Source organism: Citrobacter sp. MGH110 (genome assembly GCF_001037515.1).
In the GTDB taxonomy this organism is placed as follows: Bacteria; Pseudomonadota; Gammaproteobacteria; order Enterobacterales; family Enterobacteriaceae; genus Citrobacter; species Citrobacter portucalensis.
The window spans coordinates 115,343-173,013 of the sequence record NZ_KQ089831.1 but is presented as its reverse complement, the minus strand read 5'-3'; the positions used below and the strand labels follow the sequence as shown (position 1 = coordinate 173,013).

At 49.7% G+C, this 57,671-nt stretch carries 53 protein-coding genes (2 of these 53 running past the window's edge); 27 read left to right on the top strand and 26 right to left on the bottom strand.

Translation table 11 applies throughout. The features are described 5' to 3' along the window. From nrdE to SK38_RS16985, 4 genes are all read right to left on the bottom strand, one after another. Positions 1-176, bottom strand: the 5' end (the start) of a protein-coding gene (gene nrdE, locus SK38_RS17000; protein WP_048236626.1) for a class 1b ribonucleoside-diphosphate reductase subunit alpha. 1,969 nt of this gene lie to the left of the window's left edge; only the first 176 of its 2,145 coding nucleotides appear in the window; its start codon is at positions 174-176; its stop codon lies beyond the left edge, outside the window. Next, entirely contained in the window at positions 149-559 is a 411-nt protein-coding gene (gene nrdI / locus SK38_RS16995) for a class Ib ribonucleoside-diphosphate reductase assembly flavoprotein NrdI (RefSeq protein WP_003825987.1), read from the bottom strand. Before nrdI ends, nrdE begins: the two co-directional genes overlap by 28 nt. After that, complete coding sequence (nrdH, locus tag SK38_RS16990) at positions 556-801, bottom strand: glutaredoxin-like protein NrdH (RefSeq protein WP_048236625.1); 246 nt, start codon at positions 799-801, stop codon at positions 556-558. Before nrdH ends, nrdI begins: the two co-directional genes overlap by 4 nt. A gap of 281 nt (positions 802-1,082) precedes the next feature. Next, positions 1,083-1,514 carry a carboxymuconolactone decarboxylase family protein gene (locus SK38_RS16985; RefSeq protein ID WP_003825991.1) on the bottom strand — a complete coding sequence of 144 codons (432 nt, stop codon included), beginning with the start codon at positions 1,512-1,514 and terminating at the stop codon, positions 1,083-1,085. Positions 1,515-1,604: 90 nt separating this feature from the next. Between SK38_RS16985 and pdxR the strand changes: the two genes are divergently transcribed. Next, positions 1,605-2,939, top strand: coding sequence for a MocR-like pyridoxine biosynthesis transcription factor PdxR (gene pdxR / locus SK38_RS16980; protein ID WP_048236624.1), 1,335 nt, complete (start codon positions 1,605-1,607; stop codon positions 2,937-2,939). Positions 2,940-3,062: 123 nt separating this feature from the next. Continuing rightward, positions 3,063-3,413, top strand: a complete 351-nt coding sequence (locus tag SK38_RS16975) for a DUF2002 family protein (RefSeq protein WP_003037262.1) — start codon at positions 3,063-3,065, stop codon at positions 3,411-3,413. Between the two features lie 36 nt (positions 3,414-3,449). Here the strand turns inward: SK38_RS16975 and alaE are convergent, their stop codons facing one another. Continuing rightward, positions 3,450-3,899, bottom strand: coding sequence for an L-alanine exporter AlaE (gene alaE / locus SK38_RS16970; protein WP_003037259.1), 450 nt, complete (start codon positions 3,897-3,899; stop codon positions 3,450-3,452). Positions 3,900-4,456: 557 nt separating this feature from the next. On the opposite strand from alaE, the gene stpA reads away from it, so the two are divergent. Next, positions 4,457-4,858: a DNA-binding protein StpA gene (gene stpA / locus SK38_RS16965; protein ID WP_008785604.1), complete on the top strand. Its 402-nt coding sequence runs from the start codon at positions 4,457-4,459 to the stop codon at positions 4,856-4,858. A gap of 36 nt (positions 4,859-4,894) precedes the next feature. On the opposite strand, the gene SK38_RS16960 is transcribed toward stpA, so the two are convergent. From SK38_RS16960 to SK38_RS16950, 3 genes are all read right to left on the bottom strand, one after another. Continuing rightward, a complete protein-coding gene (locus SK38_RS16960; RefSeq protein WP_048236622.1) occupies positions 4,895-5,074 on the bottom strand; it encodes a hypothetical protein in 180 nt (59 codons plus the stop codon). 90 nt (positions 5,075-5,164) lie between these two features. Beyond that, positions 5,165-5,692 carry a rhodanese family protein gene (locus tag SK38_RS16955; protein WP_032944694.1) on the bottom strand — a complete coding sequence of 176 codons (528 nt, stop codon included), beginning with the start codon at positions 5,690-5,692 and terminating at the stop codon, positions 5,165-5,167. Between the two features lie 9 nt (positions 5,693-5,701). After that, a complete protein-coding gene (locus SK38_RS16950; protein WP_003037247.1) occupies positions 5,702-6,001 on the bottom strand; it encodes an ArsR/SmtB family transcription factor in 300 nt (99 codons plus the stop codon). 192 nt (positions 6,002-6,193) lie between these two features. Between SK38_RS16950 and SK38_RS24250 the strand changes: the two genes are divergently transcribed. Further along, positions 6,194-6,352: a YqaE/Pmp3 family membrane protein gene (locus SK38_RS24250; RefSeq protein WP_003037242.1), complete on the top strand. Its 159-nt coding sequence runs from the start codon at positions 6,194-6,196 to the stop codon at positions 6,350-6,352. A gap of 95 nt (positions 6,353-6,447) precedes the next feature. Further along, positions 6,448-6,897: a peptidoglycan-binding protein LysM gene (lysM, locus tag SK38_RS16940; RefSeq protein ID WP_003037241.1), complete on the top strand. Its 450-nt coding sequence runs from the start codon at positions 6,448-6,450 to the stop codon at positions 6,895-6,897. 12 nt (positions 6,898-6,909) lie between these two features. Here lysM and csiR read toward each other — a convergent pair whose 3' ends face one another. The 7 genes from csiR to SK38_RS16905 form a co-directional block, all read right to left on the bottom strand. Continuing rightward, positions 6,910-7,596 (bottom strand): DNA-binding transcriptional regulator CsiR, encoded by a 687-nt coding sequence (csiR, locus tag SK38_RS16935; RefSeq protein ID WP_032944692.1) that lies wholly within the window; start codon positions 7,594-7,596, stop codon positions 6,910-6,912. A gap of 45 nt (positions 7,597-7,641) precedes the next feature. Continuing rightward, positions 7,642-9,042 carry a GABA permease gene (gabP, locus tag SK38_RS16930; protein WP_003839698.1) on the bottom strand — a complete coding sequence of 467 codons (1,401 nt, stop codon included), beginning with the start codon at positions 9,040-9,042 and terminating at the stop codon, positions 7,642-7,644. 147 nt (positions 9,043-9,189) lie between these two features. Then, the gene (gene gabT / locus SK38_RS16925) at positions 9,190-10,473 is read right to left on the bottom strand and encodes a 4-aminobutyrate--2-oxoglutarate transaminase (RefSeq protein WP_048236621.1); all 1,284 of its coding nucleotides are present in this window, start codon (positions 10,471-10,473) and stop codon (positions 9,190-9,192) included. A gap of 25 nt (positions 10,474-10,498) precedes the next feature. Then, positions 10,499-11,947 (bottom strand): NADP-dependent succinate-semialdehyde dehydrogenase, encoded by a 1,449-nt coding sequence (gene gabD, locus SK38_RS16920; protein ID WP_048236619.1) that lies wholly within the window; start codon positions 11,945-11,947, stop codon positions 10,499-10,501. Between the two features lie 23 nt (positions 11,948-11,970). Then, positions 11,971-13,239 carry an L-2-hydroxyglutarate oxidase gene (lhgO, locus tag SK38_RS16915; protein WP_048236618.1) on the bottom strand — a complete coding sequence of 423 codons (1,269 nt, stop codon included), beginning with the start codon at positions 13,237-13,239 and terminating at the stop codon, positions 11,971-11,973. Between the two features lie 17 nt (positions 13,240-13,256). Beyond that, on the bottom strand, positions 13,257-14,234 hold the full coding sequence (gene glaH, locus SK38_RS16910) for a glutarate dioxygenase GlaH (protein WP_003826020.1): 978 nt from the start codon (positions 14,232-14,234) through the stop codon (positions 13,257-13,259). Between the two features lie 248 nt (positions 14,235-14,482). Then, positions 14,483-15,085 carry a short chain dehydrogenase gene (locus tag SK38_RS16905; RefSeq protein WP_008785596.1) on the bottom strand — a complete coding sequence of 201 codons (603 nt, stop codon included), beginning with the start codon at positions 15,083-15,085 and terminating at the stop codon, positions 14,483-14,485. A gap of 98 nt (positions 15,086-15,183) precedes the next feature. On the opposite strand from SK38_RS16905, the gene SK38_RS16900 reads away from it, so the two are divergent. Beyond that, positions 15,184-16,080, top strand: a complete 897-nt coding sequence (locus tag SK38_RS16900; RefSeq protein WP_032944682.1) for a LysR family transcriptional regulator — start codon at positions 15,184-15,186, stop codon at positions 16,078-16,080. A gap of 91 nt (positions 16,081-16,171) precedes the next feature. Here SK38_RS16900 and SK38_RS16895 read toward each other — a convergent pair whose 3' ends face one another. From SK38_RS16895 to SK38_RS16885, 3 genes are read right to left on the bottom strand one after another with little or no spacing between them, the layout of a single operon-like run. Then, positions 16,172-17,686 carry a tripartite tricarboxylate transporter permease gene (locus tag SK38_RS16895; protein WP_003826025.1) on the bottom strand — a complete coding sequence of 505 codons (1,515 nt, stop codon included), beginning with the start codon at positions 17,684-17,686 and terminating at the stop codon, positions 16,172-16,174. A 10-nt stretch (positions 17,687-17,696) separates the two neighbouring features. Next, positions 17,697-18,131 carry a tripartite tricarboxylate transporter TctB family protein gene (locus SK38_RS16890; RefSeq protein ID WP_008321484.1) on the bottom strand — a complete coding sequence of 145 codons (435 nt, stop codon included), beginning with the start codon at positions 18,129-18,131 and terminating at the stop codon, positions 17,697-17,699. Positions 18,132-18,145: 14 nt separating this feature from the next. Continuing rightward, positions 18,146-19,123, bottom strand: coding sequence for a Bug family tripartite tricarboxylate transporter substrate binding protein (locus tag SK38_RS16885; protein WP_008785593.1), 978 nt, complete (start codon positions 19,121-19,123; stop codon positions 18,146-18,148). A 153-nt stretch (positions 19,124-19,276) separates the two neighbouring features. Here SK38_RS16885 and tctD point away from each other — a divergent pair, with 153 nt between their 5' ends. The 13 genes from tctD to SK38_RS16820 all read left to right on the top strand — a co-directional run bounded on the left by tctD (position 19,277) and on the right by SK38_RS16820 (position 34,930). Further along, a complete protein-coding gene (gene tctD, locus SK38_RS16880) occupies positions 19,277-19,951 on the top strand; it encodes a transcriptional regulator TctD (RefSeq protein ID WP_003826032.1) in 675 nt (224 codons plus the stop codon). Next, positions 19,938-21,350: a sensor histidine kinase gene (locus SK38_RS16875; protein ID WP_032944678.1), complete on the top strand. Its 1,413-nt coding sequence runs from the start codon at positions 19,938-19,940 to the stop codon at positions 21,348-21,350. The genes tctD and SK38_RS16875 overlap by 14 nt, the downstream gene beginning before the upstream one ends. A 455-nt stretch (positions 21,351-21,805) precedes the next feature. Further along, entirely contained in the window at positions 21,806-23,221 is a 1,416-nt protein-coding gene (locus tag SK38_RS16870; RefSeq protein ID WP_008785590.1) for an undecaprenyl-phosphate glucose phosphotransferase, read from the top strand. Further along, positions 23,211-24,497 carry an outer membrane beta-barrel protein gene (locus SK38_RS16865; protein ID WP_048236616.1) on the top strand — a complete coding sequence of 429 codons (1,287 nt, stop codon included), beginning with the start codon at positions 23,211-23,213 and terminating at the stop codon, positions 24,495-24,497. The genes SK38_RS16870 and SK38_RS16865 overlap by 11 nt, the downstream gene beginning before the upstream one ends. Position 24,498: 1 nt before the next feature. Then, positions 24,499-25,056 carry a polysaccharide biosynthesis/export family protein gene (locus SK38_RS16860; RefSeq protein ID WP_003826038.1) on the top strand — a complete coding sequence of 186 codons (558 nt, stop codon included), beginning with the start codon at positions 24,499-24,501 and terminating at the stop codon, positions 25,054-25,056. Positions 25,057-25,058: 2 nt separating this feature from the next. Next, positions 25,059-27,188: a GumC family protein gene (locus SK38_RS16855; RefSeq protein ID WP_048236614.1), complete on the top strand. Its 2,130-nt coding sequence runs from the start codon at positions 25,059-25,061 to the stop codon at positions 27,186-27,188. Next, positions 27,185-28,396, top strand: coding sequence for a lipopolysaccharide biosynthesis protein (locus tag SK38_RS16850; protein WP_048236613.1), 1,212 nt, complete (start codon positions 27,185-27,187; stop codon positions 28,394-28,396). The genes SK38_RS16855 and SK38_RS16850 overlap by 4 nt, the downstream gene beginning before the upstream one ends. Then, on the top strand, positions 28,393-29,763 hold the full coding sequence (locus SK38_RS16845) for a hypothetical protein (RefSeq protein WP_008785587.1): 1,371 nt from the start codon (positions 28,393-28,395) through the stop codon (positions 29,761-29,763). Before SK38_RS16850 ends, SK38_RS16845 begins: the two co-directional genes overlap by 4 nt. A gap of 4 nt (positions 29,764-29,767) precedes the next feature. Then, entirely contained in the window at positions 29,768-30,757 is a 990-nt protein-coding gene (locus SK38_RS16840; protein WP_008785586.1) for a glycosyltransferase family 2 protein, read from the top strand. A 14-nt stretch (positions 30,758-30,771) separates the two neighbouring features. After that, positions 30,772-31,983, top strand: a complete 1,212-nt coding sequence (locus SK38_RS16835) for a glycosyltransferase family 4 protein (protein WP_008785585.1) — start codon at positions 30,772-30,774, stop codon at positions 31,981-31,983. A 1-nt stretch (position 31,984) separates the two neighbouring features. Beyond that, on the top strand, positions 31,985-33,097 hold the full coding sequence (locus SK38_RS16830) for a glycosyltransferase family 4 protein (RefSeq protein WP_048236612.1): 1,113 nt from the start codon (positions 31,985-31,987) through the stop codon (positions 33,095-33,097). Positions 33,098-33,099: 2 nt separating this feature from the next. Then, positions 33,100-33,507: a hypothetical protein gene (locus tag SK38_RS16825; protein WP_003826052.1), complete on the top strand. Its 408-nt coding sequence runs from the start codon at positions 33,100-33,102 to the stop codon at positions 33,505-33,507. A 31-nt stretch (positions 33,508-33,538) separates the two neighbouring features. Continuing rightward, positions 33,539-34,930 (top strand): DUF4832 domain-containing protein, encoded by a 1,392-nt coding sequence (locus tag SK38_RS16820; protein ID WP_045899692.1) that lies wholly within the window; start codon positions 33,539-33,541, stop codon positions 34,928-34,930. A 46-nt stretch (positions 34,931-34,976) separates the two neighbouring features. Here SK38_RS16820 and galE read toward each other — a convergent pair whose 3' ends face one another. The 6 genes from galE to melR form a co-directional block, all read right to left on the bottom strand. Further along, the gene (gene galE / locus SK38_RS16815) at positions 34,977-35,993 is read right to left on the bottom strand and encodes a UDP-glucose 4-epimerase GalE (RefSeq protein WP_048236611.1); all 1,017 of its coding nucleotides are present in this window, start codon (positions 35,991-35,993) and stop codon (positions 34,977-34,979) included. Positions 35,994-36,045: 52 nt separating this feature from the next. Continuing rightward, on the bottom strand, positions 36,046-36,984 hold the full coding sequence (locus SK38_RS16810; protein ID WP_048236610.1) for a glucosamine inositolphosphorylceramide transferase family protein: 939 nt from the start codon (positions 36,982-36,984) through the stop codon (positions 36,046-36,048). Positions 36,985-37,191: 207 nt separating this feature from the next. After that, the gene (locus SK38_RS16805) at positions 37,192-37,827 is read right to left on the bottom strand and encodes a carbonic anhydrase (RefSeq protein WP_003826059.1); all 636 of its coding nucleotides are present in this window, start codon (positions 37,825-37,827) and stop codon (positions 37,192-37,194) included. Between the two features lie 154 nt (positions 37,828-37,981). Then, positions 37,982-39,154 (bottom strand): MalY/PatB family protein, encoded by a 1,173-nt coding sequence (locus SK38_RS16800; RefSeq protein WP_048236608.1) that lies wholly within the window; start codon positions 39,152-39,154, stop codon positions 37,982-37,984. 122 nt (positions 39,155-39,276) lie between these two features. Next, positions 39,277-40,737: a Na+/H+ antiporter NhaC gene (nhaC, locus tag SK38_RS16795; RefSeq protein WP_048236607.1), complete on the bottom strand. Its 1,461-nt coding sequence runs from the start codon at positions 40,735-40,737 to the stop codon at positions 39,277-39,279. A 193-nt stretch (positions 40,738-40,930) separates the two neighbouring features. Then, positions 40,931-41,869 carry a transcriptional regulator MelR gene (gene melR, locus SK38_RS16790; protein WP_048236606.1) on the bottom strand — a complete coding sequence of 313 codons (939 nt, stop codon included), beginning with the start codon at positions 41,867-41,869 and terminating at the stop codon, positions 40,931-40,933. 309 nt (positions 41,870-42,178) lie between these two features. On the opposite strand from melR, the gene SK38_RS16785 reads away from it, so the two are divergent. Both SK38_RS16785 and SK38_RS16780 read left to right on the top strand, forming a co-directional pair. Next, on the top strand, positions 42,179-42,679 hold the full coding sequence (locus tag SK38_RS16785; protein ID WP_048236605.1) for an anti-virulence regulator CigR family protein: 501 nt from the start codon (positions 42,179-42,181) through the stop codon (positions 42,677-42,679). Positions 42,680-42,899: 220 nt separating this feature from the next. Continuing rightward, positions 42,900-44,312: a tetratricopeptide repeat protein gene (locus tag SK38_RS16780; RefSeq protein ID WP_053069348.1), complete on the top strand. Its 1,413-nt coding sequence runs from the start codon at positions 42,900-42,902 to the stop codon at positions 44,310-44,312. 55 nt (positions 44,313-44,367) lie between these two features. On the opposite strand, the gene SK38_RS16775 is transcribed toward SK38_RS16780, so the two are convergent. Beyond that, on the bottom strand, positions 44,368-46,116 hold the full coding sequence (locus SK38_RS16775) for a sigma-54 interaction domain-containing protein (protein ID WP_048236604.1): 1,749 nt from the start codon (positions 46,114-46,116) through the stop codon (positions 44,368-44,370). Between the two features lie 381 nt (positions 46,117-46,497). Here SK38_RS16775 and dpaL point away from each other — a divergent pair, with 381 nt between their 5' ends. The 4 genes from dpaL (at position 46,498) to SK38_RS16755 (ending at position 51,954) form a co-directional block, all read left to right on the top strand. Further along, positions 46,498-47,712 carry a diaminopropionate ammonia-lyase gene (dpaL, locus tag SK38_RS16770; RefSeq protein ID WP_020996285.1) on the top strand — a complete coding sequence of 405 codons (1,215 nt, stop codon included), beginning with the start codon at positions 46,498-46,500 and terminating at the stop codon, positions 47,710-47,712. Positions 47,713-47,744: 32 nt separating this feature from the next. Next, the gene (locus SK38_RS16765; protein ID WP_048236602.1) at positions 47,745-48,929 is read left to right on the top strand and encodes a YgeY family selenium metabolism-linked hydrolase; all 1,185 of its coding nucleotides are present in this window, start codon (positions 47,745-47,747) and stop codon (positions 48,927-48,929) included. Positions 48,930-48,996: 67 nt separating this feature from the next. After that, a complete protein-coding gene (locus tag SK38_RS16760; protein ID WP_008785573.1) occupies positions 48,997-50,589 on the top strand; it encodes an N-acyl-D-amino-acid deacylase family protein in 1,593 nt (530 codons plus the stop codon). A gap of 78 nt (positions 50,590-50,667) precedes the next feature. Continuing rightward, positions 50,668-51,954, top strand: coding sequence for an MFS transporter (locus SK38_RS16755; RefSeq protein ID WP_003826074.1), 1,287 nt, complete (start codon positions 50,668-50,670; stop codon positions 51,952-51,954). An 88-nt stretch (positions 51,955-52,042) separates the two neighbouring features. Here SK38_RS16755 and SK38_RS16750 read toward each other — a convergent pair whose 3' ends face one another. Further along, entirely contained in the window at positions 52,043-53,215 is a 1,173-nt protein-coding gene (locus SK38_RS16750; RefSeq protein WP_156183272.1) for a hypothetical protein, read from the bottom strand. 842 nt (positions 53,216-54,057) lie between these two features. Between SK38_RS16750 and evgA the strand changes: the two genes are divergently transcribed. Beyond that, a complete protein-coding gene (gene evgA / locus SK38_RS16745) occupies positions 54,058-54,672 on the top strand; it encodes an acid-sensing system DNA-binding response regulator EvgA (RefSeq protein WP_008785570.1) in 615 nt (204 codons plus the stop codon). Positions 54,673-54,676: 4 nt separating this feature from the next. Next, a protein-coding gene (locus SK38_RS16740; protein WP_048236600.1) for an ATP-binding protein crosses the window boundary here: on the top strand, positions 54,677-57,671 show its 5' portion. The gene runs 248 nt beyond the window's last position; only the first 2,995 of its 3,243 coding nucleotides appear in the window; it begins with the start codon at positions 54,677-54,679; its stop codon lies beyond the right edge, outside the window.

Here is a 57,671-nt window from a genome sequence, read left to right as displayed (position 1 = left end):
TGGCTGGCAAACGCCACCGAGTTTGGGCGGACGTGGGCGGCAAAGTAGGCCTCCACGGCCTGATGGTCTTTGTCGAACTGAATGCGCCCGGCTTTATCGTACAGATTCAGCATGGCGTTCAGGGCGTGATAATCCAGCGTTGGCTGCATTACACGTTCTGCGGTTGTCGTTGCCAAAATTCGCTCACTCCTTTTCGAACGTTGTCGATATCGCTTTGGGTGCCCATCAGCTCAAAGCGATAGAGCCACGGCACGCCGCATTTTTGTGAGATGACATCACCCGCGCGACCGTAGGCGTCACCGAAATTACGATTGCCGGAGGCGATCACCCCACGGATTAACGCCCGGTTGTGCGTATCGTTTAAAAAGCGGATCACCTGTCTTGGGACCGCGCCAGCAGTGCCGCCGCCGCCGTAGGACGGCACGATTAATATGTAAGGTTCGTCTACCCGGATCCGCTCGCGTTCGTTAAGCGGAATGCGGATGGCTGGCAGCCCCAGACGCTGCATAAAGCGGTGCGTATTTTCGGAGCTGCTGGAGAAGTAGACGAGCTGACTCATGCGCTGGCCACACGGTGTTCCGGATGCAGACGGTTGATCATGTCCGGGCGAAATCCTGACCAACTGGTTTCACCCGCGACCACGACCGGTAGCTGGCGAAACCCTTGATCGCGCAGGCTATCAGCCAAATCGGGCTGTAAATCGACGTTTACCATCTCAAAGTCAAAACCACGGCTTTCCATTGCCCGTTTGGTGGCGTGGCACTGAACACAGTTATTGCGAGTGTAAATAATAATACGCATGATTCGTATTTCCATTTAAAAATAAAGGATCGGCGCGATAAAGGGCGTCGGGTTGTGTGTGTCCTGATAGGAGAGATACTAGATGTAGTTTTAAAAAGATTCAACCATACAAGATATGGGAATTTTAGATTGATGATGAGCGGGGTGATGAGCGTGGCGGGGGAAGGCTAACGGGTGGTTATAAATTGCCCGATGGCGCTAAGCTTATCGGGCCTACGGGCAACAGGAGAGCACAACGTAGGCCGGATAAGGCATTTATGCCGCCATCCGGCAGCGCAAAATCACATGCGCATCCCCACCGCCAGGCGGTTGAAGCAGTTCATCAGGCTAATGGCAAATGTCAGGTCGCTAATTTCTTTCGCGCTGAAATGGTCGAGCAGCGGCAGATAAACGTCATCTTCGGCGTGAGTAGTGGCAATCTGGGTGACCGATTCGGCCCACGCCAGCGCCGCACGTTCCTGCTCGCTGAAGTGGTGACTCACCCGCCAGCCTGCCAGTGCGTCCAGTTTGGCCTGAGCAACACCGGATTTGCGCAGTGCTTTACTGTGCATTTCCAGACAAAAGGCGCAGCCGTTGATTTGCGAGACCCGCAGGTAAATCAGCTCCGTCAACGTAGGTTCCAGCGCGCAGTTTTCCAGCGCTTGGCTTGCCTGAACCAGAGCGTTATAGATTTCAGGACTGAGTTCGTAATAGGGCTGGCGTAACATTGTCATGGTATTTCTCCTCGTTTGGATGACCCGCAATGTAGCACTATAATGGACTGCAACAGAGAGCCATATTGTTGCCAAAAAAGCAGACCATAAATGCCACGTTATCAGCAAATCGCCCGTCAGTTAAAAAACGCAATTGAGAAAGGCGAACTCAAGCCCGGTACCAGATTGCCCTCCAGCCGGACCTGGGCCCAGGAGCTGGGAGTATCACGCTCAACGGTGGAAAATGCCTATGCAGAGCTGGTGGCGCAGGGCTGGCTCGCGCGGCGTGGACAGGCAGGAACGTTTGTCAGTGAGCAACTGCGACCAGAAAGGGCGCCTGCATCGCCTGCCATCTTCGCCGGAGAAAATCCCAGACCGCAACTATTTCAGATGGGATTACCCGCACTCGATCTTTTTCCGCGTGAAGTCTGGGCACGGGTGATGGGACGGCGTTTACGCACCCAAACGCGTTTTGATCTGGCGGTGGGTGATGTATGTGGCGAACGGGTGTTACGCCAGGCAATTGTTGATTATCTGCGCGTTTCACGCAGCATTGAATGCCAGCCAGAGCAGATTTTTATCACTTCAGGCTATGCGGCATCAATGACGTTAATCCTGCGCGCTCTGGCGCATCCCGGTGAGGGAATGTGGGTCGAAGATCCCGGTTTTCCGCTGATCCGGCCCGTGGTGTCTCAGGAACGCATTGAGTTGATGCCGGTAGCGGTGGATGCCGATGGTCTGGATGTCAGCGCCGGGATCCGCGACTACCCGCAGGCGCGTTTTGTACTGCTCACTCCCGCACATCAAAGCCCTCTGGGGGTAGCACTGTCTTTGGACCGTCGCCACCAGTTGCTGGAGTGGGCGACTCGCGCGCAGGCGTGGGTAATCGAAGATGACTATGACAGTGAATTTCGTTACCACGGTAAGCCGTTGCCGCCGCTAAAAAGTCTGGATGCGCCTCAGCGGGTGATTTATGCCGGAACGTTCAGCAAATCGATGTTTCCGGCTTTGCGTACGGCATGTCTGGTGGTGCCTCTGACCCAGGTTGAACGCTTTCGCCAGCAAGCGGCGCTAACGGCCTGTAGCGTCCCGGTTCTATGGCAGCAAACGCTGGCGGATTTTATGCGAGACGGCCACTTCTGGCGACACTTAAAACGTATGCGACAGCATTATGCCGAACGACGACAATGGATGGAAAACGCCCTGACCGAACAAGGATTTAGCGTCATTCCTCAGGAAGGTGGGATTCAACTGGTGATGAGTGTAGACGGAGATGATATTGCGCTGGTGCGCAAAGCGAATCAGGCCGGGTTAGCGGTTCAGGCGCTAAGCCGCTGGCGAATAACGTCAGAAGGAAAGGGGGGAATATTGCTGTCATTTACCAATATCAGCTCGGCGGAAATGGCGCAACAGGCGGCCTACCAACTGCGGTTGGCGCTGACATAAATCTGTACGGTTCTTAAGATATTCGTCTCATCGTGTTCACTCGTTTATGGACTTTTCTGAAAGCGTTGCTAATGCTGAATCAGGTAAGGTAAGCCCGCAGTAAAAGATAACGAGGAAAATAATATGTATTTACGACCTGATGAGGTGGCGCGCGTACTTGAAAAAGTGGGCTTTACCGTTGATGTAGTGACGCAGAAAACGTACGGCTATCGGCGTGGCGAAAATTATGTGTATGTTAATCGTGAAGCTCGCATGGGGCGTACCGCATTAATTATCCATCCCACGTTGAAAGAGCGTAGCTCTTCACTGGCGGAACCGGCAACGGATATTAAAACTTGCGATCATTACCAGCAATTCCCGCTGTATTTAGCCGGAGAGACTCATGAGCATTATGGTATTCCGCACGGCTTTAGCTCGCGTATTGCGCTTGAACGTTATCTGAGCGGGCTGTTTGGCGACGTTAATTCTAACTAATAACGCGACTGGCAGCGCCAGTCGCGAAGAAGCGTGTCAGGCTTTAGCCTGATGATAACTGCTGACCTTAAACAAGCGGCGACAATAATCAAGAAAGTAGCCATAGACAGCGCCCATCAGCATTGACACCACGATGTTCGAACTTACTGCAGCCGTAATCTGATGCCAGTCTGCGCCAACCGTCAGCAGAATAATCACATACACCGGCGACTGGAAGGTGACATAAGCCAGCACATCCGCCAGATTTTTTGCCCATCCTGCCTGCGTGGCTTTACGGGCCGCGCGCATGAACAAATCACGATACATGCCGTATGGCCACGCGATCAGTATGTTGACAGGGATAGCGACTAATCTGGAATACAGCGACTGTTCGAAGCTCATTCCAGAAAGGAATATTTCGATCAACATGTTCACGACAGAACAATAAACAACCATCGCGAACGTGTCTGCTACTGCATGACGCAAGCGTGACTGCGGAGAGAACATGTTAATGCTCCTTGTAAAAAGGGGAAAAAAGGTTTTGAATACCTTAACTGCTAGTGATTTGTCTTGCTGCTTTCGCGTTTTAATAGGATATCTGCCTGGATAATAACTAGCAACTAGCTGAAAATTTTTATTTATTGTCTTTTTGTCGATAAAATGCTCTGTAATGGTTTGTTTTTTGTTCGTTTTGGTGTTTTCGTTGCTGTGTTAATTAAAGTCTTTTTAGATCAAAGAGTTATTGTTGCTTGTTTTTCTGAATTTTTTGCGCTCCTTTTCTGAATGTTGACTGATGTGCAATAGGTATACTCGTTGGTTCCACGAGATGCCGTGGCTTGTTTCTTAAGTGACGCGCTGAGATACCTTGCAGGTATATTCAAAGCTGCAATCAGGGTAATAGAATATATTGTCTGGGCGATAGCAGAATGGATGCTATAAATATCAGAGTTGGCTATTTGTTTAATGATAAACGAATAAATTAGACTGGAAATATAATAATTGGTTGCATACAATATTTAGCGTAATACCGTTTTTATGTTTTACGTTAAAGAGGTTTTGTTAATATGAGTTCAATGTTAAAAAACTTAAATAATATCCGCTCGCTGCGTGCAATGGCTCGTGAATTTTCCGTTGATGTACTGGAAGATATGCTTGAAAAATTCAGAGTAGTGACCAAAGAACGGCGCGATGAAGAAGAACAGCTACAGCGCCAACGTGCGGAACAGCAGGCAAAAATTAATGCCTTGCTGGCGCAGATGCAGGCAGACGGGATCAGCCCGGAGGAGCTGCTGAGCATAACACCTGCGACGGCACGTTCAGTTAAAAAACGCCAACCGCGCCCGGCGAAATATCGTTTTATCGATCTCAATGGTGAAACGAAAACATGGACCGGACAAGGTCGCACACCGAAGCCAATTGCCCAGGCGCTGGCTGCCGGTAAATCTCTTGATGACTTTTTGATCTAATTGCGAAGGCGGTGAGGAGATCCTCACCGCTTATTTTCAGCAAACGCCGAAATCACCCTCTTCGGTATATCGCGTGACATCAGCTGCTTTCAGCGTGAATTTATCACCGCTTTCATTACTGGCTTGTACCGCCACAATTTGATCGTCATTGACTTCAACAACCTTCAGTTTTGGACCGCCTATACGCGGTTGAACCAGATCGCCAGGTTTAAACATATTGTTGCGCTCCTTTATTTATCATTTATCGCAGAACTCACCATAGATCACGTCAATCGGCGGGTACAGTGCTGTTTCAATGATTACCGCTTAATGAGTACGTCGGTTCCAGGGCATGATGTCCAGTAATCGCGCCATACCGCAAAAGCCGGTTACGCCAGCGAGTATCAGCCCGGCGCCCACAAAACCGCTCAGCAAGAAGAAGGCGCTGCTAACGCTATAGCCCAGAATAACGCCGAGTAGGGCAAGGCTGCCTGCGGCTATCTGCACCTGACGCATCAGCGGTAACGGTTGTGAACTGTCTTTCGCCACCGGCAACCCTGCGGCTTTCCAGCCATCAATTCCACCTTCCAGCAACCAGACCTGCGCGGGTGCGGCGATGGCGCTCAGTTTTGTTGCCGCATTTTGTGTACGTTTGCCTGACTGGCAGTGAAAAATCACCTGCTCGGCGCGTAAATTCGCAGGCAGCGATCCTTGCTCAAGCGCGGGTAATGGCGCCAGATGTGCCTCAGGAATATGCTCGTGCAGATACTCGTCAGCATCGCGGATATCAATCAGTTTTGCACCCTGCGCGACCAGTGTCTGCGCCTCGCGTGGGGAAATCGTCCCAATAGTCATGATGGCTCCTTATGGGCAATACAGTGTTTTTAATGTGGCGATCAGCGAATTCACGGCCGCATTTTTAATGGAGTAGAGGATGCGCTGGGCATCGCGCTGGCTTTCTATCAGACCTTCTTCACGCATACGCGCCAGATGCTGGGATGTGGCGGAAGGACTAAGGCCGGTAACACGGGCTAACTCACCCGCGCTGGTACCGGGTGAACCACAGAGCATGCACAAAATCAGCAACCGTTTCGGGTTACTCATCGCTTTTAGCAGGGCGGCAGCCTGTTCAGCGCTGGCCTGGAGTTGTTCAAGTTCAGTCATATGTATTTAAGCATTATCTAAATTAAGCGTATTCTAAAATAAGTAACCAACGTACGCCAGCGTAAAGAGCGTAAAGAGCGTAAAGGAGGGTAAAACAGCCGCGGAATACTGGCAGAGTTGGGTAGAATGGCTACTCTTAGAGATAAAATCTCTTTTTAAACAATGATTAATTTTTGCTTGTAGGGAGTGTGCATGGGTTTCTGGAGAATCGTTTTTACTATTATTCTGCCCCCGCTTGGCGTGCTGCTGGGGAAGGGGTTCGGCTGGGCATTTATCCTCAATATCGTTCTGACGCTGCTGGGCTACATTCCTGGTTTGATCCATGCCTTCTGGATACAGACGCGTAATTAATTCCTTTCTTCTACGGCGCTTTGGCGCCGTTTTCTTTGTGCCCCTTTCTCCTCTGCTACACTTTTGGGTGTTGATTGTTAATTACCGAGGTGGATATGGGACTCTTCAATTTTGTAAAAGATGCAGGTGAAAAACTGTGGGATGCGGTCACTGGAAACCATGACACAGCCGATCTGGCAAAAAAAGTGCAGGAACACCTGAACAAAACCGGCATCCCTGATGCGGATAAAGTGGACGTGCAAATTAACGAAGGCAAAGCCACTGTTTCTGGTGATGGATTAAGTCAGGAAGCAAAAGAAAAAATTCTGATCGCGATTGGTAATATCTCTGGTATCGCCAGCGTAGATGATCAGGTTAAAACCTCTGCACCCGCGAGCGAAAGCCAGTTTTATACCGTGAAATCTGGGGATACCCTGAGCGCTATTGCCAAACAGGTTTACGGTAATGCCAACCTATATAACCAGATATTTGAAGCGAATAAACCAATGCTAAAAAGCCCGGATAAAATCTATCCTGGGCAGGTTTTACGTATTCCGGAACAGTAATATTATTCAGGCTTATTGCGTCAGTAATTTACCGGACATAGCCTGTTGAATAATCGGAATCGGCGTCAGCAAGTGCTGGCGCATTAATTCGCTGGCGCACGTGGCATCACGTGCCAGAATCGCTTCGGTCAGCGTCTTGTGCTGATCGTGTTTGTCTTCCAGCATTTCAACCGACAGCACCGTTTTACGTAGCCAGATAAACCGGTAGCGCGCCGCCAGAGAGAACAGCCGTTCGCGCATTTGCAGCAGATATTGTGAACCACAGCCAGCGACAATCGCCGAGTGAAATGCCTGATGGCGCTGATCCCACTCGTCGAGCATCTGTTCGCTGGCGTCAATGGCTTCAAGCTTACTGAGCATATGCGCGCGCGCCAGAATTTCAGCTTCCCAGGCGTCGTCGCCGCGTTCAATGGCCAGCGCGACCAGCATGGCTTCCATATTGGCGCGGGCATCGAAAATATCGAGCAACTCCTGCTCTGACATCGGGGCGACACGATACCCTTTCTGATTAACCACCGTCACTAACCGCTCGGCAACTAACTGCGAAAGCGCTTCGCGCAGCGGTCCCACGCCTAGCTCATAGCGTGAGGTTAGCAGGCTCATACGCAGTTTTTCATCAGGCTGATACACACCGCGGATGATGTCGTTCTTCAGCCAGCGGTATCCATCAATGGCCGTCGGTTGGGGAATGGCGGTCATGGTCATACTCCTGAAAGGATTTCCCGGCCTGCGCCGGGAACAGGTTTAATGCGTATTTTGCAATGGTGCTTTTTGCCACGATAGCAGTTTTTTCCAGCGTGACATAATGGGCACGGTGCAAATAATTCCTATGGCTAACAACCCGGTAGAAATAACTTCCAGCTGTTGGGCCGGGCGAAACAGCATGACCACCAGCACAAAGATAATAAACGCGATGACCAGCCAGGTAAGCCACGGATAGAGCCACATTTTCAGTTTAATTTCACCGCCTCGCGCCAGCAGGATTTTGCGCATCCGCAGTTGAGAAACGGCAATGACCAGATACACCAGTAGCGCGATGGCACCGGAGCTGTCGATCAGGAATTTAAACACCTTGGCCGGGGCGTAATAGTTGACGATGACGGTGAGGAACGCAGCACCTGTCGACAGTAATACCGCCACATAAGGCGTTTTGCTGCGGTTCGTTTTACCCATAAAGGCGGGGGCATCGCCACGGCGGCTAAGGGAGTAGAGCATACGCGATGACGTATACAGCGCGGAGTTAAGACAGCTGGTCACCGACAGTAAAATGACGCAGTCCATGATCAATTTCGCGTGCGGGATATGCAGTAGCTCCAGCACCGAGCGATAAGAACCGACTTCTTTCAGGCCCGGCATGTTCCACGGGATCAGCGCCACCACCACAAAAATAGAGCACAGATAGAAGATAGAGATACGCCAGATAACCGAGTTGGTGGCGCGAACGATATGTTTATCCGGGGTATCGGATTCGGCGGCGGCGATGGTAACTATCTCTGCGCCCATAAAGGAGAACATGGTGATTAACATCGCGCTGATCACGGCGCCAAAACCGTTGGGCATAAAGCCGCCCTGATCCCACAGGCGTGAAACTCCGCTAACATCGGCATAAGGGTAGAAACCGCTAATCGCCGCCGCACCGAGGGTAATAAACGCCAGAATGGCAATCACTTTGCACAGCGCCAGCCAGAACTCGAATTCACCGTAATTTTTAACGCTCAGCAAGTTACTGCCAGTTAACGCCAGCGTGATAACCAGAGAAAACAGCCAGATAGGAATGCCCGGTACCCAGGAGTGCAGAATGATGGCGGCAATATTCGCTTCCAGAGGGATAACTAACACCCAGAACCACCAGTACAACCAGCCGATGGTGTAACCCGCCCACGGGCCAATGGCCTTATCGGCGTAAGTGGAAAAAGAACCGGTATCCGGGGTGGCAACGGCCATTTCGGCCAGCATGCGCATAATCATCACCACCAGCAATCCGGCGAACAGATAGGCTAATAATACTGCGGGACCGGCTTCTGCAATCGCCACACTTGAACCGACGAACAGACTTGCGCCGATTACCCCGGCAATAGACAGCATGGTGACGTGGCGTGATTTCAGCCCGCCCCCTAAATCATGTGATTGTGACACTTGCCCCATCTTTAAACCTCGTTATTGTTATTGACGTCGCTTCCTGCACCTTACCCGTAGGCCCGGTAAGCGTAGCGCCACCGGGCATCACAACATTGCCGGATGGCAGCGCTTGCGCTTTATCCGGCCTACAATTTCCCGTTTTTACTCGGGGGTTTAACCCTGCTTTGCCTCGGCAAAACACTGGGCGATAATGTCCAGCCCCTGGCGGATTTGAGCATCTTCAATGGTCAGCGGGACAAGAATGCGCAGCACGTTGTAGTAAGGTCCGCAGGAGAGCAGGATCAGTCCTTTCTCGCGTGCACGCGCCACCACTTCCGCAGTCAGTTTGGCGTCTGGTTTCGTGTGGTCGCCGTTTTCGAACAGTTCGATAGCAATCATCGCGCCCAGCCCGCGTACGTCGCCAATCTCGCGATGGGTTTCCGCGATAGCCAGCAGGCCTTCGCGCAGGGTTTGTCCCAGCTCGTTGGCTTTTTGCAACAGATTTTCCTGCTCGAAAATGTTCAGTACCGCCAGCGCGGCGGCGCAGGCAATTGGGTTACCGGCATAGGTACCGCCAAGACCGCCCGGTGGGATTGCGTCCATGACTTCGGCGCGTCCGGTCACGCCCGCCAGCGGGAAGCCGCCGGCGATGGATTTGGCGAAGGTGGTGAGATCGGGCGCAACGCCCATCTGCTCCATGGCAAACAGCGTACCGGTACGGCCCGCACCGCTCTGTACTTCATCGGCAATCAGCATGATCCCGTGTTCGTCACAAATGGTGCGCAGCCGTTGCATAAAGGAAGGAGAGGCTGCGTAAAAGCCACCTTCGCCCTGAACGGGTTCAATCACGATGGCGGCGACGTCTTCTGGCGCGGCATCGTTTTTGAAAATGCGGTGAATGCTGGCGATAGCATCATCTTCACTGATGCCGTGCAGCGGGCAAGGATAAAGCGCGCGATACACGTGGCCCGGCATCAGCCCCATTCCGGCGGAGTACGGATTGACTTTCCCGGTCAGTGACAGGGTGTAGTGGGTACGGCCGTGGTAAGCGCCGCTAAAGGCGATAGTCCCCGTACGCTTGGTGGCGGCGCGGGCGATTTTCACCGCGTTTTCTACCGCTTCAGAACCGGTGGTCACCAGCAGGGTTTTCTTGGCGAAATCACCCGGCACTTTCTTATTCATGATTTCACACAGCTCCAGGTACGGCTCATAGGCCAGCACCTGGAAACAGGTATGGGACAGCTTTTTCAACTGCGCTTCTACTGCAGAGACGATCTGCGGGTGCAGGTGACCGGTGTTCAGCACCGCAATACCGCCAGCAAAGTCGAGGAATTCCCGGCCTTCAACGTCCCAGACCCGACAGTTTTCTGCCCGCTCGGCAAAAATAGGGTGGATCTGGCCTACGCCACGGGGAACGGCGTTGCTGCGACGTTGCATGAGTTCTTTGTTGGTGCTCATCAGGTGTTCTCCAGTATTTGTTTTATTAAAGGCCGATGCACATATATTTGATTTCTAAGTAGTCTTCGATGCCGTATTTCGATCCTTCACGGCCAAGACCGGAGGCTTTTATCCCCCCAAACGGGGCGACTTCGTTGGAGATAATGCCGGTGTTAATCCCGACGATGCCGTACTCCAGCGCTTCGCCAACGCGGAAGACGCGGCTTAAATCACGGGCGTAGAAATAGGCGGCCAGACCAAACTCGGTGTCGTTGGCCTGAGCGATGACGTCAGCTTCGTCTTTAAAACGAAACAGCGGAGCCAGCGGGCCGAAGGTTTCTTCTTTGGCGACCTTCGCGTTATCAGGCACATCTACCAGAATGGTGGGCTGGAAGAAGTTACCGCCGAGCGCATGAGGTTTACCGCCCGCGATAATGCGTGCGCCTTTATCCAGAGCGTCGGCGATGTGTTCCTGCACTTTGGCAATCGCTTTCTCGTCGATCAGCGGCCCGGTGGTTACGTCAGGTTGCAGACCATCGCCGAGATGCAGCTTGCTCACCGCCTGCTGGAGTTTTTCGGCAAAACGCTCATACACGCCGTCCTGCACGTACAGGCGATTGGCGCAGACGCAGGTTTGCCCGGCGTTACGGAACTTCGATGCCAGCGCACCTTCCACGGCTTTATCGAGATCGGCATCGTCAAAGACGATAAATGGCGCATTGCCGCCCAGCTCCAGCGATACCTTTTTGATGTCTTTGGCGCACTGCTGCATTAACTGACGGCCGATTTCGGTCGAGCCGGTAAATGACAGCTTGCGTACCAGCGGGTTGCCTGTTAGCTCGTTGCCGACTGCGCTCGCAGAACCAGTCACCACGCTGAAAACGCCAGCCGGGATCCCGGCGCGATTAGCCAGTTCTGCCAGCGCCAGTGCGGAGTAGGGGGTCTGGCTGGCGGGTTTAAGCACCATCGTACAGCCTGCTGCCAGCGCCGGACCGGCTTTACGGGTGATCATCGCTGAGGGGAAGTTCCACGGCGTAATCGCGGCGGTAACGCCGATCGGCTGCTTAATGACGATCAGGCGTTTATCAGCCTGATGGCCAGGGATCGTATCGCCATAGATGCGTTTGCCCTCTTCGGCAAACCACTCAATAAATGAGGCGGCATAGGTGATTTCGCCTTTGGCCTCCGCCAGCGGTTTACCCTGTTCCAGGGTCATCAGGCGGGCGAGATCGTCCTGATGCTCAATCATCAGGTTGAACCAGCGGCGCAGGATATTGGCTCGCTCTTTGGCGGTCAGCGCACGCCAGGCTGGCAGGGCGCGGTTAGCGGCGTTAATCGCTTCGCGGGTTTCATCTGCCCCCATTTTAGGTACGCTACCCAATTGCTGACCGTTGGCGGGATTGGTCACCGCGATGGTCTCGCCGCTGTTGGCGTCACGCCAGTTGCCGTCGATCAGTGCCTGCTGGCGAAATAATGTTGGATCGTTAAGTTGCATGATTGCTTCCTGTCTTAATCGGTTTAACGGGTAAATGCGGCGTGTAATGTCTCCACGCTACGTGCCGCACGCAGCGTGCGTCCGGGGTTACTCTGGTTCTCCAGCAGCGCATGAACTTTGCTGACAATATGTGTGCCGATAGGGATTGCCGACGTTGCTGCCGGAGAAGGGGCGTTACAGGTGTGAATTGAGCGTGGCGTGGTGACAAACAGAAAATCGTCGATAAGCTTGCCATCAGGTGACACCGCCTGTGCCCGTACGCCCGCAGGCCACGGCTGCAGATCCTTAAGCGTCAGGCTCGGGCAGTACTTTTGTACCAGCCGCAGATAACCGCTTTTGCACAGCGAATTCTTCATTTCGCCAAGCCCTGAGCGCAGGTTGTTTTGCAGCACGCGGCGAATACCAGAAGAGCCGAGGATCTCCAGCGTATCGCTGAGCGAGAAGTCACGTTTACGGTAGCCTTCACGTTTAAATGCCAGTACCGCGTTGGGGCCGACGGTGACGCTGCCGTCAATCATCCGGGTCAGATGAACGCCGAGAAACGGCATCGCCGGGTCGGGGATGGGGTAGATCAAATGGTTAACTATCTGATTATGTTCTGGCGCCAGGCGGAAATATTCGCCCCGGAACGGACAGATGATAAAGCCAGGTTCAACGCCGAGCATTTTTACCAGTCGGTCCGCCATCAGGCCAGAACAGCTAATCAGCGTCGCGCCTTCATATTCCTGGCCCTGACGGGTACGGACAATTACACCCGCAGCATGCTCTTTCAGCGCGCTGACCTCGGCGTTGTAAATAATTTCACCGCCTTTGGCCTGGAAAATCTTCGCCATCGCGGCGGTGACTTCGCGGTAGCTGACAATCCCGCTCGACGGGACAAAAATGCCGCCCAGTCCGGTGATATTGGGTTCACGCTCGCGAAGTTCCTGCGCATTCAGCCATTCGCGCTCCAGACCGTTAGCGGCGGTGCGATCCCAAAGCGCGCGCATGCGCTCCATTTCCAGAGCGGAGGTGGCAACCAGCATTTTTCCGCAGACGTCGTAGCGGATGCCGTTTTGGTCGCAAAAGGCTTTTGTGGCGCGATTTCCGGCCAGGCAAAACTGTGCCTTCAGGCTGCCGGGGGTGTAATAGACCCCGGCATGAATGACGCCGCTGTTGTGGCCCGTCTGGTGGCAGGCCGGGCCGGACTCTTTTTCCAGTAGCGCGATTTTGGCGTCCGGATAGACATCAATCAGTTGCATGGCGGTCGACATGCCGATAATGCCGCCGCCAATAATCACAAAATCATACATCCGCTTTTCCTTCGCGCTTACTGATGGGTCTGGTAGTGGTTGGTCGCGTACGCAAAATAACCACGCTGGCGCATCAGTTCGCGGCGCAAGTCCGGATGCGAAGTGAAGCGATCGCGCCCGTGCAGCCAGAACAGGTTGTTGATCAGCAGGAATTTACCCACTGAAACCGGAACGGAAATAATGCTCTTGCTGGTTTCCAGCGCATCGGACAGGTCACTCAGCCAGACGCCTTCTTCATAGTCTTTTGGCTGGACGAACTGGTCGATGTAGCGCATTACCGGGCGGCCCTGCTGGTCAACGTCAAATACCGGATGGAACACTTCCTGACTGACGTTTTTGCTTGGCGGTGCGGCAAAGCGCATGGCGCGACGTGCCAGAGGATGGGTAAAGTACTGCTCCAGATGCTCCCAGTCGTCGAGGTGCAGCAGCAGCGAGTTACCGCCGGTCATGTTCTGCTCGTCGATCTTCATCATCAGCACGTAATCGGTGATTTCTTCGAGGTAGGTTCCGTCGTTGTGCAATTCCATTACTCGGTGAGGCTGGCGCAGATAGCTGTCTGAGTTATCGACGTTTTTCACCACAAAACGTGCGTAATATTGACCGCTCATCGCATCAAAATTAGAGCGTCCGATGAGGTGCGCTACCGCCGTTGCCAGCTTGACCATCTCTTCCGCCTGCGCCACGTCGTCTACGCCAACGGCATTGATTAGCAGTGCGCCTTCGGCACGATCGAGCAGGGTTTTCAGCAGCAGGGGCTGTAACTGATTGCCGCACAGGTCGTCGAGGATCTTGCCCACTTTGAAGCGCAAGAAGGATTTGTATTCCAGCGCCTGAACCGGCCACTGCGCGACGGCCTGCAGAAATTGCTCAGTGGTCTCAGCAGAAAAAGTCAGCTCCAGCAGGCGTGGGGATTGGGCTGACGGTTTCAGCGTGAAACCGCTGTAGTGCTGGGCTGGATCTTCAGCGTTCGGTTTTACGGCAGTCAGTGCGTTCATCAAATCGTTCCTCTCAGTAGATTGTCAGGGAGATATGGCGCAGCTCGTTTCGTAGCCATAAATTAAAAATATCTACATTTTTGAAAAACGCGCACAGAATGAGCTTGTTTGTTTATTATTTGTGATCAAAAGCAACAAATATTTAACATTGTGAAGGGTGTGGGTTAATGCGAGGAAAAAGATAAAGTATTTTAAAACAGTGGGTTAATCACGCTGCCGTGGGTGATGTGTCAACGGCAGCGGCAAAGTCAGTAACCGACTTTATAAATACGCCCGGTTTGGATGCCTTCCACACTGCGGCGGTAGGCGTTGGCGACGGTGGTGGCAGGCACGCTTTCAAAGCCCGGGAAGAAACTGTCGTAAGCTTCGGCGGACTCACTCAGCACGGTCGGACTTATCAGGTTAATGCGTTGACCATGGCCCAGTTCACAGGCCGCGGCGCGAACAAATCCTTCCAGCCCGGCATTGATCGTTGCGGCGTTTGTCCCCTGGGCGATGGGCTCGTGGGCGATAATGCCGCTAATTAACGTTATCGATCCGCCATCATTCAGGAAATGCTGCCCGGTTAATGCCAGGCGTATCTGGCCTAATAGCTTATCCTGAAGCCCCTGATTAAAGTCCTGGTCGGTCATTGTCGACAGCGGCCCAAAGAACAGATTACCGGTGGCGGAAACGATCGCATCTACCCGACCGACTTTTTCAAACAAGGCCTCGACACTCTCCTGCGAGGTGATATCGACCTGGTAATCACCCTGAGTGCGACCCACGCGGACCACCTCATGTTTACGGCTCAATGCTTGCGTAACTGCGCGACCCACTGTACCACTGGCACCAATAATGACGATTTTCATAACCACCTCCACAATAGTGTGAGCCGCTATTCTTTAATGAAAATGAAATCAGATAAACTGGCTAAAAGTTAGATGATTACTAACCAGGGGTTTGTAATATGGATAAACTGCGCGGCATGGAAACGTTTGTCGCCGTGGTGGAGAGTGGGAGCTTTACTTCTGCGGCGACGAGGCTCGAGATGTCTGCGGTGATGGTGGGAAAATATATCACCCAACTGGAAGCGCAGCTCGGCACGCGTTTGCTGGAGCGCAATACGCGCCGCCAGAGTCTGACCGATGCCGGACGCGTCTATTTTGAAGAAGCCCGTCGCGTGCTGGAGCAGGTATCGATAGCCGAACGTTCGGTAGAGCGTCTGCGGCTGGCACCTGCGGGGACGCTGCGCATTAGCGCGCCCACTTCTTTTGGCGCTTGCGTGATCTCGCCGCTGGCCGCTGCGTTTTTACAGACCTGGCCAGAGGTGCGTATTGAACTGGATCTCACCAACCGGATGGTTGATCTGGTGAATGAAGGTGTTGATTTGGCGATCCGCATTGGCGATATCCATCAGACTGACGTGGTGGCGAAATACCTGTGTCCCTACCGTATGGCAATTTGTGCTTCGCCAGATTATCTTGCTCGCCATGGCACCCCCCGGACGCCCGCGGATCTGGTGGATCATCTGTGCCTGTCTCATACCGTGTGGACGGCTCGCAACGAGTGGATACTGCCTGGCGTGACGGGGGAGGTCAGATGGAAGCGCGATGCGATCCTGCGCTGTAACGATGGTCATGGCCTGCGTATGGCGGCAGTAGCGGGGGCTGGGCTGTTATTGCAACCTGAGGTGCTGCTGGCGCAAGAACTGGCTACGGGGAAATTGATTCGGATCCTGGAAGGGTTTACGCCGCAGCCGCGGCCAATTCATTTGCTGTGGCGACAGGATTTGCGTCCGTTGCCTAAGCTGACACGGTTTGTTGAACATGTGCTGGAAGGAACGCAGGGGCTGCGCGGAAAATAAAAATGCCGGATGGCGTTGCACTTATCCGGCCTACAACCGAGCCAAATTGTAGGCCGGATAGGGCGCAATAGCGCCGCCATCCGGCATATTATTAACCGATATCCACCTGCGGTTTGCTGTTGCGTTTACGGATCATGCGCAGCACCGGCGGGACCACGATAACCAGTACCGCCATCACCAGCAGCACTTTCGCCACGCCGCTGGCCCACAGAATATCCATACTGCCGTTACTGATAGACAACGCCCGGCGCAGGTTCTGCTCCAGCATTTCCCCGAGAACGAAGCCCAGAATCAATGGCGACATTGGGAAGTGCATTTTACGCAGGATGTAGCCCAGCACGCCAAGGGCGACCATCAATACCAAATCGAAGGTGGTGCTGTGAACGGCGTACACGCCAACCGCGGAAACTGCCGCGATAGCCGGTACCAAAAACCACAGCGGGATGGTCAGCATGCGGGTAAACAGACCGATCAGCGGAATGTTCATCACCAGCAGCATTACGTTAGCAATCAGCAGCGCTGCAATCAGTCCCCAAACGATATCCGGCTGCTCGGTAAACATGGCTGGCCCCGGGGTGATGTTGTACAGCGTCAGCGCGCCCATCATCACCGCCGTGGTACCGGAGCCCGGCACGCCGAGCGTCAGCATCGGAATAAAAGAGCCACAAGCCGAGGCGTTATTGGCGGCTTCTGGCGCCGCTACGCCACGAATATCCCCCTTGCCAAAGCTGTCGCTGTTGCCGCTGAGCTTTTTCTCGGTCATGTAGGTGATGGCACTGGCAATGGTGGCGCCAGCGCCAGGCAGAACGCCGACGAAAAAGCCAATCACTGATGAACGCAGGGTGGCCCCTACGCACTGTGCACCTTCTTTGGCGTTGAACAACATGCGGCCCGTTTTACGCACCAGCGTCTGGCCACTGCTGGTATGTTCCAGCATTAACAGTATTTCAGAGACAGAGAACAGCCCAATCACCACCACGATAAACTGCACACCGTCGGAGAGATGGACACTGTCAAAAGTAAAGCGATAAACCCCGGTGTTGGCGTCTACGCCGACGGTCGCAAGTCCGAGACCGATAAGCGCTGCCAGAAATGATTTCAGCGGATTTTGCGCCATCATGCTGCCGAGACAGGCAATGGCGAAAACCATTAAGGCAAAGTATTCCGCCGGACCGAAGGCCAGCGACCATTGGGCTAACGCCGGGGCAAACAGAATGATGCCCCCGATGGCGATAAGCGAACCAAAGAAAGAGCTGACCGCCGAGATAGAGAGCGCCACGCCGCCGCGTCCTTGCTGCGCCATCGGGTAACCATCCAGCGCGGTCATAATCGCCGCCGCATCGCCAGGAACATTCAGCAGAATGGAGGAGATGCGCCCGCCATATTCACAGCCTATGTAGACTGTAGCCAGCAGGATCAGCGCGGATTCTGCGGGCAGATGCAGCGCAAAGGCCAACGGCAGCAGAATCGCCACGCCGTTGATCGGCCCAAGGCCAGGCAACAAACCCACAATGGTGCCGACAAAACAGCCTATCAAGGCGATGACCAGGTTTTCCGGCGTCATTGCCACCGCGAAACCCTGAGAAAGATAAATCCAGGTATCCATCGTTTCTCCGTTAACCCAGCCAGGCGCCGAGTGGTAAGGTGACGTCAAGCAGTCGGTCAAAGGCATACCACAGCAGAATGCCGAGCACCGCGCCGGAAATACCCGCAGCCGGGATGGTTGCGCCGAACAGCATGCCAATCACCACGGTGAGAATGGCGGTGGCGATGGGAAAACCGAGCCACTCAAAACCCCAGGCGTACATCAACAGAACAATGACCATCGTCAGCAGCTTTTGCAGCACGTGGCGACGGGGCCAACTGATGGTGTCCGGATGGCGCAACAGCAGCGCCACGGCGCAGACCAGCATCAGACTGATAATGCCAAGCGGGAAGGGACGCGGCCCTACGGGTTCATAGCTGTATTCGCTGCTGATTTGCCAGGCCACGAACAGCCCGGCTATGCAGAGCAACAGCCAGATACCTGCGAAAATACGATCGCTCATCATCTTTGCCTCTGCGTTTACTTCGCCAGACCGAAGGCTTTCGCCTGCTCACGATAATCCGTGACCTGCTTTTTCACGTAGTCGTCGAGCTGTTTACCGCTCATGTTGAACTCAAACAGACCGCGCAGATCGCGCTGCTTTTTAAACTCATCGGTCTGCTGGAGTTTGTTAAAGGCATCAACCCACCACTGATACTCGGCGTCGCTGACTTTTGGCCCAACGTAGAAGCCACGAATGATAGGCCACACGAGGTCATAACCCTGCTCTTTAGCGGTTGGTACGTTGGCTAACTGGCCCGGCAGGCGTTCATCAGAGAACACTGCGAGCACGCGGATTTTGTCGCCGCTGAGGTAAGGCACCATCTCACTGAGATCGCCGGAAACCACCTGTACGTGATTTCCCATCAATGCGGTAACCGGTTCGCCACCGCCTTCAAAGGCCACGTAGCGCATCTTGTGCGGATCGACATTGGCTTTTTGCGCCAGCAACGCCGACTTCATCCAGTCCTGGCTACCGATAGAGGCGCCAGCACCAATGACCACGCTGTTGGGATCTTTTTCCATGGCTGTCAGCAGATCTTTCAGCGTCTTCCATGGCGCGTCCTGACGTACGGCAATCATGCCGTAATCGGTACCCACACTGGCCAGCCAGCGGACATCATCCACGCCGTAGCGACCAAACTTGCCCTGTGACAGATTCAGCAAGGAGCCGCCGGAGAAGGCCACCACGGTGCCTGCTTCAGCCGGGCGTTGGGCAACAATCGCGTTATAGGCCACAGCGCCAACGCCGCCGGGCATGTAGGTCACGCGCATCGGTTTTTCGATAGCGCCGGTTTCCATCAAACTCACCTGAATCAGCTTACAGGTGAGATCGAAACCACCGCCGGGTTTAGCAGGGGCGATACATTCAGTGCGCGACGGCGCTTGTTCTGCCAGTACAGAGGTACTCATCAGTAAAATGCTTGCAGTAAGGGTACGAAATAACTGTTTTTTCATTGTTTATCCTCACACCGGAAAACCGGATTTTCAGGTACGGAAGAAGATTTTTGTGATTATGTGAGCCGATGTGTAGCAGTTCGGTTGCGTGATTGTTAAAACATTAACCTTTCAATTCCCTTTCAATGCGGCAGAAACTTTACAGGATGTGATATGCGTCTCTTATTAGCGGAAGATAACCGTGAGTTAGCTCACTGGCTGGAGAAAGCGCTAGTGCAAAACGGTTTTGCCGTTGACTGCGTGTTTGATGGCCTGGCAGCCGACCATCTTTTACATAGCGAAACGTATGCGCTGGCGGTGCTGGACATCAATATGCCGGGGCTGGATGGCCTGGAAGTCGTTCAGCGGCTGCGCAAGCGCGGGCAGACGCTTCCTGTCCTGCTGCTGACGGCGCGTAGCGCGGTGGCCGATAGGGTGAAAGGGTTGAACGTCGGAGCCGATGATTATCTGGCAAAGCCGTTTGAAATCGAGGAACTGGATGCCCGACTGCGGGCCTTGCTGCGTCGCAGTGCGGGACAGGTGCAAGGCATACAGCAACTGGGGGAGCTGGCGTTTCACGATGAAGGCTATTTTCTGTTGCAGGGGCAGCCGTTGGCGCTCACGCCACGTGAACAGGCGCTGTTGACGGTGCTGATGTACCGTCGGTTACGGCCGGTTTCACGTCAGCAGTTGTTTGAGCAGGTCTTCAGCCTGAGTGATGAGGTTAGTCCTGAAAGCATTGAGCTGTATATCCATCGCTTACGTAAAAAGCTACAGGGAAGCGATGTGCGTATTGCTACGCTGCGTGGTCTGGGCTATGTGCTGGAGCGTAGCGATGAAGTGGGTTAAACCCCAATCGTTGTACCTGCAACTGCTGATGTTTCTGGGCCTGCCGCTAATGTTGCTGTGGGGCCTGTCGGCATTCAACAGCTATGTCAGTGCGCTACAGGCGGCGACCCAGGCGTATGACCGGACACTACTCTCATCCGCCAGGACCGTCTCCGAGCGGCTGGTGGTGCGCAATAAACAGCTGGAAGTGAACGTACCATGGGTGGTGCTGGACAGCTTTGAACTGAATATGAACGACCGACTGTATTACAAAGTGGTTGATCCGGCGGGGAAGGTTATCTCGGGTTATGACGATTTACCGGCGATGCCGCCTGCTACCTCGCGCACGCGTCTTTACCCGGCGCTGGCATGGTTTTATCACACCGAATATCGCGGTGAGGCAATCCGCGTGGCGCGTCTGCTGCAGCCCGTCAACGAAGGCGGCATTGTCGGCATGGCGGAGATTTATGTTGCCGAAACGCTGCAATCGCGGCGTTATCTGGCGCGACAACTGCTGTTTTCCTCGTGGGTTTCGCAAGGACTGCTGGTGTTACTGACTCTGGTGCTGGTTGGCTGGCTGCTGCGCCGGGTGCTACGCCCGATGCGCCAGCTGTCATCGCTGATGGTGCGTCGTGAGCCAGGCCTGCTGACGCCGCTGCCGGAGCTGCTGCCGTGGTCGGAAACCCGTCTGCTGATTGTGGCATTCAACCGTTATCTGGACCGACTTCGCGGTCTGATCTCTCGCCAGGAGCGCTTCAGCGCGGATGCTTCCCATCAGCTCAAAACGCCGTTGGCGGTACTGAAAACTCAGGCATCGGTGGCTCTCGCCAGCGCCGAACCGCGGCAATGGTATGAGAGTTTACAAGCCATGAGTAGCACGCTCGATAATACCATTCAACTGACGGAGAGGCTGTTGCAGCTGTCTGCGGTGAAGCGCAAAGAGCAGGGGGAAAGGCATTTCTCGCCGGTTAATCTGTATGAGGTGGTGCAAACCAGCTGTTTTACCCGACTGGCGCAGTCGCGTAGTAAAGGGATCGATCTGGGCTATGAAGGGGAACAGGACGCGGTGTGGGTCGAGGGAGATGAAGTGCTGCTCGGTGAACTGTGTGGGAATCTGCTGGATAACGCACTGAAATACACGCCGTCGCAGGGGATGGTGACCGCCCGGCTGCAACGAGAAGGAGAGGCCGTGGTGCTGGTAGTCGAAGATAGCGGGCCGGGCATAGATGAGCAGATGGTTCATCAGGCTCTGCTACCGTTTCATCGTCTTGATAACGTTGGCAATGTCCCAGGCGCCGGAATCGGCCTGGCGCTGGTCAATGATATTGCTCGTCTGCATCGCACGCATCCTCAGCTAACGCGTAGTGAGACATTAGGTGGGCTGAGGGTTCGGGTACGCTTTTTAAGCGTTACCGTATGAGGTATTCATGGCGATGATATTTGTTGTTTAATTATAATAAAAAGTAATTAATTGTATTATTAATATCATTTGAAATGTTGTCGTAAGGCAGCTGTTTTTTATTTTAATTACGGTATTAAACAGCAACTCTAAGGTGATTCAACGTCACTGAAACAATACTTTTGTGCAATTTATCATACATAAAACACTTTTTCATAGACCATGAGATGTTATCTGTCAATAGCGAAAATGTTGTTAAAGGTTATCTTTTTTGCTGAGGTAGATAAAACTTCTATTGATGTCATCTGCATTAAAATCATATAGATACGATTTCACTGGGGAGTGTTGTCACAGTAATGAGTATTATTTTTTACATTTACTGACAATGTACCATTGCGTTTTTTAGACTTGTGATATAATTAGCAACATGAAATGAGAAAAAAACAATTAAAGATCAATAAATAATGGGCTGAGATATGCTTAAAAAATCGCTAAAGATTAGCAGCCAAGGATATCCAGTCTTTTTAAAACTGGTCGATTTCATTGTTATCAATGTGACGTTAATTTTTAGCGCCCATCTGCTGGGTTTGGTGCCCTTTAACACCATTGCCATTTTGAGTCTTCTCTTCTCAATCTTTTTCTTGCTGTTTGCTGAATACATTAAAATGTACCAGCAAAAGATTAAGACGATCGGTTTACGTAATCAAAAGCGCTTGGTTTTTTGTACGCTGCTGGCGATTTTTTTTAACGAACTGGTCAGTATGACGGTGGCTGAACCTGAGTCACTGGGCTACTTAGACAGACTGCCTTCCCCTTTTTATTCAGCTATTATTTACTGGTACTTCATTCCATTACCTTTTCTTTACTACATTCGTTTTTTTATTTTTAAGTATTCAACGAAAAAGAGTATACGCGTGGCGATTATTGGTCTGACCGACAATGGTCTGGCCGCAGAAACCGCGCTAATGAATGAATACGCCAATATCACATTAGATCTGGCCTTTTATGATGAGCGCGCCTTATCTCGCTGTGGCGATGTCGTTGATAAGGTTAAAAGCCCCTTTCGTGGTCCGGTGATCAATCTGGTCGAGGAAGCCAAGAAGGGAAACATAGACGAAATCTATATTGCTTTACCGATGGTTGCTTTACATCGCATTCGTCACTTTTTGGCCATGATGTCAGACACCACCGTAGATACCTATATTGTCCCTGACTTTTATACCTACAGTAACAACATGTCCAAGTTACGCTCCATCCACAATCTGCAAACTATCGGTATCTTTAGTTCACCTTTTGAGGGGGCGGGCTCGTTTATTAAGCGGGCGGAAGATTTGGTTCTTGGCAGCATCATTATGGTGATGATTTCCTCTCTGATGCTGGCGATTGCCATTGGTATCAAACTCACGTCCCGTGGGCCGGTTTTTTTCAAACAGGACCGCTATGGCTTGAGTGGGCAAAAAATTAAGGTCTGGAAGTTTCGTTCTATGCGCGTCATGGAGAATTCCGATACGGTTATTCAGGCCACTAAAAACGATCCGCGGGTAACCAAATTCGGGAGCTTTTTGCGCCGCACTTCGCTGGATGAACTTCCTCAATTTATTAACGTTTTACAGGGAAGTATGTCGATTGTCGGTCCCAGACCTCATGCGGTTACGCATAATGAGCAGTACCGCAAACAGGTCGAAAATTACATGATTCGCCATAAAGTTAAGCCAGGGATCACTGGGCTTGCGCAGATCAACGGATTCCGCGGGGAGATCGATGCGCTTTATAAGATGGAAAAAAGGGTTCAGTACGATATTGAGTACATTCAAAACTGGTCGTTATGGCTGGATATAAAAATTATTATTAAAACTATTTTCAAAGGATTTGTCGGTAAGAATGCATACTAAATTACTCGTTATTACCGGAATCGTGATATCGCAGTCCGCATGGGCTGATTTAACACCGAAATCACACATTGGCTTTGCGGGGATAGACTTCCAGGGCAAGGTCGCTGTGGACTATGGTTATAATGATAACGTGTCTTATCAGCCACATAGCAGCGATGCTATCGGTTCCTCGTTTCAGAGTGCGGCGCCCGTTCTGAGTATGATTGGAGAGCGTGGTCAGGATAAGTATTTGCTGATGTACTCCGGGGATTATCGTAACTACTCAAGCGATTCTGCTGATAACTACAACGATCATTTTTTTCGTTTTAACGGTGCCTGGCGGTATGGGCTCAAGCATGGCTTAACCCTCAATCTGGAGGATTCGCTTGGGCATGAATCCCGCGGCCGTGGTATCACTGAGGGTTTTTTACCGAGCCAGTTTGAACAGTACGGGATTATATCTCCGCTGACGACGAATTTTATCAATAGTGAATTGCGCTACAGCTACGGTGCGCCTGATGGTCGCGGCAAAGCGGAACTGGCGTTGTTATACAAAAAACTGACTTTCGGTAACACTTCTGATGTTCAGGACAGTAGTGAAGACTTCTACAATTATATTCAGGAACAGGAATGGCATGAAAATAGCCTGATAGCGGAAGTTTTTGACCAATACTCATCCAGAACGCGCTTTCGCTATAGCTTTATTACTAACCAGCGTCGTTATGATAACAACTCAGAAAAAGACACTAATGAGTATTATTTGCTGTATGGCCTGAAGTCGCAGTTGACGGGGAAAACCAATGTCGACATGAATATTTCATGGCTTTATAAAACATTTGAAAACAACGCAAACTCGCATGATTTTAATGGTCTAAACTGGGACATAAAAGCGGAGTGGAAGCCGTTACAGCAGTCTGTTTTCACGGCCCACTCTGCGCAAAGCATTAAAGACCCATCGGAAGTTGGGGGATATATTTTAGTGACCCAGTATGGCCTTTCTTACCAGCATTTCTGGTTAGGTACTCGTTTTTCTACTTTATTGGACTACTCATTCACTTCGGAAGACTATAAAAAACAGAACAAGGATCGGCATGATAAAGATGGCGTGTTTAGCGTCACCATGAGCTATGACTACACACCGTCGGTTAATTTTGAGATTAAATATCAGATAGATACATTAAATTCGAATAAGGATACTGACTCGTTTTATATCGGTCCCAACGACAATCAGGAAGTCATTAGAACGTTGGGTTATGATAATTCTATGATTATGCTTAAAGCTAAGGTTCAGATCTAAAATGAAAATAATAGAACTGTGCGCGGTTTTGCTATTCAGTATCCTGTTGGTCGGATGCACAGCGTCCAGCCCGCGATTAATGGACGATCCTGCTACTGTTCAGCAGGATTACCGGCTTGGGGCGGGGGATACGGTCAATATCGCTGTTCATGGTCAACCCGATATGACGATGCGGTTTATTTTGGATAAGAGCGGGGAAATTAATTTCCCGTTTGTTGGTGCTCTTAAATTACAAGATAAAACCGTTGATCAAGTGACTAAAGAATTAACTCAACGCCTGACCGGAGATTATTTTACATCTCCAATGGTGACGGTAAGTATTGCCGAGTTCCGCAAATACTATGTTTCAGGTGAGGTAAAAAGTCCAAATGGCTTCGCTTATGAGCCAGGGCTTACCGTCGAGAAATCTATTGCGCAGGCGGGTGGATTTACAGATCGTGCTGACCGAAAAGATATCAACATTCGCCTGTCAGGGAGCAATCAGCTGCTTGAGAATGTCGATTTAACGCACTCTGTTCATCCTGGGGATGTCGTGATTATTGGCATGGGGTTCTTCTGACGATGAAACTATCAATAGTGGAAAACGGCAAAAAACGAGAAAGCAGTGTCGAATTCTCCCGCTTTGCCAAAGAGCTGAAAAAGAACGCCTGGAAAATCGCGCTGGCCGGTATCGTTGCCGGGGTCGTCGCGTATCCGTTAATCAGCATGATGTCCTCAAAGTATGTTTCAACGGCGACGGTGCTGATTAAGGCGCAGGCTGATAACGTTTCTCCGTTTCCACAGGTTGATGGTTTCGATTCAACACGCAGTGGTTACTACGAAACACAATATGCGTTGATGCATTCACGTATTGTGCTGGAGCAAGCCGTACGTGATATGAAGCTGGATGAAAACCCGGAGTTTACCGGGGAAAAAGCCGGTGCTCAGGGGGCTGATAGCAATGAAAGTCGGCAACTGAGAATGGAGCAAGCGCTGAAAACGTTATCGAAAAACCTGAATGTCATCGGTATTCGCACGACGAACCTGGCTTCCATTACCTATGAATCAACTTCGCCTCAGGTTGCGGCTGATATTGCCAACGGCGTCGCGCAGGCTTTCATCAACTATACGGTGGAGCAGAAACGTCTGAAGGTGGAGAAAGCTCGCGAACTGAATTTTGAAAAAATGGAAGAGATTCAGAAGTCGATAGCTAAGCAAAAAGACGAGATGGACAGCTATCTGAAAAATTCCGGGCTGCTGACCTTCCGCGGTATCGATGGTTTTGAAACCGAGCAGTTAAGTATCGTAACTAATCGCCTGGCCGATGCGACCCAGCGTCGGGTTGCCGCTGAATCCGTCTATAACGAGGTGAACGGGGGAGGTAAGTCCCTTGAGAGCGTTATCTCGCTGCCTTCGGTCTCTAACCACGCTCAGATCCAGGATTTGCGCATCGCGTTGATTCAGGCGCAACGAACGTTGTCCGAACAGCGTAAAGTCTATGGGCCAAAAAATCCCGCCATTTTAAAAGCAGAAGCCGATGTTCAGTCGATCCAAAGCCAGACCGGGCGGGTATTGGGCGAGCTGAAAGTCGGTTTACGTCAGCAATATCTGGCGGCGCTGGCGGACGAAAAAAACTATCAACAGCAAGTGATTGAGCAGAAAGAGATCTTCCAGAAAATGGCGTCAAAACGGGATGCCTGGAACAGTCAAAAGCTGTCGTTAGATAAAATGGAAGACCTGTATAAATCGCTTTATCAACGTACTCAGGAGTTGTCGCTGTCCGGCGTGAATGCCGATGCGGTGTTATACGACCCTGCGGTACCCGCGTTAAAACCGGCGAAACCGAATAAATCTTTATTGTTGCTGATGGTGGTCATGCTGGTGGTGGTGTTCAGCATCATGTATTTCATTGTCAAAGCGGCAATGGATAACTCAATCGGTACCCTCAGTCGCATGAAAAAACGGCTCAATGTTGTTCCGTTGGGTGAAATTCGTCGTTTTAGCGGAACCTCAGGGCGCGCACAGGTGCGAGACATGATCATGAAGAACCCGCTTAATGCCGATATTGTGCACGGTATCCGTACCCGGATTATGCTGGATAATCGACCTTTACAGACGCTCGCTATGGCGTCGACGGAGCACGGCGATGGGCGTTCTTTGTTGGCGAATCTGTTAGCGAACTCTTTTAGTTTCGACCAGAAAACACTGCTTATTGATGCAGATTTCTTTAACACTGGTGGGCTCACATCCGAGCTGGCGTCAGCTACATCCGCAGGCTTAGCGGAACTGCTGCGCGGGGAGACAGAGCTTGAACAGGCGAGGATCAAACTCAGTGATAACCTCGACTTTATTCCACACGGCAAGAACACCATCTCATCTTTACTGATGCTGTCGTCGGAGCATGTTGAACTCTTAATGCGCGAGTTGAAATCGCATTATCAGCGCATCATTATTGATGTTGCTGCCGTGAATCAGAGCCAGGATGTTCAACTGATCAAACGTGCCGTCGATGGCGTTGTTTTCATTGTGAAAGCCGGGGCGGGGTCCGCGGGACAAATCGCCAACGCGCTGGATAAGATCGAGGAAAATAACGGCGTGGTGATTGGTGCGGTGCTCAATGCAGTTGAAGAAAAGGATCTTGAGACGCAAGAGGGTCTGCGTTCACTGAACTTCAGTACCGATCAACTGATGGCAACGCCAGGCCGCGTATGAGTCTACTGAAGAGCGCTTCCACGATAGCCGGTTCATCAGTCATCTCGCAGTTGATTGGTGCACTGTCTATTTGGTTGATTTCACACAAGTACGATATGGCTGAAGTGGGACTTTATGCGCTCAACTACAGCATCGCCGTGGTGGGCGCTCAGGTGTGTACCTTTGCATCACAGCTGTTAATTCCTAAACAGCAGGATGACGAACTGGTGCAGAATGTTGTGTTTTGCCTGATCCAAAGCACGATCATTGCCTTACCGTATGCTGTGCTGACCGCGTGGCTGTTTCACCAGAACATTCTGTTTCTCTATTTGCTGACGCTGGCAACGGCGTGGGTTTTAATCTCGGAAAACCTGTCGCTACGCACGGCCAACTTTCGTTTTCTGATTTTCCAGCGTATTTCTGTCTCTGTGGTGGTATTACTTTCGGTTCTGGTTACGCACCATGTACAACTATTTTATTGGTCGTGGGCCTGCACGACGATGGTGCTGACCATAAGCTGTATTTTGCATTCGTTTGATATTCGTTCGGTGGCGGCCAGACATCTGCGGCCCACCAGTAATTGGCATTTTTTCAAACAGAATATTCATCACATTACCAAAGTGGGCAGCGCGGAAGTGCTGGCGATGGCCAGCAGCAATTTGCCTATTATGCTGATTAACTTTTGGTTCTCGGCGCTGACGGCGGGTTATTTTTCCGTGGTTAGCCGCTTTTGCCTGGCGCCGGTGGTGATCATCGGGAATGCGGTGCGCAATACTATTTTTTCCAAATGGTCTATCGACTTCAGAAATAATACCTTTAACTATCAGGAGTATACCAGGGTACGTATGCTATTGCTGGTACTAGGGGTTATCTGTACCCTTGGGGTTTTTATTTTCTATCCGATTGTGATGCGCCTCGGCTTTAGCGAAGACTGGATAAACTCCATTGAGACGTCACGCTACATGTTGCCCTATTTATTCCCGGCGCTGGCGATAAGCCCTCTGACGGTGATAGAGCTTATTTTTGGTTCCCATCGCTATTTTCTGCGTATCCAACTGGAACAGCTGGCGATTGTACTCTTCGCTTTTGTTGTGACGCCCTATTTTTATAAAGATTATGCAACGTCGGTCATCTTGTTTTCTTCACTGACATTTATTCGCTACGCCTTCATTTATCTGAAAATGAATAAGCGAGCCAATCTCCTGAAAGACAAGCCGGTGATACTATGACGCTGAATACCGGATACTATTTACAGGTTTATACCTTTGTCACGCTGATCCTGTGTGGCCTGGTGCAATACTTTACCGGCATGCAGTCAGTGCTGTGGATACCTTTTTTCCTGACCCTGTTGATGGTGGGATTATTGGTGATGCAGACGCGTGATGGCTCCTTACATCTCGATGCCCAGGAGACGATTGTCCTGGCGTTGTACTTTTCGTTTCTGGTGCTGGCTGGAGCATCGACGCTGATTCAGGGCGGTATCACCGTCGCGATTGTGGCATTTAAAAACGAAATTGCGCTGTCGCTGGTGATGATCTGTTTGCTGCTGGGCTTTTGCCGGGAATCACAGATTTACCGCGCAACGCGCTATCTGTATTGGGTGTTTTACGCGCAGATTCCGGTAATGATTTATCAGGTTTTACTGGTCGTTCCCCAGCGTGTTGCGGTGCGCGGCGAAGATGAGAAATGGGACTCCGTGGTTGGCACGTTTGGCGGTGACCCTATGGGAGGCGGGAATACTGCCGCAATGGGTTTGTTTTGCCTGTTAATTATGTTGTTAAAAGTCTCCGAATATAAGCATGGGCTCACCACGTTCAAGTCCATGGCGCTGCATATTGTTCTCGGTATCGGGTTATGCATCATTGGTGAAGTGAAGTTTGTCATCCTGCTATCGCCTATATTCCTGGCGTGGGTGTGGCTTTCACCGAGCTACGTCAAAGACGTTAGTAAGGTCAATCTGAAGACGTTGTTGGTTATTGTGGCGGGAATGCTGTTGCTTATTAGCCTGTCGATTGTGATCCTCGCGTACTATTATTCTACGGCGTTCGGCGGCGATCCGTCGAAAAGCTCGTTAAGTATTTTTATCGACTCCTTAAGCTATATCTTTGATCCGAACTATATTATGTCTACCGGTGAATTAGGGCGCTTTACGACGTTCCTGTTCTGGTTGAAAAATAACGATCTGTGGGGGCTTTCAGGAACGTTATTTGGCTACGGACTCAATGCAACTAACAGTGGTAGTACGGTGTCGCCGGGCTTTTTGAATATTATCTACAACTTAATTCTCGACTCGACTTCCCTGAGTATGCTGCTGTGGGAAGTTGGGGTGATCGGCACGTTACTCTTTATTAGCTTATTCATTTATATCCTGAAAGTTTGTCAGCCAAAGCCATTACTGACGCTTGAACAACTGGACCAGCAGGATCTCCAGTTATTGAGCTTTGCACCGGCGTTTAACGCTTTTGCTATCAGTTGCTTAATTAGCTTACCTTACAGCCAGATACTGATGATTACACCGATGTTACAATTCCTGTTCTATTTATCACTAGGATCAAGTTTAGTGATTCGTCGAACCGTCCTTCGCTGTGTAGGGTAATTGTATGGACCAAAAACCGTTTATTTCAGTGAGTATTAAAACACTCAATGAATCTAAATGTATTGAGAAGACGATTGACAGTATCCGTAAGCAGCTTATTGATTATCCACACAAAATTATTGTGGCAGATAGTCTGTCAACGGATAACACCCAACAGCTTGCGATCGATAAAGGGGTGACCGTAGTGTCCTTAACTGACCCTGGCGATCGCTGCTGTGGCGTCGGGCACCAGTTAGGTTATCTGTATAGTGAAGGGGAATATCTGTTGTTGATGGACGGCGATATGGAGCTGGAGGAGGGCTTTGTGGATCAGGCCGTCGCGTTTTTGCAGGCCGAACCAGAATATGCAGGCGTTGCGGGAACCGTTGAAATGGATGATGCCGTAAACTATGAATTTAAATCGCGTAAGCAACGCATTAATAAAATCTATCCACTCGGGGATAGCGATCATCTGGGTGGCGGTGGGCTGTATCGTCGGTCGGCAATTGAAAAAATTGGTTATCTGACTAACCGTAATTTGCACGCGTATGAAGAGGCTGAACTGGGCCTGCGTTTAATCGAAGCAGGCTATAAACTGCGGCGTCTGGATATTCCTTACTTCAGCCATACGTCACATACGCTGCCGACGTTTAAGATGCTGGCGCGGCGCTGGACCAGCGGTTATTACCAGGCACCGGGTGAACTTTTGCGTTGTAGTTGGGGGAAGCCCTGGTTTTCCCAGTCATTCAACATCGTGAAGAATGAGGCGGTATTTGCGCTCTACCTTATTCTCTTATTTGTGGCGATGCTCAGTTTAAATATCAATGTGTTTGCCGTTGCGCTTCTACCATTACTGGCGTTTGCTTTGTTGAAGATTGTGCAAAACCGCTCGTTAACAGATGGGCTGCAAAGCGTTATTAATTTAATCGTACGCTCAGCGGGGCTGATCAAAGGTATTTTTTATCCGGTACGCGATCCGCTGACTCCGCCTAACAGTAAAATCATTCATGAATAACCGGGGCAGGCGCCATGAAAGTATTATTGGTTAACAAGTTTTTTTTCATCAAAGGCGGCGCAGAAACGGTTTATTTTCAAGAGCGCGATATGCTGAAACAGGCCGGAGTGCAGGTTATTGATTTCTCTATGCAGCATGAGAATAATTTCCCCTCGGACTATACGGATTATTTCGTCAGTAATGTGGACTACCACAAAGCGAGCAATCTGCTGGGTGGTATCAAAACGGCGGTTAACTTTATTCATAATTCGCAGGCCTGTAAAAAAATGCTGGCGCTATTAGAAAAAGAGCGCCCGGATATCGTCCACTTTCACAACATCTACCATCAGTTAACACCGGCGTTGATTAAAGTTGCGCGCAATTTTGGCTGCAAAACGGTGCTGACTGCGCATGACTATAAGATTGTGTGCCCCGCGTATTCCATGCTGCGCGACGGCAAAGTGTGTGATTCTTGTATTACCGGAACGGTTTTCAATGCCTTCAGGTATCGTTGTCAGGAAGGTTCAGCCTCAAAAAGTCTTCTGCTCTCTTTGGAGGCAACCTGGCAGTACATTGCACAAAACTATCAGGCACTGGATGTGATTGTTTCACCAAGCGTTTTTTTACGCGGTGTCTTGCTGCGCACGCTGCCAAATTCGCGCATTGATGTCATCGTCAATGGTGTTGATGACAGCCGTCCCCTGGCTGAAGTGAGCGATGAGGGCTATATGCTGTACTTTGGCCGTCTGAGCCGTGAAAAGGGCGTGGCAACGTTGTTGGCAGCGCATAAAAAAATGCAGAACAAAGCGCCGCTGAAAGTTGTAGGGCACGGTCCGTTGCATGATGAATTAGCCGCCAAATACCCTGATGTTGAGTTTTTAGGTTATGTGCAACAAGGGGAAGCGCTCGATAAGCTTATTAAGCATGCGCGAGCGGTGATCCTGCCTTCAGAATGCTATGAAAACTGTTCAATGGCGATATTAGAGGCGATGTCCTTAGGCAAGCCGGTTATCGGGTCGCGCATCGGCGGTATACCGGAACAAATTCGTGACGGTATCGAAGGGATTTTATTCGAACCGGGTAATGTGCATGAGTTAGCCAATGCGATGGACGCTCTGGCCGACTCGCCTGAGAAGGCGAGGAATATGGGTTTACATGGACGTGCACGGTTGAGTGAAAAATATGCGCTGAGTAAACATATGGATACCCTACAGGCGCTGTATAAAGAACTGCTGAGCAGGCCATAGTATGAGTAAAAAAATAACGGTTTTTGGAACGCGTGGTATTCCCGATGTATTGGGCGGTGTGGAGACACACTGTCAGAATCTTTATCCTGCCATTAAACAGCAGTTCGACGTGGATATTTGCGTGATCGCTCGCTCGCCATATGTAAATTACAAACGATCGGTATATAAAAAAGTCGAAACCTACGCGCTGTGGGCACCCAAAAAGCGCTCGCTGGAAGCTATTGTCCATTCCGTTATAGCGGCGTTTAGGACACGTATCGACCATTCAGATATTGTGCATGTCCATGCTATCGGCCCTGGCCTTGTGATCCCACTCTTACGCGTGATGGGTAAGAAGGTGGTTTTTACCCACCACGGGCCCGATTACGATCGCCAGAAATGGGGATTTGTAGCCAAAAAAATATTGTTGCTGGGTGAGCGTTGGGCGGTGAGATATGCCAACGAGGTGATTGTGATTTCTGACGTTATTAATCAACTGATCCAGAAAAAATACGGTCGCTATGATGCGCATTTAATTCACAATGGCGTGAACGAGCCGAGGTTATTATCACAGCTCACCATCGACAGTACGCTCTCCCGCTTTGGGCTGCAGCCGAAAAACTACCTCGTGGTGGTTGGGCGGTTTGTGGAAGAAAAAGGGATGCATGATGCCATCGCCGCTTATCAACACAGTGGTTTGACCATGCCGTTAGTGTTAATTGGCGATGCGGATCATCCGACCGAATACAGCGTGCGCCTCAAAAAGCTTGCCGCCGACACGCCAGGCGTTGTGATGACTGGTTTTTTACGTGGTGACGAACTTCAGGCGGTGTTTTCGAAGGCTAAATTGTTTGTGATGCCCTCATACCATGAAGGATTGCCTATTGCGCTGCTGGAGGCAATGTCATTTTCTCTTCCGGCCGTCGTCAGTGATATTCCGGCTAACCTTGAAGTTCAACTGCCCGCCGAGGACTATTTTAAGGTGGGAGATGTAACCGGTCTGGCTGAAAAATTAGGCCAAGGGGCAACAGCAAATAGCGTGGACTATGGTGTATATTTGCAAAACTACAATTGGCATGAAATCGCCAAAAAGACGGTTAACGTCTACCACTCCATTGATAAAGATATAGGTTAATTTTGACCAGTCCTCAAAATCGTCCTCCTGCCATCGAACGGTTTTACGCTCACCTTGATGAGCGGATAGCGGAGGAATTGACCCCTGAACAAAAAGAAGGGGTGGAAAAAGCGCTCCTTGCTACAACCCTGACTTCGCGGCATCAGATCGATATTCGCAGAAGCTTTCCTTTTTTCAGTAAGCGTTATTATCTGGTTTTTTTGTTTGGCAGAGATTTACGCCGCCAGCATCGCCAGGAATCAACCCTGTCGAGAATGTTGCTCACTTTTTTGCTGCTGATTGCCGTGCTATTCGTCACCTGCTGCATATTGCTGACGCTGTATATGATCAAATCCGCGTTAGGTATTGATGTGTTCCAAAATTTTCACGTAGGTATCTGGGACTGGTGGTTAAGCCTGAAAGACCGCTAGCGTTAACAAATTGGTGGAGGACGTCATTGCGATGAAGCGTAAATGGGTTTGTGCGTTGTTGTGCATGTTTTTCCCGCTGACGGTTATGGCCGCATTGACGACCGTTACCCCCAAAGCATTGACGGGCCCGTTAACCAATCCGGGGATTGGCGTGGCAAGTTTTCATCAGGGATATGGTGAAACGCTGGGGCTGGCGGACTATCCCAATACCGGATTTGAATACGAGCGTTTTTACTGGCGGGATCTGGAGCCAGTCGAAGGCCAGTACAATTTTGCGTTGGTGGATGATGCCTTCAAATACGCGGCGGCACATCGTCCTGCGATGAATGTCGGGCTACGATTTATGGCTCTGGCAGAGCCGGAAAGCGGTTCGCAAATACCTGACTGGCTGATTAAAAAAGGTGTGAAAGGAACCTGGACGCCGGATAAAAAGACATTTGCCCCGGATTTAGACGATCCTCTGTTTATTGAATACAGCCAGCGTCTGTTGAACGCATTTGGTAAACGCTACGATGGTAATGAGAATCTCGCGTTTGTTGATATTGGCATGGTGGGATCGTGGGGAGAATGGCATAACAGCAACTTCCCGAACCTGAAGCCATTACTGGAGCGATACACCACGGCGCAACTGGATCGCTACGTCGCGATGCACTTTTCTGCTTTTCCGGTGACGCCAAAAACCATGCTGATAAGCGGCGGTCAAAGTCTGGCGAATGCGGTGGCGCGTGGGGCTGGGTGGCGTGCGGACTGTTGGGGGGACCTGCGCGTATTTTCGGACACCTGGAACCATATGGCTGATGATTACCCGCAGCGATTGCTGGCTGCGCAGCAGAGTTATTCAGGGTTCAACGACGTCTGGAAACGTGCGCCGGTGAGTCTGGAGATCTGCTCGTATATGCAGGATTGGAAGAACACCTTTCACTATACACGTGCTGAAGTGCAGGGGATTTTTGACTGGGCGGTCAAGCAGCACGCCAGTACCATTAACCTGAAATCGAGAACGATACCCAGCGACTATCGACCGATTGTCGACAATGCGCTGACCAAATTGGGCTATCGATTTCGCCTTGCGTCCCTGAGCCATGAGTCCGTGTGGGACAGTGGACAAACGCTGACATTAAACAGTACCTGGTACAATGAGGGTATCGCACCGATTTATCTGCCATACATGCTGGCATTCCGGGTCGTAGACAGCGCCAATAAGGTGGTGGCACAGGGGAATTCCGCGGAGGATATTCGCCGCTGGCTCCCCGGTAAGTATCAGGTCAGTTATGCGTTATCTATGCCAGGCCGACTGGCGAAAGGGCAATACGCGATTGAGGTTGCGATGCTGGATAAGTCGGGTGCGGCGAGAATTAACTTTGCCAATGAAGGGAAACAGAGCAGCGGCTGGTACCGGGTGTCAACAATAACGGTACGCTAGTCAGACACAGCAGCGAGCCTGACGGTCAGGCTCGCTGCTGAGAACATTAAATTTGATACCCATTCGGGTTATTTTTTTGCCAGTTCCAGGTGTCACGCATCATTTCATCAAGGTTATAGATGGCCTTCCAACCTAGCTCTTTGTATGCCAGCGATGGGTCAGACCAACATTCGGCAATATCTCCGGGTCTTCTGGCGACAAACTGATAATTAATTTTTGTCTGTGCCGCTTTTTCAAATGCCTCAATCAGATTAATCACGGAATAACCGACACCGGTACCGAGATTAATCACCTTATAAGTCGCGCCTTTGCTCTGGCAATCCAGCGCGGCTAAATGACCGGTCGCCAGATCCATGACGTGAATATAATCACGCACACCGGTACCATCAGGGGTTGGATAATCATTACCGTACACCGATACGGTTTCCAGCTTACCAATCGCGACCTGGGAGATATACGGAACCAGGTTATTAGGGATACCGTTAGGATCTTCACCAATCCGACCTGATGGATGGGCGCCAACCGGGTTGAAATAGCGCAGGCAGGTAATGCGAAAACCCGGCTGTGCACGTGAGAAATCGGCCAGAATTTGTTCGACCATCAACTTAGACGTGCCGTACGGATTAGTGGTACCACCCGTGCGCGATTGCTCGCTCAGCGGTACGCTTTCTGGATTACCATATACCGTGGCAGATGAGCTAAAAATGAAACGATTAACGCCAGCGGCCAGCATCTCATCCAGTAAAACCAGCGTTCCGGTAACGTTGTTTTCATAGTAGGCGAGGGGCTCTTTTATCGACTCTGAAACCGATTTGAGTCCCGCAAAATGAATGACATCGGTGATGTTATGGTCGGCGAAAATGTTTTTTAATGCCTGCCTGTCGAGAACATCGGCGATATAGACAAAGGGCTCTCTTCCGGTGAGTTCCGCGACCCTGTCCAGCGAGATTCTGCTGGCGTTCGCCAGATTATCGATGACTACGACATCATCGCCTCTTTCCAGTAGCGTTAACACAGTATGTGAACCAATATAACCTGCACCACCAGTGACAAGAATTGCCATACAGACTCCAGATAAACGGGGATTGATTCACGCCAGTACCATAGAGAACGCGTTATTGGTTACGTTTGGTAAGGTAATAGTTGCGATACCTCACCATGCATTTATAAGATATTTTTTTAAGTATAGATAAAAAGCTGAATTTGTTTATTTTTGTATCATAAACAATATAGTTATTTGAGAAGTTCAGCGTGTGGACGCCGTCACTGTGGTTGATCGACGAATTGATTTGTTCGATCAGAGTTTCAGCAAAATTAGCGTCGTTCAGTGTCACTAATTCTTTGATATAGATTGATTTTCCATAAGTTTCAGGTGTGCACTCCTGTGTAAGGAAGTACATTTTATTTTCGACCTGATAGGAGGCACCTGCACCTCGATGATGGGGATTGCTCACCTTCAATGAGGGGGTAATCCGCTGCCATTGTCCATAAATATGATCTGCTGAATGAATAATTATTTCGTTATCCATCGTGGTGGACAACAGATAACAGGTTTCATTAATTGAGATAAATACGTTGTCGGTTAATTGGGTATCAGAGATTAAAACTTTAACTTGCTTCCAGCGTGCAGGGAACTCAATTGACTGAAACAGTATTACCTCTTTTCTTTCTGAAGACTCGGGGATCATGAACAGTTGATCGTTGATATGTATCAGATAAGGGAATGACAAATGACACTGTAAGTCGTCAAAGCCTTCAAGCCTAATATCTTCAAGTTCGACCAGTTCACGGTCAAGAACGCGACATCGTAGCGTGCCTTTTGAGTTGCGAAAGCTAAGAGCTTCATAGAAAACATACAGTTTATCATCTTTTTCAATCAGAAAAGGATCGGCCTGAAATGTATATTTCTTTTTTAACTGCTGCGCAGTGGATTTGCTTAATATCTCCAGAGTGTTGTCGGGGAATGAGTGTGTACCATTATCCTTAATAAGCATGATGTCCCACGACTCATGATAAAATAACTTATCCATTATTCTTTTTATTTTTGTTTGCATCTGCACCTGCTCCTTTTTATCGCCTGCACCATGTATGCACAGCTGTTTGCGACTCAGTGAATGAGCCTGTCGCAATGTTGTATAAATGTGCGAAAACCGATGTGGAACACCAGTGGCTACTTTAAAACTAGTCGCAAGCCCGTTTTTTGTCCACTAACAGAAATAGGGAGAGGAGATGTCCAGAGCATCCTTGCTCCAGTGGGGGAATTACTCGAAATGCACCTGCGGGTTATCTGCAAGGGAAACGTAGGTTTTGCTGTTTTTATCCAGGGTACGGATTTCACCGCTTTCGATGTCATACACCCAACCGTGCAGACGAAGCGCATTATTGCGCAGCCCAACCGCGACACAAGGATGCGTTTTAATGTTGTTAAGCTGTGCGATAACGTTCTCTTCCACCATGGCATTAACTTTATCGATTGGGTTATCCCAGGTTTTTTTATCGACCACGGCTTTCGCGGCATCGGCATAGTGCAGCCAGTGAGCGACAGCGGGCATTGGATCCAGGGGCTGGCTATCGGCAATGGCTTTCATTGCGCCACAATTAGAGTGACCGCAGATGACGATATCCGTTACGCCAAGTGCGACAACCGCGTATTCGATGGTTGCGGATACACCACCCGGTTCCGGACCAAATGACGGTACGATATTACCGGCGTTGCGGATAACGAAAAGCTGTCCTGGATCTTGCTGAGTAACGAGTTCTGGTACCAGGCGGCTATCGGAACAGGAGATGAAAAGTGCCTTAGGATTCTGGCTGGATGCCAGGCTGCGGAAGAGTTCCTTGCGTTGAGGGAAAATCTCTTTTTGGAAGTTGAGGAAGCCCTCGATGATATGTTGCATAGCAGTGTCTCTTGTCTCTGTTTAAGCAGGTTATGATGAAGATCACACTTTCCAGTTTAACACCAGCCGACAGAAGGGAAAGACTTTATAGCAGTTCAGCAACATCTTTGGATAATTTTGCCCCACCGTGGCAGGGCAAATCGTGTGATGTACGCTATGCGTTCTGCCATTTCTGGTATGCCGCTTTTAGCCTGTTCATCGCGTCTACCAGTACCGGGCGCGGGCAGCCAACGTTGAGTCTCATGTGCCCCTCTCCACCGGGACCGTATTGCGCCCCAGGTGACAGGCCAAGCCTGGCGTCATGCACAAAAAAAGCGCTTAGCTGCTCATCGCTGAGATCCATTTTTTCCGCATTCAGAAATAACAGATACGACGCGCCGCCATACACTATTGAGATCAAAGGACAGTGCTTTTCAATTTCACTTCTCACAAACGCTACATTGTCGGCCAGATAGGCCAATAATTTCTGGTGCCAGTCGGCGCAACGGGTAAAAGCGCTATAAATGGCCGCCTGCTGCAATGAATGCGTCTCGGCAAGGTAGCAGTTATCCAGAAAGTGGTAGAACTGATGGCGTAATTCATCATTCTTAATAATGGCGATTCCGCCCTGGATCGCCGCCGTATTGAAGGTCTTGCTGATGGAAGTAAGCACGATTGACCGACTATCTGGTGCTTCATCAACAGTAAAAAACGGCAAATGGCGCTTTCCTGGCAGGGTTAAATCACTATGCACTTCATCAGACAGAATGATGACGCCAGCCTGCTGGCAATAGTGGCTGATTTTTTCCAACGTTCCCCGCGACCACACCATTCCACCTGGATTATGCGGTGAAGGGAACAAAAACATTTTGCACTGCTTGAGTTTCTCGCTGAAATCATGCCAGTCAAATTCATAGTGCCCGTTTTTCTCAATGAGGCGCGTCTGAATCAAATTCCTACCGCTGGTGTTTACCAGATTAGGATAGGGATCATAGATTGGCGTACAGGTTAAAATATTATCGCCTGGACGGGTAAGCGCCATTAAAGAGAGTACGATAGTTTTTATAACACCGGGAATAAAATGTAACCAGTGTGCCTTGATATCGGCATCATACTGTTGTGCATACCAATGAATAACAGATTCTTTCCATTGTGGATAATCCAGGTTATAGCCTTGCACAGGCTGTGACACCACCGAGCGCAGCGTGCTCATGATTGGCTCTGGTGTCGCAAAATCCATATCTGCAATCCACAGCGGTAATACATCGGTGGTACCGTACATCTGTTGTAATTGCCCGTATTTGCGACAATTAACATCCCTTGTGACAATATCATCAAACAAAGACATTGTTGACTCCTGGAAAGTCTCTGAAAATAGTGTAAGCAACGCAAAAGCGAAGAATGTTATGTATATCTAATGGATATGTTTAATTTACCCTGGTGATAGCGAATATTTAGCTATTTAGTCGTTTATGATTTTTGCTCAACCATATTCTCAGTGGCTTCATTGGGCTCATATTTAGCAATGCCAATACCGGTTGCCGCCCACAGTAGGGCAAAGATGACACCGCTGTAACAGAGGATTGCCCAGGGCAAGTAATCAAGCGTGGCAACGCCCAGCATAGTGGCGCAATAAACGCCTGAGGCAGACCAGGGGATAATCGGTTCGACAACGGTTCCGGCATCTTCAGTGGTTCGCGAGAGGTTTTTTGCCGCAAGCCCTCGTTTTTTGTACTCCTCTTTAAAGGCATCACCGCACAGCAGCAACGGTAAGGTCCCATTTGCCGTGCAGGCACAGATGGTAAATGTCGTCACAATCGTGGTAGCCACCAGGCGGAATGTGGATTTAACGCCTTTTGTCAGCGCGTTTATCACGGTGTGCAAAGAGCCCGTTGCACTCATTGCCCCGGCAAAGCTGAAGGCGCTGAAAACGGTAACGAAGCTGCTAAACATTGAAATAGCGCCGCCTCGCTCCAGTAAGCGGGAAACATCGGAAGACAGTGTCGGCAGATTATCTCCGGTAAGCATTGCGAGCTTAAAGCCACTGACCACGGATTCGCCGACAGAGGATGCCGTGAATTGCTGAAAGATTAACGCCAAAATCATTGAGACTATTGTGGATAAAAAGAGCATCGGAATGGGCGGTCTTTTTGACAGTGAGCCATATAAAACGATGATCGGCGGGAGTAGCAGCAGAATATTAAAGTGATAAATCTGACCAATAGAATTCATCAAGTTGGTAATGTTTTCTGGCGCGCTGGACGAGGCATCAATGCCCATGCCCATATAGCTGTAAACGATGCAGCAAATAATAAAACCCGGGCCGGTAGTCCACAGCAGGTGGCCGATATGCGAGTACAGGTTTACCCCGGCAGCCAGTGCAGCCATGTTGGTTGAATCAGAAACCGGTGAGAGCTTATCACCAAACCAGCAGCCTGAAACAATGGCACCAGCGGCAATGGGCAGCGAGACATTCAGACCAATCGCTACGCCAATCATGGCAATACCAACGGTCCCGATAGAACCCCAGGAGGTACCGGTGCATACTGAGATTAGTGCCCCCAGCATAAATGCCGAAATATAGAAATACTGCGGGTTAATCCACTTCAAACCATAATAAATCATCATTGGAATAGTGCCTGACACCATCCATGCGCCAATTAAGAAACCGATACTGGCGACAATTAATATGACCGGCAGCGCTTCAGATATTTTATTGCAAATAGATTGTAGAATGTCATCCCACGTGTAGCCGTGAGCGATGGCGATAAACGAGGCGGTTGCCGTTCCCATCAGGATCATGGGTTCAGCACGAATATTGAAGATAAAATATCCGATGCTAATCCCGCCCAGCATGACTACCATGGGTAAAACTGACCAAAAGAAAGACAATGGCTTTCTGTTATTGGCGGTGCAGTTATTTAATTCCATAATTCCATCCCAATCGTTAATGGTTGAACACGTCAAATAAATACCTGCTACAGGTCACTCATGTCTGAGCAACATAGTTGCCAGAGCTCATGGCTGAACCCTATTTTATTAACTGCTGCAGATTATCTTTTTTGACCTGCTATTCTGGTGCTTATATTTTAGTAGTAAGGTAAGAGAACGTTTGTTGAATAAATTACCCCTCGGCATAAGGTGAATGATGTCGGCGTTGTTGACTCAATTTGCGATACTGCTGTGGCGGCATGCCGACGTATTTATGGAACGAGCTGTAGAATCGACTGCTGGAGCGAAATCCTGCAATTGTAGCGATATCCAGAATTGTTTTATCCGTATCGCTGAGTAAAGCCCGCACATGGTTAATGCGCATCGCGGTAATATACTGTTTCATCGTCAGTTGCATCACCCGGTGAAAAATACCCATCGCATAATTGGGATTGAGCTTTACGTGTTCGGCAATAGCATCGACAGTAAGCTGTTTGTCGCAGTTGGCGGCAATAAACTCCAGCATCTGGCTGACGTAAAACTGTGAATGCCGTGAAATACTGTTTTTCTGGGTGCGCGACGTTTTGTTACCCAGTACCGGCCGCCAGCCAGCGAGGCTAAAGCGCTTGAGCATCAGCGCGATTTCATCAGTGGCTAACTGGCGAATTTGTTCGTTATCGCTATTGAGTTCATTCTGCCAACGCTGTACTTCAAACGCGCTCAGCTGCTGTGAAGCCAACGAAGTAATCACCATCCCGTGGGTCACGTGATTAATCAGCTCCCTGTCCAGCGGCCAGGACAAAAACAGATGCATCGGTAAGTTGAAGATGGCCATCTGTTTACAGTGCCCGGCATCCGTGAGTTGATGGGGAGTACAGGCCCAGAACAAGGTGATAAAACCCTGTTTGCTCTTCACCACTTCGTCATTAAAGAGATACTCCACATCACCATCAAATGGCACGTTCACCTCAACCTGGCCATGCCAGTGGCTGTAGGTCATAGCCAGCGGCGCCCGCAGTTCGACATCCATACGCTGATACTCGGAATAGAGCGCCAGCGGACTTCGCGACTTTTTCTCATAGCTGCGACACATATGGGGGTCGAGTGGCAGCTGCGGAGTACTTTTTGCCATTATGGTTGGGTTCCTGGATAGTGATTCCGGCCATGGGGTAACGCCAAAGCATGAACATAGCTTAACCGAAAAAAAACGTCGTTTTCTCTCCATTTTCGCGAAGTTATTCCCAAAAACTCAGATCCTGTGCCTGTCGCTTGTCGATCTGAGATAGCGGGAATGGCGAGCTGTAATCTCAAAAACGCACAATCTGGGGAGCCCATGGCAAAGCAACATCGTTTATTTGCCCATAAATCGGAGTTGAAGCGATAGCCAGTATTCAGCGAATACCGTACATTTTTATTTGTATCCACAGCTTAAGGAATCATCATGTCCAGGCTTCGAACTTTAGCCGCGGCGGTAGTTGCCGTTGCTGCGATGACGATGTGTGCCACTCCTGTGTTGGCTAACCCCGGCAATGGCAACGGAAATGGTAATAGTGGCAATCATGGTAATAGCGGGAACAAGGGGAATAGTGGTCATAGTCAGAAAGGACACGCGGACCAAAAAAATAACGCACAATCAGAACAGCGTAAAAATTATGGTAAGCCGGACCATGTCGATAGTGACATCAGCTATAACGTGGCCAGGCAGTATGCCGTCACATACGGTCTAACGGGCTATAAGTCACTGCCTCCAGGTATTGCCAAAAATCTGGCGCGAGGAAAACCGCTTCCTCCGGGGATCGCCAGGAAGAGCGTTCCGCCATCAATGTTGAATCAACTTCCGTATTACCCGGGCTATGAATGGCAGGTTATTGGCGATAATCTGGTGCTGATTGCACTGAGCACGGCGATTGTCACCGCTGTTATTAATGGTGTGTTTGATTAAGTTTCAACGCCATGTCCAGACGAAAGGCCATGTTATTAACATGGCCTTTTTGTTGTGCATTATTCACTAAGAATCACCTGCATAATCAAAGAGTTATATTTTGCACATTTCCCAGTTAATATCTGATAGTTCTGACATGGATCACAATCGCAGTTAAATAAGTTGGCTTGCCGTTGGAGCATCTCCATTATGTGCCTTTTCTTAACAAGGATTACGTTTTATGAACATTCGGCCTCTCCTCGCCTTCACTTTTATCGGAATATTGTGGGGTGCGGGATCTTCACAGGGACAAGCAAAAGAGTGGAATAAAGAACCTGTGGCTGTTTTACAGCAGGGTGCTGAGGCGGGGGATGCGCAGGCGCAGTTTGTGCTTGCAACCGTGTACTTAAAAGGTAAAGAGGTAGAGCAGAATTTCAGTAAAGGCAGCGAGTGGCTGACCAAATCGGCTGAGCAGGGTAATGCGAGTGCCCAGCATCTGCTTGCACTGATGTACTACGAGGGCAAAGGCGGCCTGAAAGATGACAAGAAAGCGGCCGAATGGTTTAGCAAAGCGGCGGCCCAGGGGAATGTCGATGCCCAATACTATCTCGGTGTGCTGTATTTCGAAGGTAAGGGCGTGCAGCAGAATGACAAGAAAGCTGTTGAATGGCTGACACGTGCGGCTGAGCAGGGCAATCTCGATGCGCGTTATCTGCTCGCCTTAGTCTACTTTGATGGTGAGGGCGCGCGCTGGTATGACGGTAAGGTCATTGAGTGGTTTGACAACGAAGTCGGAAAAGGCAATAAGCAGGCCGTCGAGTGGTTAAGCATTGCTGCCGAGCGCGGAAACTATCATGCCATTGAGTGGCTCCATCGTGCGGTTGAGAAGGGCAATCCTGACGCAAAGCGTTTCCTTGAAAGTAAGGCGTCGCTATTAGAGGGCTACAACACCGTTAAGTCATTGAGTAAAGCGGCTGAACGAGGGGATGCCAAAGCGCAGGGATTACTGGGCAGAAAGTACTTTGAAGGTGATGGTGTCGGTCTGGATACTGACAAAGCTTTCGCGCTGTTTAAACAGTCCGCCAGCAAAGGGGACGCGCTGGGCCAGAGCATGCTCGGCGCGATGTATTACCTTGGCGAGGGGGTTGGTGTGGCTCAGGACCACAAAAAAGCGTTTGAGCTGTTTAATCAGGCTGCTCTTCAAGGGGATATGCTGGCCGAGGGCATGCTTGGCATGATGTACGCAAAAGGAGAGGGAACGGCCCAGGACAGTAAAAAAGCGGTGGAGTGGCTGGAGAAAGCCGCGGCCCAGGGAGATGCAGGCTCGCAGAAAGATCTTGGCTTGATGTATTTAGAAGGTAATGGCGTCGCTCAGGATGAAAAAAAAGCCGCTGAGTGGTTTGAACAGGCCGCAAGAAAGGGAAATGCGGAAGCTCAGGGGATGCTGGGAACCATGTACCTTGAAGGCAAAGGGGTAACTCAGGATTATGCTCAGGCGTATATCTGGAGTGCGGTGGCCTTCGCTAATGGGAATTCTGATGCGCAAAATGGACTGGATATCGCGCAGAAGAACCTGAATCCGACAGCTCTGAAAGAAGCTGACGATAAGGCCAGACGCTATTTCGAGCAGCATCGAAATCAATCGGCCCTGTAACGCATTCGGTTGCACAGTATGGTTTTACGTGAGCCTTTTCGCTAAGAGGGGGGGCTCACAAACCGTACAGTTTTATTTTTCTATAGAGCGTGGCAATGCTGATCCCCAGTTCTGTCGCGGCTTGTTTTTTCCCCTCAACGCTTGAGCCGAACCGCTGGATGACGTTTTCGATAGCTTCTCTTTCCGCCTGTTTTCCTTTGCTGGCAAGCTGACAGGGTTGCGCGGTCATCGTCGTTTTCCTACCGTCAGCGGCGGTGAGCAGGTAAGGGGGAAGATGGCTGGCGTTGATCCCGGCGGCTTCTCCGCGCATCACAAAAATGTATTCGATCACGTTGCGTAATTCACGAATGTTGCCCGGCCAGTGCCAGGCATAAAGGCGGTTAATAACGTCATCAGGCAGTTTTTGCGGTGGTCGCTGGTAACTGACCGAGAACTCATCGGCAAAATACTGTGCGAGGACCGCAATATCAGCCCGGCGCTCACGCAGGGAAGGAAGTACCAGAGGGACCACGTTCAGGCGATAGAAAAGATCTTCGCGAAACTGATTATTCTCCACCATCGCATTAATGTTTTTGTTGGTCGCGGCAATAATGCGCACATCAATATTGATGGTGTTATTAGAGCCAACGCGGGTGATCGCCTTTTCCTGCAAGACCCTGAGCAGCTTGGCCTGCAGGTGCAACGGCATATCGCCAATTTCATCCAGAAACAGGCTGCCGCCGTTGGCCAGTTCAAATTTTCCCATTCGTCCTTTGGGATCGGCCCCGCTGAATGCGCCACGAACATAACCAAACAGTTCGCTTTCCAGCAGTTGTTCGGGGATAGCCGCGCAGTTGATTGTCACGAAAGGCGCGGCTTTACGTGGACTGCTTTGGTGAATGGCAAAAGCCACGACCTCTTTCCCCGAGCCACTTTCCCCGGTGATGAGCACGCTGGCGTAACTGTTGGCGATTTTACCGATGGTGCTTCTGAGTTGCTCCATTGAGGGAGAGTGACCAATCAGTCGCACCTGCATATCGGACTCATAAGGGGATGGAGTAAGGTTACTCAGGTAGTCGTGTGCATCACGAAAGATAACCATGGTTAAGCGATCGTTATCCTGCGAGGAGAGCGAAATTTGTTTGCACAGTACATGATGTTTCTGACCTTCAAGCGTCAGCCACGCTTCTTCATCGCCATACAGGCTATCCCCGGTTGTTTCAATGGTCAGTGGTAATCCCTGAACCTCACGGTTGAGGATGCGATCGGCTGAATGATTGGCATGCCAGATAAGACCCTTGCCATCAATCGCCACCACGCCGCGGTCCATAGCATCGATCAGAAGCCGAAATGCGCCAAGCGTTTCCTGCGCGCGTAAACGCTCCAGGCATTCAAAGACCTTACTGGAGATCATTACGGCGATTTGCTCAATAAAGGTGACAAATTTATCAATCTGGCTCAGTAACGTGTCACGCTGTGCCTGGGTTGAGCAAATAATCCCGATCACGCCAATCACGCGATTATTGAGAAAAATGGGTGCGTTCAAATCCAGCATTTCAGAACAGTAGTGGTGTTTTTCACATAACTGACACAGCGGATGCTCGCCGGGATTTTTGATCAGTACCGTTTCTCTCACCTGCAATACGTGACGATAGATGTAGCCATTTTTGGCCACGTTCTCATTGAGCATATGCCGGTATTTCCCGGTACCCGCGATGCGCATTAAAGATTCATCAATGATTTCAACGTCCGTGCCCGTTATGCCAGAAATAGCGTCGGCATAATTGCATATATCATCCTGAATATTGCTGAGTACTGAAATCATGGTACTTCTCCGGCAGTGTGTCGCATTTCTCAAGGAGAATGATAAATAGGCGAAGCAATGCAAAAATGATTTGCGAAAAATCAATCTATCACGCTGTTTTTGGATGTTTTTCTTATTTTATCTTCAGCGATCACACTATTTATCAATAATGAGAATTTATCAAAATGAGGCGATAAACTGACGCAGTGATATTTTTTGGTGTCAATTTTTATTTCTATTTAATTTATTGAAATTAAAGCCTTTATTAAAATATTCATAAGAATTTACTCGGTTAATAAAAAGCTGGTAAGCATTTTGCTCTATTGCCAATACCGATAACGGAAATATCTCTGTATTGCACCGATTACAGGGAATGAAATACCAGGACAATGAGGTTTTATGATGCAGGAAAACTTATCATTTTTTATTAACCAGACACCGTTTACCGAACATCCGAACGCGCCGTTGGCACCGTTTAGCCGCCAGGAACTGGTAAAAGCGTTGAATTTTCATCGGTCTATTCCGGGTTACGCGCCGACGCCGCTGTATACGCTACCGGCGCTTTCACAAAAACTGGGCGTAAAAAATATCTATCTCAAAGATGAATCTCAGCGTTTTGGCCTGAAAGCCTTTAAAGCGCTGGGTGGCTCCTATGCGATGGCGTGCCATATCGCTGAATTAGTTGGTAAGGATATCAGCGAACTGCCGTTTGACGTGATGACCAGCGAAGAGGTACGCCACGATCTGCAAACCGTCACGTTTGCCACCACTACTGATGGCAACCACGGTCGCGGCGTAGCATGGATGGCGCGCCAACTGAAGCAAAACGCCGTGGTGTATATGCCGAAGGGCTCTTCGCAGCAACGTCTGACCTCTATTCGTAACGAAGGCGCTACCGCTGAGATCGTCGATATGAACTATGACGATGCGGTTCGTATGACCGCAGAACAGGCCGAAAAGTATGGCTGGATTGTGGTGCAGGATACCGCGTGGGAAGGATACGAAAAGATCCCGCAGTGGATTATGCAGGGCTACGGCACGCTAATGCTGGAGGCGATAGATCAGCTGCATCAGGTTGCGCCGACGCACATTTTTGTGCAGGCAGGCGTCGGCTCGTTTGCCGGAATGGTTCAGGGAATGGTGACGGCAGCCTGGGGGGAGAATCGCCCGAAAGTGATCGTCGCCGAAGCGTTAATTGCCGATTGCCTCTACCGCTCAGCCCGTTCGAAAGAGGGAGATGCCATTGCGGTGGGCGGTGATTTACAAACCGTGATGGCCGGTCTCGCCTGCGGTGAGGCGAACAGTATCGGCTGGAAACTGCTGCGCGATTATGCCAACGCATTTGCCTCCTGTCCTGATGAAGTTGCAGCGTTGGGCATGCGCATGTTGGGCAACCCGCTGGCAGGCGATCCACAGATTATTTCGGGTGAGTCAGGTGCGGTTACTACCGGTCTGCTGGCGCTGCTGATGACCTCGCCTGAACTGGCGCAAACGCGTGAGCAACTGGGGTTGGATGCGCACTCTCGTGTGCTGTTAGTCAGCACCGAAGGGGATACCGACCCACAACAATATCTGGATATTGTCTGGGGCGGTCAGTACCCGGGCATCAACAAATAATTCCCTGATTGAGAGATATAACGGAGAAACCCATGTTATCTGCAAACCGCATTGAAGAAGTCATTAAAAACTGTCAGGCGCTGATCCAACAAAAAAGTTATTCCGGTCAGGAAGGGGAAGTGGTTAATGCCATAAAAACAATGATGCAGCATTACCAATTCGATGACATCCACGTTGATAAGTACGGCAACATTGTTGGCGGCATTGTCGGCACCCAGCCGGGGAAAACGCTGGTTCTCGATGGACATATCGATACCGTGCCGGTGAACGAAGAGAAGTGGTCCCGCAATCCATACGGCGGCGATATTGAAGATGGCAAAATTTATGGTCGCGGCACAACAGACATGAAAGGCGCCGTGGCGGCGATGATCTCCGCCGTGGGCTTTTTCGGTCAGGACAATCAGCGAAATTTTGCCGGGAAAATCTACGTTGCGTGCATTGTGCACGAAGAGTGTTTTGAAGGTATTGCTGCCCGCCTGGTCAGCGAGCGCTATAAGCCAGACTACGTAATCATCGGTGAAGCTTCCGAGTTAAACCTGAAAATTGGTCAGCGTGGTCGCGCTGAGATTGTGGTCGAAACCTTTGGTAAGCCCGCGCACTCCGCTAACCCACAGGCGGGGATTAACGCGGTGTACAAAATGGCGCAATTGATCGACAAAATTCGCACGATCACGCCGCCGACGCATCCGGTTCTGGGGCCTGGCATTCTGGAACTGACCGACATTAAATCTTCGCCGTACCCGGGAGCCTCGGTGGTACCGGATTACTGTCGCGCAACCTACGATCGCCGTTTGCTGGTGGGTGAAACCAAAGAAAGCGTGATTGCTCCGCTGGAAAATGCGCTTGCCGAACTTATTGCTCAGGATCCGCAGTTTAAGGCCCGAGTGTCCTACGCGGTGGGTCAGGAGTCTTGCTATACCGGCGCCACGATTGAGGGAGAGCGTTTCTTCCCAGGCTGGGTGTACGACGAGTCCGACGAATTTGTGCAGGCAGCGTTAGTGGGCATTCGTGAGGCTGGCTTTAATCCAACCATTACGCAGTACTCATTTTGTACCAACGGTAGCCACTATGCGGGCGAAGCGGGAATCAAAACCATCGGCTTCGGTCCTTCACGAGAAAACCTGGCACACACCATTGATGAGTATATCGAGATCGATCAGTTAACCGGCTCAGCCAGCGGCTATTACAGCATCATCCAGACACTCTATCGCCAATAAAAATAAAGATAACCACCTCTTACCTTACAGGCGGTGTCGCTCAGCAGCACCGCCATGGAGAATAACGATGAAAACCATTTTCAAAAACGGAAATGTAATCGATGGGACGGGCAGTGAAGGCAGGATTGCCGATGTGATGGTTGATGAAGGACGTATTGTCGAAATCGGTCAAATTGAGGTTGGCATCAATGAACAGGTAATTGATGCAACAGGAAAAATTATTTGCCCTGGCTTTATTGATACCCATACGCACTCTGACCTGTCGGCCATTATTAACCCCGCGCTGTCGGCAAAAATTCGTCAGGGTATCACCACCGAACTGTTGGGCCAGGATGGCGTCGCCTTAGCACCGCTACCTGAAGAATATATTCCAGCCTGGCGTAAAAATATCGCCGGGCTGGACGGTGACACCGACAAAATTGACTGGAAATATAAAAATACAGACGGTTATCTCAATCTGCTGGCATCGCGTCATCCGGCGACAAACCTCGCGTATTTAGTTCCTCATGGCAACGTGCGCATGGAAGCGATGGGTCTGGATGGGCGTCCTTCAACCCGTGAAGACGTGGCGAAGATGTGTGAAGTCCTTGAGCGGGAGCTAAAGGCTGGGGCATTTGGACTTTCCACTGGACTTATCTATATGCCTTGCGCCTTTGGTGATACTGCCGAAATGATTGAACTATGTAAGGTCACGGCGAAATATGACGGGATCTTTGTGGTGCATCAGCGCAGTGAAGCTGACGATATTATCAACTCAACCCAGGAACTGATTGATATCGCCAAAGCCACTGGCGTCTGGCTACATATTTCGCATATGAAGGTTTGCGGCAAGAAAAACTGGGGGCTGATCGACCAGATGCTGGGCATGCTGGAACAGGCGCAGGAAGAGGGAATTCGTATCTCTTTCGACCAGTATCCTTATGTGGCGGGCAGTACGATGCTTGGCGTGATCCTGCCGCCATGGGTTCACTCCGGTGGTACGGACAAATTACTTGAGCGTCTCGCCTCGCCCGAACTGCGCGCCAAAATGATTGATGATATTCAGCAGGGTATTCCTGGCTGGGATAACTTTATCGATTTTGCCGGCTTGGACCAGATTTTTGTCACCAGCGTGAAAACGGCAAAAAATCAGGATGCTGTCGGTTTGAACCTCGTCCAGTTGGGCGAGCTGCGCGGAAAAGATCCGTACAACGCCACCTTCGATCTGCTCTTTGAAGAGGAAAACGCCGTGGGGATGGTCGACTTCTACGGTACCGAAGAGCACGTGATTAAGTTTCTCTGTCGACCTGAGCAAAACGTCTGTACCGACGGCTTAATGGGGGCTGGCAAACCGCACCCGCGCGTGTTTGGCGCATTCCCTCGCGTACTCGGTAAATATGTCCGTGAAGAGGGATGTCTGAGCTGGGAAGCGGCAATCCGCAAGATGACGGGGAAACCTGCTGAAGTATTGGGTTTGCAGGATCGCGGACTGCTGAAGGTGGGTTATGCAGCGGATATTGTGATGTTCGATCCGAACACAATTACGGATAAAGGCACTTTTGTGGAACCCAATCAGTACCCGGAAGGGATTGAAATTGTCATGGTTAATGGGCGCATTGCCTTAATCAATGGCACGGAAAGTTATGCCTGTAGCGGTACGGTTATTAGAAAACAATATTAATAAATAACGCTAAACACGCATGGATCTATCGCGACTATTTATGGCCGCGGTAGATCACTACACCCTAAGGACATCACAATGAACCTACAAACGTCTTTACCTTCAGGTAAACCCAAGACCTGGAAAGCAAGATATACCGTCCTGACCCTGATCTGGCTGGCGTGGCTGCTCTCTTTTCTCGACAGAATGGTGATGAGCGTTTCGCTCCCTTATATTGGCAAAGATTTAAATCTTGATACGACTCAACAAGGTTTAATTATTAGCGCCTTTTTTATTGGTTATGCCGCGTTTCAAATTCCCGGTGGATTACTGGCGGATAAATTTGGCTCGCGCAAAATCATGGCCATTGGTATTGCATGGTGGTCTGTGTTCACCAGCTTAACCGGCGCTGTGCTGACGCTGCCGCTGATGTTAGCAGTACGATTCTTCTTTGGTATCGGTGAGGGATGTTTCCCGTCGGCCTCATGGAAGATGATATCAACCTATTTCCCGTCGAAAGAGCGTGGTCGCGCCACGGCGATTCAGTCAACGGTTAACACCTTAGGCCCAGCGCTGGCGGTAGTTGTGGCGGCAAGCATCATCGGGGCATTTGGCTGGCACATGGTTTTTATCGTGCTGGGTATACCCGGTCTGTTTATCGCGGCAGGTATCTACTTATTTACGCGTGACAACCCGAAAGATCACCCTGCCATTACGCAGCAAGACCTGGCGGAGCTGGCTGCTGACGATCAGGGGAGCCTGCAAAACACCAGCGCTATCGCGTTTAAAGACGTACTCAAAATGCCAGTGCTCTGGCAAATGGCCAGTATCTGGTTTTTGTTTGATATCACCTTTTGGGGTTTTTCAACCTGGCTACCAAGCTACCTGATTACCGTACGAGAGTTTTCTCTGGCAAAGACCGGTGTCATGGCGGCCATTCCCTTCCTGTTCGGGGCAGGCGGAACATTATTAGGCGGTTATTGCTCAGACAAATTCAAACCCCAGCGTAAAACGCTGTATGTCGTAACCTCTGTTATTGCCGCGGGATTCCTGTATCTGACTTTCAGCGTGAGCAGTGCAGATATGGCGGTGGTTTATCAGTGTGTCTCAGCCCTGTTCATGTTCTTTGCCATGGCGACGTTCTGGGGCATTCTGATGGATACGATCCCGAGCAACATCATGGGGCGGGCATCCGGTATTGTTAACTTTGGCGGCCAGATGGCAGGGGTTGTATCAGCGCCGATCATCGGCTGGCTTATTCAAAGTAGTGGCGGAAGCTATAACAGCGCCTTTATCTTTATGATTGCTGCACTGTTGTGCTCAGCTGTCGTTACGCTGACAGTCAAAAGCTCGCACGCAGTGGGAGCGTTGCCCAGTAAAGCCTGATTAATGTCTCTCTCTTGTGGCTCTGCTGTTCCAGAGCCACATTAAGGATGACGGAAATAAGTGATTAAGAGCCTATCCCATTAGGCTCTTAGTGGAAACTCAGGAATCGGTTTGAAAGAAATGCAGAGGATCTTTTAATCGTTTTCTCTAAGGAAAACAGTATAGGATTTTGTAAACTACAAAAATGAGATGTTTTGTTATCTCTTTTATCTATAACAGGAAAGGGGTAAAAAACCTTATTTTTAGGGAAGCATTCTGTATAAATGCTCATATGGTTTAATACTTCGCTGTTCAATGGTTTGGCCTTGTTACATATCTCGTTGGCGAATGCACTGCATTTGCTGCAATTACAACAACATGCAGAATAGTCAGTCGAGATGAGGGAATCATTATTGCCAATGTTAAATCCTAGCTTTCCTCGCCGGATATAAGCATCCATTATTCCACTGGCTTCATATTTTAGCAGTAATCCCTCCCGTTCACTCCGCGTTAAAGATGGCGATAATATATAACTCAGCAATAAGGTGGTTCTTTCATTTATGGATGGATATAGATTTAAATTGCTGATCTGTTTCGTCTTAATGATGAAATAGGACGCGATGACAAAGCCAAGGCATCGAGCGGTACTCATCTGCAGATCCCAGTTGTCTTTTTGTACGGTATATTCGTAAGTTACAGGCATGAGTGAATGTTCGTACGCTAGAAAGTCGGCAATAAACTCCATGGTCCTGATATACGGAAGTTGGTTGCCATTCATCTTGATGTATTGATGCTGGCAACACATCAAATGAACCAATTCATGAAAGAAAACGAAGTTCATAAAAGAGCGTGCGGTGTTAAGAGATACCTCTACTGAATGTATGTCAACGCGATTGGCTATAATACATAGCGCTGTATCGGCTAAGGCTGTGTGTTTAAATATGGAGGCAAGATCGAGACTGATGTTTAAGTTGTATGTTCCTGCAACAATAATTACCCATGAATAGAATCTGTGATTAATTGCAATATATGCAATATCTTCGTGGATAACTATCTGGATTAATGGTTCATTTTCGTTCACAAAACCCCATACGGTTTTGTTCACCGGGATGAGTGAGTCTTTACCCAGCCAGGCTTCGATCATCAAATCCAGCTCAGTAAATGAGTACCATGTAATATCGGTATCAATATTTTCAGGTGAACACCAGGATTGATAAGGCCATGCGTCAGGCATTGTGTCAGGGAATGCAACATTGTTTAATGATTCTCGTATTTGATTCATTTTGCTATACGCCATCAATCAATTGCTTTGCTTACTACCAGAAGAGAAGCGTAACTTGCTGTTCTGGTAACCTATTTTTCTCCTTAGAATGTGAAAGTGGTGCTTTTAACGTTGGCCGGTTTTTCTTCCCGCCAGGTTGTGCCAGTGTACGATCCCTCTGTGTTTACAGTTTCTCCAAAATTCAGGTTAGTAAAATTGTTATCACCCGAAAGTATGAAAAAATGCTCTATCTTATTTTTTATCAGCGCATCAATGTAACCTGGGAATTTGAAAGTGCGCTGTTTCTGATTTATTTAAGCATAAAGACAAGTGTAGGATAATTTCATATAGAAATAAAATTAACAAAAAACTGTCGTAGGCAACGTATTGAAAAATAATATTTGTTTGTAATGTAAAGTTGCTGGCATAGAAATGTGCATGGGAATGTTCAACGTAAGCGGCTATTTGATAGCGGCTTTCCACCATGCCACCCTAACGGGAGGTTCGTCAAATGAGGGGCATTTTCCGTATTTTTTACGGTTCTAATGCTTACTACGCTATTGATATTAATAGTTTTGTTAAGAATGAACCCTAATAAATGAAAGACCTGTCCTACATGTGTAGGAATTTTCCTTTACGTTGTGTTAATGATTTGATATTTACAAAGGTTCAAAGTTTAATTTTTGTAAATCAAAATGTTATTTTTATGATTTATTCATTCGAATTATGAAAAAATAATAAAATATACGCGTGGCTATGCTAGAATTTTCCTCTTAAAGTCTTGCGTTTATAAAACATAATATTGAAGACTCATCTGCTCTATAGCCATCGCCTCTCTTTATTTATCGGGATTCTTATACGCAATGAACGCGATAATCGTTGACGATCACCCATTGGCTCGCATTGCCATCCGCAACTTACTCGATACCAATGGTATCGCTGTGACCACCGAACTCGACAGTGGGGATCAAGTGGTTCAAACTGTTGAAAAAACTAAACCGGAGCTGTTGATTATCGATGTGGATATTCCGGGTATCAGTGGCATCGAAGTGCTGGAGCAACTGAGAAAGCGGCACTATGCTGGTGTAATTATTATCATTTCAGCCAAAAATGAATTTTTTTACGGCAAACGTAGCGCCGAATACGGTGCTAACGGATTTGTGAGTAAAAAAGAAGGTATGAATAATATTCTTGCCGCAATTGAAGCAGCAAAAAATGGCTATAGCTATTTTCCCTTTTCCCTTGAGCACTTTACTGGTTCATCCGTCAGCGAGCAGGATAAGCTTGATACGTTGTCGAACCAGGAAATGAGAGTATTGCGTTATATCCTTAATGGCATGGATTACAGCACAATTGCCAGCAAAATGAATATCAGTAATAAAACGGTAAGTACTTATAAAAGCCGGTTGATGGAGAAATTAGATTGTTCATCATTAATGGAAATTTATGATTATGCGCAGAGAAATAAAATAGGATAGAGTAATGCTGGAACGCTTTTTTATTTTTTTGATGGTCATCCTTACCATCGGGTTGTCTACGGGTGTAAGCTCAGCTCGGCAAGTTGAGCTAAAAAGTAACTATAATACCTCAGTGCAAAATATCGGCTTGAACAGGGAAGAAACAAACTGGTTAGCGCATAAAAAAACCTTGGTTGTTGGCACCTGGTTACCGGAAGTCTCCCCCATTGTTTATCAAAATAGCGGTGAATATTATCGGGGCGTCAACGCGGATTACCTTGCGTTAATGCAAAAGAACCTCAATCTAAAAATCATTATAAAGCAGTATGATAATGAGCAAGAGGCGCTGGCCGCGCTCGCCAATAACGATGTTGATACGCTGATAACCCAACTGTCCCGACGCCAGGATGTTGGCGGAAATCTGTTGCGCACTTCGGCATTGCTGACCACGTGGCCGACGCTTGTAACATCGCTAAAAAACACTCTGCTGCCGCTGACCTCGAACCATCAGGTTAGCGTCGCGTGTGTGCGGGATTGCCCTTTTCTCGATGTTATCCAGGGGGCTTTTCCTGAGGCTAAAGTCTCATTTTATGACGACGAGTATCAGGCTATGGCGTCGGTAGTGAATGGCGATAACCAATATTATATTGGTAACAATATCACCAGCAGTCATTGTATCTCTCGATACTTCTCACAATCACTGGTTATTACGCACTACTTTGATAAGCAAGAACAATATAATTATTTTGTCGTTAACGAAGATCAGCCTGTATTAAGAAATATTCTTGATGGTTTCATTACGTCAATCAGTAATGAAATTCATATGCAAGTCATGCAGAACTGGTTGAACCGCGGCAACCTTGCCTATCTGAATGCGCCTATTCCTTTCACCGATCAGGAAAAAGCGTGGTTGAAGAAAAAGCATGTTATCCGCATTTTAATCAACCCAGATTACTCGCCCTATACGCTGGTCGATCGCAGTGGTGAGTTACGCGGTATTATTGGTGATTTGCTGAATATTATTCATCTGCAAACGGGGCTCGATTTTGAACCCATTTTAGCTAGCTCCAAAAGTGAGCAGACAAAGCAAATAAGCGGCGAACAGTGGGATATGTATCCCACTATCACGCTAACTCATCAAAACCCGAGCAATTCGGCCTTTAGCGATCCGCTGATGAATGTGGCATTTGTGATGATCACTTCCCGTGAGGAAACCGCCGAATCGCTACTGGAGAAGCCGATACGTATTGCTTTGCCTGCCGGGCATGTGCTGGAAAGCGAGCTGAAGCAACGCTATCCGCAGGCCACCTGGGTGAATGCGGATACTGGCAGTGTTGCGATGGCCATGGTCAAGGAGGGCAGCGTTGATGCGGCAATCGCTACCGAATTGTCGGCAAGATTTATGGTCGATCATTACTACCAGAAAAATATGCACTTTTTTAGGCTTCCAGATATGCCAGGTGCGTCGGTAAGTTTTGCAATCTCTCCCCGCGAGCCGATGTTGAAGTCTGTTATGGATAAAGCGCTACAGGCTATACCGCCACGTGAAATTTTGCAGATGACAGAGAGGTGGTCGAAAATTTCCAATACGCAGGTCGATTTCTGGAGTCGATATAGCAAACAGTTCTATCAACTGGGGATATTCGCGCTGCTGCTGATAGCAATTAGCCTGATCTGGGGGATCTCACTCTCCCGTGAGGTAAATAAAAGGAAACAATCGCAGCGGCTACTGGAAGAGCAGCTTCATCTCAAAGAAGCATTATCTCAAGAACTGGAAAACGAAAAGAATAAAGCGATTGAAGCAACCAAGGCCAAAAGTCGCTTTCTGGCGAGTATGAGCCATGAATTACGTACTCCGGTAAGTTCGATTGTTGGCTTTGTGGAATTACTGTCGAGTTCAGAACTCAGCCCGGCACAGCGAAAAGAGGCGATTGCCCTTACCGGGGCGACGGCCCAGTCATTGCTTGGACTGATCGGTAAGATTCTGGATGTGGATAAGATTGAGTCTGGTAAATACCAGGTTGTTCCTCAATGGACGGATCTCTCGCAGCTCATTGAATTGCAGTGTCACTCTTTCGATGCCTTAGCCAGACAGAAAGGCATTACGCTTGCCTGCGTTAGCCAGTTGCCGGCGAACGAGCGGGTATTTGTCGATCAGCAGGCTTTGCGGCAAATTCTCACCAACCTGGTGGGTAATGCGTTGAAGTTTACCGAGCAGGGCAGCATTCATGTGACGGCCCGTTTGATGCCTGAGGGGGAGAATCACGGTACCCTGACCATCGCCATTAGCGACACCGGTTGCGGTATTAGTGAAGAGGAGCAGGCGGGGCTGTTTCAGCGTTACGCTCAGGGACGCTGCGGGCGTCAACAAACCGGTTCCGGTCTTGGGTTATTTATCTGCAAAGAACTGGTGACGTTGATGGGCGGCACGCTGGAGTTGATGAGCGTCCCGTTGCAAGGAACCACGTTTACCATAACGCTGCCGGTTGAAACAGCTCGACAGTCGATTGTATCGGATGGCGATGCGCCCGGTACTCTGTTACCGCTTCCGTGTCTGTCTATTTTGATAGCTGACGATAATCCAACCAATCGCCTGCTGCTCAAGCGACAGTTGAATGCCATTGGCTACAGCGTGGATGAAGCGTGTGATGGGGAGGAAGCAGAAGCCAAACTGGCGAAGAAATCGTACGATCTGCTGATAACTGATGTAAATATGCCGAAAAAAGACGGGTTTGATCTCGCGGCTTCGCTACGTCGTCAACAGCCGAATTTACAAATATGGGGACTGACGGCCAGCGCACTTCCACAGTCACGCGATCGATGCCTGCAAAATGGTATGAACTTGTGCCTGTTCAAGCCTGTGTCGATTCAGACACTGACCCATGAATTGAGTAAAATCGAAACCGGTTATGCGTCTCCTTGTACAATCCGGCATTTGAAATTCAATGTGTTGACGGAAAATACCGGCGGCGATCGCGCACTGATGAACGAGATTCTCGAGACATTTCGCGAGGCAACGC

Bases quoted from the DNA above. Each gene is read 5' to 3' on its own strand.
- nrdI (WP_003825987.1), bottom strand. From the start codon at position 559: ATGAGTCAGCTCGTCTACTTCTCCAGCAGCTCCGAAAATACGCACCGC.
- nrdH (WP_048236625.1), bottom strand. From the start codon at position 801: ATGCGTATTATTATTTACACTCGCAATAACTGTGTTCAGTGCCACGCC.
- SK38_RS16985 (WP_003825991.1), bottom strand. From the start codon at position 1,514: ATGACAATGTTACGCCAGCCCTATTACGAACTCAGTCCTGAAATCTAT.
- pdxR (WP_048236624.1), top strand. From the start codon at position 1,605: ATGCCACGTTATCAGCAAATCGCCCGTCAGTTAAAAAACGCAATTGAG.
- SK38_RS16975 (WP_003037262.1), top strand. From the start codon at position 3,063: ATGTATTTACGACCTGATGAGGTGGCGCGCGTACTTGAAAAAGTGGGC.
- alaE (WP_003037259.1), bottom strand. From the start codon at position 3,899: ATGTTCTCTCCGCAGTCACGCTTGCGTCATGCAGTAGCAGACACGTTC.
- stpA (WP_008785604.1), top strand. From the start codon at position 4,457: ATGAGTTCAATGTTAAAAAACTTAAATAATATCCGCTCGCTGCGTGCA.
- SK38_RS16960 (WP_048236622.1), bottom strand. From the start codon at position 5,074: ATGTTTAAACCTGGCGATCTGGTTCAACCGCGTATAGGCGGTCCAAAA.
- SK38_RS16955 (WP_032944694.1), bottom strand. From the start codon at position 5,692: ATGACTATTGGGACGATTTCCCCACGCGAGGCGCAGACACTGGTCGCG.
- SK38_RS16950 (WP_003037247.1), bottom strand. From the start codon at position 6,001: ATGACTGAACTTGAACAACTCCAGGCCAGCGCTGAACAGGCTGCCGCC.
- SK38_RS24250 (WP_003037242.1), top strand. From the start codon at position 6,194: ATGGGTTTCTGGAGAATCGTTTTTACTATTATTCTGCCCCCGCTTGGC.
- lysM (WP_003037241.1), top strand. From the start codon at position 6,448: ATGGGACTCTTCAATTTTGTAAAAGATGCAGGTGAAAAACTGTGGGAT.
- csiR (WP_032944692.1), bottom strand. From the start codon at position 7,596: ATGACCGCCATTCCCCAACCGACGGCCATTGATGGATACCGCTGGCTG.
- gabP (WP_003839698.1), bottom strand. From the start codon at position 9,042: ATGGGGCAAGTGTCACAATCACATGATTTAGGGGGCGGGCTGAAATCA.
- gabT (WP_048236621.1), bottom strand. From the start codon at position 10,473: ATGAGCACCAACAAAGAACTCATGCAACGTCGCAGCAACGCCGTTCCC.
- gabD (WP_048236619.1), bottom strand. From the start codon at position 11,947: ATGCAACTTAACGATCCAACATTATTTCGCCAGCAGGCACTGATCGAC.
- lhgO (WP_048236618.1), bottom strand. From the start codon at position 13,239: ATGTATGATTTTGTGATTATTGGCGGCGGCATTATCGGCATGTCGACC.
- glaH (WP_003826020.1), bottom strand. From the start codon at position 14,234: ATGAACGCACTGACTGCCGTAAAACCGAACGCTGAAGATCCAGCCCAG.
- SK38_RS16905 (WP_008785596.1), bottom strand. From the start codon at position 15,085: ATGAAAATCGTCATTATTGGTGCCAGTGGTACAGTGGGTCGCGCAGTT.
- SK38_RS16900 (WP_032944682.1), top strand. From the start codon at position 15,184: ATGGATAAACTGCGCGGCATGGAAACGTTTGTCGCCGTGGTGGAGAGT.
- SK38_RS16895 (WP_003826025.1), bottom strand. From the start codon at position 17,686: ATGGATACCTGGATTTATCTTTCTCAGGGTTTCGCGGTGGCAATGACG.
- SK38_RS16890 (WP_008321484.1), bottom strand. From the start codon at position 18,131: ATGATGAGCGATCGTATTTTCGCAGGTATCTGGCTGTTGCTCTGCATA.
- SK38_RS16885 (WP_008785593.1), bottom strand. From the start codon at position 19,123: ATGAAAAAACAGTTATTTCGTACCCTTACTGCAAGCATTTTACTGATG.
- tctD (WP_003826032.1), top strand. From the start codon at position 19,277: ATGCGTCTCTTATTAGCGGAAGATAACCGTGAGTTAGCTCACTGGCTG.
- SK38_RS16875 (WP_032944678.1), top strand. From the start codon at position 19,938: ATGAAGTGGGTTAAACCCCAATCGTTGTACCTGCAACTGCTGATGTTT.
- SK38_RS16870 (WP_008785590.1), top strand. From the start codon at position 21,806: ATGCTTAAAAAATCGCTAAAGATTAGCAGCCAAGGATATCCAGTCTTT.
- SK38_RS16865 (WP_048236616.1), top strand. From the start codon at position 23,211: ATGCATACTAAATTACTCGTTATTACCGGAATCGTGATATCGCAGTCC.
- SK38_RS16860 (WP_003826038.1), top strand. From the start codon at position 24,499: ATGAAAATAATAGAACTGTGCGCGGTTTTGCTATTCAGTATCCTGTTG.
- SK38_RS16855 (WP_048236614.1), top strand. From the start codon at position 25,059: ATGAAACTATCAATAGTGGAAAACGGCAAAAAACGAGAAAGCAGTGTC.
- SK38_RS16850 (WP_048236613.1), top strand. From the start codon at position 27,185: ATGAGTCTACTGAAGAGCGCTTCCACGATAGCCGGTTCATCAGTCATC.
- SK38_RS16845 (WP_008785587.1), top strand. From the start codon at position 28,393: ATGACGCTGAATACCGGATACTATTTACAGGTTTATACCTTTGTCACG.
- SK38_RS16840 (WP_008785586.1), top strand. From the start codon at position 29,768: ATGGACCAAAAACCGTTTATTTCAGTGAGTATTAAAACACTCAATGAA.
- SK38_RS16835 (WP_008785585.1), top strand. From the start codon at position 30,772: ATGAAAGTATTATTGGTTAACAAGTTTTTTTTCATCAAAGGCGGCGCA.
- SK38_RS16830 (WP_048236612.1), top strand. From the start codon at position 31,985: ATGAGTAAAAAAATAACGGTTTTTGGAACGCGTGGTATTCCCGATGTA.
- SK38_RS16820 (WP_045899692.1), top strand. From the start codon at position 33,539: ATGAAGCGTAAATGGGTTTGTGCGTTGTTGTGCATGTTTTTCCCGCTG.
- galE (WP_048236611.1), bottom strand. From the start codon at position 35,993: ATGGCAATTCTTGTCACTGGTGGTGCAGGTTATATTGGTTCACATACT.
- SK38_RS16810 (WP_048236610.1), bottom strand. From the start codon at position 36,984: ATGCAAACAAAAATAAAAAGAATAATGGATAAGTTATTTTATCATGAG.
- SK38_RS16805 (WP_003826059.1), bottom strand. From the start codon at position 37,827: ATGCAACATATCATCGAGGGCTTCCTCAACTTCCAAAAAGAGATTTTC.
- SK38_RS16800 (WP_048236608.1), bottom strand. From the start codon at position 39,154: ATGTCTTTGTTTGATGATATTGTCACAAGGGATGTTAATTGTCGCAAA.
- nhaC (WP_048236607.1), bottom strand. From the start codon at position 40,737: ATGGAATTAAATAACTGCACCGCCAATAACAGAAAGCCATTGTCTTTC.
- melR (WP_048236606.1), bottom strand. From the start codon at position 41,869: ATGGCAAAAAGTACTCCGCAGCTGCCACTCGACCCCCATATGTGTCGC.
- SK38_RS16785 (WP_048236605.1), top strand. From the start codon at position 42,179: ATGTCCAGGCTTCGAACTTTAGCCGCGGCGGTAGTTGCCGTTGCTGCG.
- SK38_RS16780 (WP_053069348.1), top strand. From the start codon at position 42,900: ATGAACATTCGGCCTCTCCTCGCCTTCACTTTTATCGGAATATTGTGG.
- SK38_RS16775 (WP_048236604.1), bottom strand. From the start codon at position 46,116: ATGATTTCAGTACTCAGCAATATTCAGGATGATATATGCAATTATGCC.
- dpaL (WP_020996285.1), top strand. From the start codon at position 46,498: ATGCAGGAAAACTTATCATTTTTTATTAACCAGACACCGTTTACCGAA.
- SK38_RS16765 (WP_048236602.1), top strand. From the start codon at position 47,745: ATGTTATCTGCAAACCGCATTGAAGAAGTCATTAAAAACTGTCAGGCG.
- SK38_RS16760 (WP_008785573.1), top strand. From the start codon at position 48,997: ATGAAAACCATTTTCAAAAACGGAAATGTAATCGATGGGACGGGCAGT.
- SK38_RS16755 (WP_003826074.1), top strand. From the start codon at position 50,668: ATGAACCTACAAACGTCTTTACCTTCAGGTAAACCCAAGACCTGGAAA.
- SK38_RS16750 (WP_156183272.1), bottom strand. From the start codon at position 53,215: ATGAATCAAATACGAGAATCATTAAACAATGTTGCATTCCCTGACACA.
- evgA (WP_008785570.1), top strand. From the start codon at position 54,058: ATGAACGCGATAATCGTTGACGATCACCCATTGGCTCGCATTGCCATC.